The 57671-nt window shown below is 68.1% G+C and carries 56 protein-coding genes and 2 tRNA genes (1 of these 58 running past the window's edge); 39 read left to right on the forward strand and 19 right to left on the reverse strand.

Annotated features, from left to right (window positions below; genetic code table 11):
* Positions 1–248: 248 nt before the first annotated feature.
* Positions 249–509 carry a 30S ribosomal protein S20 gene (rpsT, locus tag ACFUEJ_RS14540; protein WP_004023072.1) on the reverse strand — a complete coding sequence of 87 codons (261 nt, stop codon included), beginning with the start codon at positions 507–509 and terminating at the stop codon, positions 249–251.
* Between the two features lie 239 nt (positions 510–748).
* Here rpsT and ACFUEJ_RS14545 point away from each other — a divergent pair, with 239 nt between their 5' ends.
* The 4 genes from ACFUEJ_RS14545 to ACFUEJ_RS14560 all read left to right on the forward strand — a co-directional run bounded on the left by ACFUEJ_RS14545 (position 749) and on the right by ACFUEJ_RS14560 (position 5716).
* The gene (locus ACFUEJ_RS14545) at positions 749–1921 is read left to right on the forward strand and encodes a hypothetical protein (RefSeq protein WP_058252098.1); all 1173 of its coding nucleotides are present in this window, start codon (positions 749–751) and stop codon (positions 1919–1921) included.
* 92 nt (positions 1922–2013) lie between these two features.
* A complete protein-coding gene (locus ACFUEJ_RS14550; RefSeq protein ID WP_058252097.1) occupies positions 2014–3897 on the forward strand; it encodes a circularly permuted type 2 ATP-grasp protein in 1884 nt (627 codons plus the stop codon).
* The gene (locus ACFUEJ_RS14555) at positions 3894–4871 is read left to right on the forward strand and encodes an alpha-E domain-containing protein (RefSeq protein WP_058252096.1); all 978 of its coding nucleotides are present in this window, start codon (positions 3894–3896) and stop codon (positions 4869–4871) included. The genes ACFUEJ_RS14550 and ACFUEJ_RS14555 overlap by 4 nt, the downstream gene beginning before the upstream one ends.
* Positions 4868–5716, forward strand: a complete 849-nt coding sequence (locus tag ACFUEJ_RS14560; protein ID WP_058252095.1) for a transglutaminase family protein — start codon at positions 4868–4870, stop codon at positions 5714–5716. Before ACFUEJ_RS14555 ends, ACFUEJ_RS14560 begins: the two co-directional genes overlap by 4 nt.
* Before the next feature lie 16 nt (positions 5717–5732).
* On the opposite strand, the gene ACFUEJ_RS14565 is transcribed toward ACFUEJ_RS14560, so the two are convergent.
* Together ACFUEJ_RS14565 and ACFUEJ_RS14570 are read right to left on the reverse strand one after the other, a co-directional pair.
* On the reverse strand, positions 5733–6158 hold the full coding sequence (locus ACFUEJ_RS14565) for a type II toxin-antitoxin system PemK/MazF family toxin (protein ID WP_058252094.1): 426 nt from the start codon (positions 6156–6158) through the stop codon (positions 5733–5735).
* 2 nt (positions 6159–6160) lie between these two features.
* Positions 6161–6841, reverse strand: a complete 681-nt coding sequence (locus tag ACFUEJ_RS14570; RefSeq protein ID WP_058252093.1) for an alpha/beta fold hydrolase — start codon at positions 6839–6841, stop codon at positions 6161–6163.
* A gap of 225 nt (positions 6842–7066) precedes the next feature.
* On the opposite strand from ACFUEJ_RS14570, the gene lepA reads away from it, so the two are divergent.
* From lepA to ACFUEJ_RS14585, 3 genes are read left to right on the forward strand one after another with little or no spacing between them, the layout of a single operon-like run.
* Positions 7067–8923, forward strand: a complete 1857-nt coding sequence (gene lepA, locus ACFUEJ_RS14575; RefSeq protein WP_078112904.1) for a translation elongation factor 4 — start codon at positions 7067–7069, stop codon at positions 8921–8923.
* Between the two features lie 32 nt (positions 8924–8955).
* Complete coding sequence (locus ACFUEJ_RS14580) at positions 8956–11004, forward strand: M3 family metallopeptidase (RefSeq protein WP_058252187.1); 2049 nt, start codon at positions 8956–8958, stop codon at positions 11002–11004.
* 13 nt (positions 11005–11017) lie between these two features.
* A complete protein-coding gene (locus tag ACFUEJ_RS14585; RefSeq protein ID WP_388030155.1) occupies positions 11018–11929 on the forward strand; it encodes a cation diffusion facilitator family transporter in 912 nt (303 codons plus the stop codon).
* 21 nt (positions 11930–11950) lie between these two features.
* Here the strand turns inward: ACFUEJ_RS14585 and ACFUEJ_RS14590 are convergent, their stop codons facing one another.
* The gene (locus tag ACFUEJ_RS14590) at positions 11951–13957 is read right to left on the reverse strand and encodes a glycoside hydrolase family 15 protein (protein ID WP_388030158.1); all 2007 of its coding nucleotides are present in this window, start codon (positions 13955–13957) and stop codon (positions 11951–11953) included.
* A gap of 151 nt (positions 13958–14108) precedes the next feature.
* On the opposite strand from ACFUEJ_RS14590, the gene ACFUEJ_RS14595 reads away from it, so the two are divergent.
* Positions 14109–14309: a hypothetical protein gene (locus ACFUEJ_RS14595; RefSeq protein WP_211540185.1), complete on the forward strand. Its 201-nt coding sequence runs from the start codon at positions 14109–14111 to the stop codon at positions 14307–14309.
* A gap of 225 nt (positions 14310–14534) precedes the next feature.
* Here the strand turns inward: ACFUEJ_RS14595 and ACFUEJ_RS14600 are convergent, their stop codons facing one another.
* The 5 genes from ACFUEJ_RS14600 to ACFUEJ_RS14620 are packed head-to-tail and all read right to left on the reverse strand — an operon-like array spanning position 14535 to position 20098.
* On the reverse strand, positions 14535–15272 hold the full coding sequence (locus tag ACFUEJ_RS14600; protein ID WP_388030161.1) for a sirohydrochlorin chelatase: 738 nt from the start codon (positions 15270–15272) through the stop codon (positions 14535–14537).
* Positions 15269–16564, reverse strand: coding sequence for a sulfate adenylyltransferase subunit 1 (locus ACFUEJ_RS14605; protein ID WP_078112901.1), 1296 nt, complete (start codon positions 16562–16564; stop codon positions 15269–15271). The genes ACFUEJ_RS14600 and ACFUEJ_RS14605 overlap by 4 nt, the downstream gene beginning before the upstream one ends.
* Positions 16564–17577 (reverse strand): sulfate adenylyltransferase subunit CysD, encoded by a 1014-nt coding sequence (gene cysD, locus ACFUEJ_RS14610; protein WP_211540191.1) that lies wholly within the window; start codon positions 17575–17577, stop codon positions 16564–16566. Before cysD ends, ACFUEJ_RS14605 begins: the two co-directional genes overlap by 1 nt.
* On the reverse strand, positions 17559–18338 hold the full coding sequence (locus ACFUEJ_RS14615; RefSeq protein ID WP_055475483.1) for a phosphoadenylyl-sulfate reductase: 780 nt from the start codon (positions 18336–18338) through the stop codon (positions 17559–17561). Before ACFUEJ_RS14615 ends, cysD begins: the two co-directional genes overlap by 19 nt.
* Positions 18335–20098 (reverse strand): nitrite/sulfite reductase, encoded by a 1764-nt coding sequence (locus ACFUEJ_RS14620; protein ID WP_211540193.1) that lies wholly within the window; start codon positions 20096–20098, stop codon positions 18335–18337. Before ACFUEJ_RS14620 ends, ACFUEJ_RS14615 begins: the two co-directional genes overlap by 4 nt.
* 369 nt (positions 20099–20467) lie before the next feature.
* On the opposite strand from ACFUEJ_RS14620, the gene hemW reads away from it, so the two are divergent.
* Positions 20468–21667: a radical SAM family heme chaperone HemW gene (hemW, locus tag ACFUEJ_RS14625; protein ID WP_311276990.1), complete on the forward strand. Its 1200-nt coding sequence runs from the start codon at positions 20468–20470 to the stop codon at positions 21665–21667.
* 19 nt (positions 21668–21686) lie between these two features.
* Here the strand turns inward: hemW and ACFUEJ_RS14630 are convergent, their stop codons facing one another.
* Positions 21687–22145, reverse strand: a complete 459-nt coding sequence (locus tag ACFUEJ_RS14630) for a type II toxin-antitoxin system VapB family antitoxin (RefSeq protein WP_058252083.1) — start codon at positions 22143–22145, stop codon at positions 21687–21689.
* A gap of 162 nt (positions 22146–22307) precedes the next feature.
* Here ACFUEJ_RS14630 and hrcA point away from each other — a divergent pair, with 162 nt between their 5' ends.
* The 14 genes from hrcA (at position 22308) to ACFUEJ_RS14700 (ending at position 36204) form a co-directional block, all read left to right on the forward strand.
* Entirely contained in the window at positions 22308–23342 is a 1035-nt protein-coding gene (gene hrcA / locus ACFUEJ_RS14635; RefSeq protein WP_055475525.1) for a heat-inducible transcriptional repressor HrcA, read from the forward strand.
* 166 nt (positions 23343–23508) lie between these two features.
* The gene (dnaJ, locus tag ACFUEJ_RS14640; protein WP_388030168.1) at positions 23509–24678 is read left to right on the forward strand and encodes a molecular chaperone DnaJ; all 1170 of its coding nucleotides are present in this window, start codon (positions 23509–23511) and stop codon (positions 24676–24678) included.
* A gap of 63 nt (positions 24679–24741) precedes the next feature.
* Positions 24742–25491 carry a 16S rRNA (uracil(1498)-N(3))-methyltransferase gene (locus tag ACFUEJ_RS14645; protein ID WP_068971660.1) on the forward strand — a complete coding sequence of 250 codons (750 nt, stop codon included), beginning with the start codon at positions 24742–24744 and terminating at the stop codon, positions 25489–25491.
* Complete coding sequence (locus ACFUEJ_RS14650; protein WP_068971661.1) at positions 25488–26267, forward strand: S9 family peptidase; 780 nt, start codon at positions 25488–25490, stop codon at positions 26265–26267. Before ACFUEJ_RS14645 ends, ACFUEJ_RS14650 begins: the two co-directional genes overlap by 4 nt.
* A 138-nt stretch (positions 26268–26405) precedes the next feature.
* Positions 26406–27488, forward strand: a complete 1083-nt coding sequence (locus ACFUEJ_RS14655; protein ID WP_068971662.1) for a PhoH family protein — start codon at positions 26406–26408, stop codon at positions 27486–27488.
* Positions 27485–28087 carry an rRNA maturation RNase YbeY gene (gene ybeY, locus ACFUEJ_RS14660; RefSeq protein ID WP_165629855.1) on the forward strand — a complete coding sequence of 201 codons (603 nt, stop codon included), beginning with the start codon at positions 27485–27487 and terminating at the stop codon, positions 28085–28087. Before ACFUEJ_RS14655 ends, ybeY begins: the two co-directional genes overlap by 4 nt.
* Positions 28084–29508, forward strand: coding sequence for a hemolysin family protein (locus tag ACFUEJ_RS14665; RefSeq protein WP_388030172.1), 1425 nt, complete (start codon positions 28084–28086; stop codon positions 29506–29508). Before ybeY ends, ACFUEJ_RS14665 begins: the two co-directional genes overlap by 4 nt.
* Entirely contained in the window at positions 29505–29849 is a 345-nt protein-coding gene (locus ACFUEJ_RS14670) for a cytidine deaminase (RefSeq protein WP_388030175.1), read from the forward strand. The genes ACFUEJ_RS14665 and ACFUEJ_RS14670 overlap by 4 nt, the downstream gene beginning before the upstream one ends.
* Positions 29842–30753 (forward strand): GTPase Era, encoded by a 912-nt coding sequence (gene era / locus ACFUEJ_RS14675; RefSeq protein WP_165629857.1) that lies wholly within the window; start codon positions 29842–29844, stop codon positions 30751–30753. The genes ACFUEJ_RS14670 and era overlap by 8 nt, the downstream gene beginning before the upstream one ends.
* 56 nt (positions 30754–30809) lie before the next feature.
* Positions 30810–32222 carry a YhgE/Pip domain-containing protein gene (locus tag ACFUEJ_RS14680; RefSeq protein ID WP_388030178.1) on the forward strand — a complete coding sequence of 471 codons (1413 nt, stop codon included), beginning with the start codon at positions 30810–30812 and terminating at the stop codon, positions 32220–32222.
* 55 nt (positions 32223–32277) lie between these two features.
* On the forward strand, positions 32278–34137 hold the full coding sequence (locus ACFUEJ_RS14685) for a pyruvate kinase (protein ID WP_388030181.1): 1860 nt from the start codon (positions 32278–32280) through the stop codon (positions 34135–34137).
* 54 nt (positions 34138–34191) lie between these two features.
* A complete protein-coding gene (recO, locus tag ACFUEJ_RS14690) occupies positions 34192–34995 on the forward strand; it encodes a DNA repair protein RecO (RefSeq protein WP_055475472.1) in 804 nt (267 codons plus the stop codon).
* Positions 34976–35797, forward strand: coding sequence for an isoprenyl transferase (locus ACFUEJ_RS14695; RefSeq protein ID WP_311276988.1), 822 nt, complete (start codon positions 34976–34978; stop codon positions 35795–35797). Before recO ends, ACFUEJ_RS14695 begins: the two co-directional genes overlap by 20 nt.
* Complete coding sequence (locus tag ACFUEJ_RS14700) at positions 35794–36204, forward strand: hypothetical protein (protein WP_068970366.1); 411 nt, start codon at positions 35794–35796, stop codon at positions 36202–36204. Before ACFUEJ_RS14695 ends, ACFUEJ_RS14700 begins: the two co-directional genes overlap by 4 nt.
* 303 nt (positions 36205–36507) lie before the next feature.
* Here the strand turns inward: ACFUEJ_RS14700 and ACFUEJ_RS14705 are convergent, their stop codons facing one another.
* The 3 genes from ACFUEJ_RS14705 to ACFUEJ_RS14715 all read right to left on the reverse strand — a co-directional run bounded on the left by ACFUEJ_RS14705 (position 36508) and on the right by ACFUEJ_RS14715 (position 38933).
* The gene (locus ACFUEJ_RS14705) at positions 36508–36936 is read right to left on the reverse strand and encodes a Fur family transcriptional regulator (protein ID WP_058252074.1); all 429 of its coding nucleotides are present in this window, start codon (positions 36934–36936) and stop codon (positions 36508–36510) included.
* A complete protein-coding gene (locus ACFUEJ_RS14710) occupies positions 36933–37307 on the reverse strand; it encodes a helix-turn-helix transcriptional regulator (protein WP_065631461.1) in 375 nt (124 codons plus the stop codon). Before ACFUEJ_RS14710 ends, ACFUEJ_RS14705 begins: the two co-directional genes overlap by 4 nt.
* 87 nt (positions 37308–37394) lie before the next feature.
* Positions 37395–38933: a M28 family peptidase gene (locus ACFUEJ_RS14715; RefSeq protein WP_078112962.1), complete on the reverse strand. Its 1539-nt coding sequence runs from the start codon at positions 38931–38933 to the stop codon at positions 37395–37397.
* 193 nt (positions 38934–39126) lie between these two features.
* Between ACFUEJ_RS14715 and ACFUEJ_RS14720 the strand changes: the two genes are divergently transcribed.
* The 6 genes from ACFUEJ_RS14720 (at position 39127) to ACFUEJ_RS14745 (ending at position 45439) form a co-directional block, all read left to right on the forward strand.
* Positions 39127–40512 (forward strand): glycine--tRNA ligase, encoded by a 1386-nt coding sequence (locus ACFUEJ_RS14720; RefSeq protein ID WP_078112890.1) that lies wholly within the window; start codon positions 39127–39129, stop codon positions 40510–40512.
* Positions 40513–40648: 136 nt separating this feature from the next.
* The gene (locus ACFUEJ_RS14725; protein ID WP_058252071.1) at positions 40649–41134 is read left to right on the forward strand and encodes a cold-shock protein; all 486 of its coding nucleotides are present in this window, start codon (positions 40649–40651) and stop codon (positions 41132–41134) included.
* Entirely contained in the window at positions 41127–42443 is a 1317-nt protein-coding gene (locus tag ACFUEJ_RS14730) for a deoxyguanosinetriphosphate triphosphohydrolase (protein ID WP_388030188.1), read from the forward strand. Before ACFUEJ_RS14725 ends, ACFUEJ_RS14730 begins: the two co-directional genes overlap by 8 nt.
* A 62-nt stretch (positions 42444–42505) precedes the next feature.
* A complete protein-coding gene (dnaG, locus tag ACFUEJ_RS14735; RefSeq protein ID WP_065631459.1) occupies positions 42506–44428 on the forward strand; it encodes a DNA primase in 1923 nt (640 codons plus the stop codon).
* 115 nt (positions 44429–44543) lie between these two features.
* The gene (locus ACFUEJ_RS14740; protein ID WP_065631458.1) at positions 44544–45101 is read left to right on the forward strand and encodes a dihydrofolate reductase family protein; all 558 of its coding nucleotides are present in this window, start codon (positions 44544–44546) and stop codon (positions 45099–45101) included.
* 98 nt (positions 45102–45199) lie between these two features.
* Positions 45200–45439: a three-helix bundle dimerization domain-containing protein gene (locus tag ACFUEJ_RS14745; protein ID WP_388030192.1), complete on the forward strand. Its 240-nt coding sequence runs from the start codon at positions 45200–45202 to the stop codon at positions 45437–45439.
* A 62-nt stretch (positions 45440–45501) separates the two neighbouring features.
* Here the strand turns inward: ACFUEJ_RS14745 and ACFUEJ_RS14750 are convergent.
* From ACFUEJ_RS14750 to ACFUEJ_RS14765, 4 genes are all read right to left on the reverse strand, one after another.
* Positions 45502–45575: transfer RNA gene (locus ACFUEJ_RS14750), tRNA-Ile, on the reverse strand.
* Between the two features lie 122 nt (positions 45576–45697).
* Positions 45698–45770, reverse strand: a tRNA-Asn gene (locus ACFUEJ_RS14755).
* 126 nt (positions 45771–45896) lie between these two features.
* Complete coding sequence (locus ACFUEJ_RS14760; protein ID WP_058252067.1) at positions 45897–46085, reverse strand: hypothetical protein; 189 nt, start codon at positions 46083–46085, stop codon at positions 45897–45899.
* 60 nt (positions 46086–46145) lie between these two features.
* On the reverse strand, positions 46146–46535 hold the full coding sequence (locus ACFUEJ_RS14765; RefSeq protein ID WP_078112886.1) for a helix-turn-helix domain-containing protein: 390 nt from the start codon (positions 46533–46535) through the stop codon (positions 46146–46148).
* Positions 46536–46643: 108 nt separating this feature from the next.
* Here ACFUEJ_RS14765 and ACFUEJ_RS14770 point away from each other — a divergent pair, with 108 nt between their 5' ends.
* The 5 genes from ACFUEJ_RS14770 to ACFUEJ_RS14790 all read left to right on the forward strand — a co-directional run bounded on the left by ACFUEJ_RS14770 (position 46644) and on the right by ACFUEJ_RS14790 (position 50522).
* Positions 46644–47504, forward strand: coding sequence for an SDR family oxidoreductase (locus ACFUEJ_RS14770; RefSeq protein WP_388030196.1), 861 nt, complete (start codon positions 46644–46646; stop codon positions 47502–47504).
* 119 nt (positions 47505–47623) lie between these two features.
* Positions 47624–48271, forward strand: a complete 648-nt coding sequence (locus ACFUEJ_RS14775; protein ID WP_078112885.1) for a dihydrofolate reductase family protein — start codon at positions 47624–47626, stop codon at positions 48269–48271.
* Between the two features lie 48 nt (positions 48272–48319).
* Positions 48320–49072 (forward strand): isocitrate lyase/phosphoenolpyruvate mutase family protein, encoded by a 753-nt coding sequence (locus ACFUEJ_RS14780; RefSeq protein WP_058252063.1) that lies wholly within the window; start codon positions 48320–48322, stop codon positions 49070–49072.
* 68 nt (positions 49073–49140) lie between these two features.
* A complete protein-coding gene (locus ACFUEJ_RS14785; protein ID WP_065631454.1) occupies positions 49141–49566 on the forward strand; it encodes a pyridoxamine 5'-phosphate oxidase family protein in 426 nt (141 codons plus the stop codon).
* A 62-nt stretch (positions 49567–49628) separates the two neighbouring features.
* Entirely contained in the window at positions 49629–50522 is an 894-nt protein-coding gene (locus ACFUEJ_RS14790) for a hypothetical protein (protein ID WP_078112884.1), read from the forward strand.
* Positions 50523–50823: 301 nt separating this feature from the next.
* Here ACFUEJ_RS14790 and ACFUEJ_RS14795 read toward each other — a convergent pair whose 3' ends face one another.
* A complete protein-coding gene (locus ACFUEJ_RS14795; RefSeq protein ID WP_247449605.1) occupies positions 50824–52011 on the reverse strand; it encodes a TetR/AcrR family transcriptional regulator in 1188 nt (395 codons plus the stop codon).
* A 202-nt stretch (positions 52012–52213) separates the two neighbouring features.
* On the opposite strand from ACFUEJ_RS14795, the gene ACFUEJ_RS14800 reads away from it, so the two are divergent.
* The 5 genes from ACFUEJ_RS14800 (at position 52214) to ACFUEJ_RS14820 (ending at position 57579) form a co-directional block, all read left to right on the forward strand.
* Entirely contained in the window at positions 52214–53020 is an 807-nt protein-coding gene (locus tag ACFUEJ_RS14800; RefSeq protein WP_374612707.1) for an enoyl-CoA hydratase-related protein, read from the forward strand.
* Positions 53021–53102: 82 nt separating this feature from the next.
* Positions 53103–54707 (forward strand): fatty-acid--CoA ligase FadD5, encoded by a 1605-nt coding sequence (fadD5, locus tag ACFUEJ_RS14805; RefSeq protein ID WP_247449601.1) that lies wholly within the window; start codon positions 53103–53105, stop codon positions 54705–54707.
* 252 nt (positions 54708–54959) lie between these two features.
* Complete coding sequence (locus ACFUEJ_RS14810) at positions 54960–56090, forward strand: NDMA-dependent alcohol dehydrogenase (protein ID WP_065630090.1); 1131 nt, start codon at positions 54960–54962, stop codon at positions 56088–56090.
* A gap of 23 nt (positions 56091–56113) precedes the next feature.
* On the forward strand, positions 56114–56932 hold the full coding sequence (locus tag ACFUEJ_RS14815; RefSeq protein ID WP_065630089.1) for a serine hydrolase: 819 nt from the start codon (positions 56114–56116) through the stop codon (positions 56930–56932).
* Between the two features lie 128 nt (positions 56933–57060).
* The gene (locus ACFUEJ_RS14820; RefSeq protein WP_010841193.1) at positions 57061–57579 is read left to right on the forward strand and encodes a DUF3145 domain-containing protein; all 519 of its coding nucleotides are present in this window, start codon (positions 57061–57063) and stop codon (positions 57577–57579) included.
* Between the two features lie 73 nt (positions 57580–57652).
* Here ACFUEJ_RS14820 and ACFUEJ_RS14825 read toward each other — a convergent pair whose 3' ends face one another.
* Positions 57653–57671, reverse strand: the final stretch of a protein-coding gene (locus tag ACFUEJ_RS14825; protein WP_137810265.1) for an acyl-CoA carboxylase subunit beta. The gene runs 1433 nt beyond the window's last position; only the last 19 of its 1452 coding nucleotides appear in the window; its start codon lies off the right edge, out of view; its stop codon occupies positions 57653–57655.

The following is a 57671-nucleotide window of genomic DNA, read 5'->3' on the forward strand; positions in this document are numbered from 1 at the left end:
GGGGCGGTAACCAGCGGTAGAGCCAGATGCCTGATGGTCAGAACCCAACCACCACCGAAGTGGCTAGACAACCCTGACACTGAAACCAGCGGTGGGGGCGGCTCCGCTCGGGGCCGGCTCAACCAGCGGTAGGGCGCCAGACAGAAACGACAATCACCCCGGCAACCGCGTGGATGCTGCCGGGGTGATCGAGGTATGGAGAGGTGGCGACGGATCAACCGTCGGACCGACCCGGGGTCGGCGTCAGATCAGAGCTTGTTGACCGCGAGGGCGATGGCCGACTTCTTGTTGGCGGCCTGGTTGGCGTGGATGACGCCCTTGCTGGCAGCCTTGTCGAGCTTGCGGCTGGCGGTCTGGCCGAGCTCGGCGGCCTTCGCCTTGTCGCCGGACTCGACAGCCTCACGGAAGCTGCGGATCGCGGTACGAAGGGCCGACTTCACCGACTGGTTGCGCTGGCGGTTCGCTTCGTTGGTGCGATTGCGCTTGATCTGAGACTTGATGTTTGCCACGCGTGTTACCTCTGTCGTTGCTGGTGGATATGTCTGTCTGTTCGGGTCGGGCGGTCGGCCCTGGGGGCTGAACTCGCACCGGGCGGTGTCGGCACGTGAAGCATCTCCACGGCGTCACCGCAACAGCGCACAACATTACCAGCCGGGGTCAGCCCGCCAAAATCCGTGCGTCGCGAACGACGGGCCGCCGCGTCGGCCAATAAGAATCATCGTGAACTTATGTCTACGGTGGACCCATCATGTCCGTCGTTTACGTACACATCGGCCTTCCCAAGACCGGGACCACACACCTTCAGGATCGCCTCTGGCGAAACCGCGACCTGGCGTTGCAGTCCTCCGGGCTGCTGTACCCGGGCAACGTGATCTCCGATCACTTCCATGCCGCGGTGCATCTGCAGCCGGAGCGATACCTCGACTGGGTCGATCCCGCCTTCGCCGGCACCTGGCCGACGCTCCTCGGTCAGATCCGGGCCTGGCCGCAGATCTCGTTGCTGTCGCACGAGCTGTACAGCACCGCGACCGTCGACCAGATCGAGCGGCTGATGGCCGACCTGTCCTTCGCCGACGAGGTGCACGTGATCGCGACCGTCCGCGACCTCGGCCGCCAGCTCCCGTCCGTGTGGCAGGAGAACGTGAAGAACCAGCGCCGGGCGTCGTTCGACGAGTTCGTGGATTCGGTGGCCTTCGCTTCCGAGGGGCGCCGGACCGGCGGTCCCGTCGTCGTCAGCACCCCCGCTGACGATGCCCCGGCCGACGAGGTCGACGAGGAGCCGTTCTGGGAGTTCCAGGACTACGTCGGCATCCTGGAACGCTGGTCGCGTGTCGTCGGACCCGAGCGTGTCCACATCGTCACGGTGCCGCCCCGCGGGGCGGCGTCGGGCGACACGCTCTGGGATCGGTTCCTGCGCGTGATGAACATCGATCCGGTCCCGCTGCGGATCCCGGTCCCCAGCCTGAACAGTTCGCTGTCCGCGCCGCAGGCCGAGTTCCTGCGCGGCCTCAACCGCCGCCTGCAGCCGGACGTCATCGAGTGGCGCCGATACGAGCGGATCATCAAGGGGCAGGTGATCGGGGAGATCCTGTTCGAGGCACCGTCCGGCCCACCGCAGGGACTCTCGGACAAGAGCCGGGAGTGGGCGGCGGGGGAGTCCCGGCGGATGGTCGCGGCGGTCCGCGACGCCGGCTACGACGTCGTCGGTGACCTCGACGATCTGGTGGTGTCGCCCGAACACGACGCCGGCGACGTACCGCCGCCGTCGGACGGCGAGGTGCTCGACGTCGCGCTCGACACGATCGCGGCGATGGTGCTCGCGGCGCCCTTGCCCAAGGTCGGGCCCCGTGCGCGGACGCGGGCGGCGAATGTGGTGCGCCGGGTCAAGCGGCGGGTGATCGCCGCGCGCCGATCATCCTGATCGGCGGCCCCGGAACGGCGGTGCGGCTTCGTCGATGACACGGCCGGTCGACGTCCTGCCGATTTCGGCATTCTGTAGCACCATGGCAGTTTATGACCCCCGCATCGACAAGTGCGCCAGCCAAGAAGGCGGCGCGTAAGTCCGCAGCCGCGAAAGCGGCGTCGTCCACCTCGTCGGGACGGACGGCCTCCGCCAAGTCCGGTTCGACCAAGGGTTCCGGTTCCGGCAGCCGGTCGGCGAAGGGCGCGGGCGACGCAACCACCGGGGAGAACTTCACCGGCAACTTCGGCGGGTACGCAAAAGGCCCGTACGGCAAGGCATATGACGAGATGTTCGATGCCGTCGGCGAGGTGCGGACACCGTATCGCGGTATCTACAAGGCCATGGCCGACGAGGATCAGTCCGACCTCGTGGAGGCCCGTGTGGAGGCCCTCGGGCGTGCCTATCTCGACCAGGGTGTGACGTTCTCGCTGTCCGGCAAGGAACGCCCCTTCCCGTTGGATGTTGTGCCACGGGTGATCTCGGCCGCGGAGTGGAACAAGCTCGAGGCGGGTATCACCCAGCGCGTACAGGCGCTGGAACTCTTCCTCGACGACATCTACGGCGAGCAGGAGATCCTGCGCGACGGGGTGTTGCCCAAGCGACTCGTCCACTCCTGTGAGCACTTTCATCGACAGGCGGCAAACATTCGGCCGCCCAACGGTGTTCGCATCCACGTCGCGGGTATCGACCTGATCCGCGACGAGAACGGCGACTTCCGGGTCCTCGAGGACAATCTGCGGTCGCCGTCGGGCGTCTCCTATGTGCTCGAAAACCGGCGCGCGATGGCCCGCGTCTTCCCGGATCTCTTCTCCAAACACAAGGTGCGTGCGGTCGCCGACTATCCGAGCCACCTCCTGCGTGCGCTGCGCGCGTCGGCGGCGTTCAACGAGGCCGACCCCAACATCGTCGTGCTCACCCCGGGCGTGGCCAACTCGGCCTACTTCGAGCACTCGCTCCTCGCGCGCCTGATGGGCGTCGAGCTGGTCGAGGGCCGTGACCTGTTCTGCCGCGACAACGTCGTGTACATGCGCACGACCGAGGGGGAGCAGCGGGTCGACGTCATCTACCGCCGCATCGACGACGACTTCCTGGATCCCATGCAGTTCCGGCCGGATTCGATGCTCGGCGTGGCGGGGCTGCTGAACGCCGCACGCGCGGGCAACGTGGTGATCTCCAGTGCGGTCGGCAACGGCGTCGGCGACGACAAGCTGATCTACACCTACGTGCCGGAGATCATCCAGTACTACCTCGGCGAGAAGCCGAGTCTCCAGAACGTCGACACCCTGCGCTGCTGGCTGCCCGACGAGTGCGAGGAGGTGCTCGACCGCATCGACGAACTCGTCGTGAAACCCGTTGAGGGATCGGGCGGTTACGGCATCGTCTTCGGCCCCGACGCGACCGGCGCCGAATTGGACGCACTGGCACGCAAGGTCCGCAACGATCCGCGCGGGTGGATCGCGCAACCGGTCGTGCAGCTGTCGACGGTACCGACGAAGATCGGTGACGCCATCCGACCACGCCACGTCGACCTGCGTCCGTTCGCGGTCAACGACGGTGAATCCGTGTGGGTCCTGCCCGGTGGCCTGACGCGGGTGGCGCTGCCGGAGGGATCGCTCGTCGTCAACTCGAGCCAGGGCGGCGGTTCCAAGGACACCTGGGTGCTGGCCTCGCGCACCTCCGAGGGGGACCGGGAGTTGTCGGGCGCGAAGGTCGTGACGACGAGCGGTGTCGCCGCCGCCCGGCCGGCGGAGAGCGCCCCCGACCCGGTGCACACGCAGACTCAACAGCAACAGCAGGGTTCGATGATGCAGCAGATGGGCTCCATGATGCAGCAGTTGGGTGGGACGCAGCAGATGGGTGGCATGACGCCGCAACCGAATCCGACGGCCACGTCCGGCGACATGACACAGCAGCAGGGCGGTGACGTCCGATGATGCTGGCGCGGAACGCCGAATCGCTCTACTGGATCGGCAGATACGTCGAGCGCGCCGACGACATGGCGCGCATCCTCGATGTCGCGATCCACCAGATCCTCGAGGACACCACGGTCGACGTCGACCGGCAGGCACGCCTGATCATCCAGGTGCTCGGGCTCACCGCGCCGGAGGACGACGACGAGCTCGACGTCTGGTCGTTGACCGAACGCGTCGCCTACGACGCCGACGCGGTGGGGTCGATCGTCGACCTGATCCGGGCGGCGCGGGAAAACGCACGTGGCGCACGCGAAGTCACGTCCAGCGAGTTGTGGGAATGTCTCAACACCACCTACAACGGACTCGACGGCGCCGAACGGCGCTCGCGTCGCCTCGGTCCCCACGAGTTCCTGTCGTACGTGAAGAACCGGGCGGCGATGTTCGCTGGCCTCGCCGACGCCACCCTCAGCCACGACGACGGCTACCGGTATCTGCTGCTGGGTCGGTCGGTGGAGCGGGTCGACATGACCATCCGGATGTTGCTGTCCCGCGCCGGAGATCGGACGACGTCGCCGGCCTGGGTGAACGTCCTCGTGTCCGCCGGCGGGCACGACACCTTCCTGCGGACCTACCGCGGTGTGTTGGACGCGGAGAACATCGTCGAGTTCATGCTTCTCGACCGGCTGTTCCCACGGTCCATCTTCCACGCCCTCAGCGTCGCCGAGCGCAATCTGGGCCAGCTCGAGAGTGGGCCGAGCCGGGTCGGGGCCCAGGCCGAGGCGCAGTTGCTGCTGGGCCGCGCGCGCAGTTCGCTCGAGTTCCTCGAGCCCGGGAAGTTGCTCGACGATCTGCAGGACCGGCTCGTCGACCTGCAGGACACCTGCCGCGCGGTCAACGAGGCGGTCACGAAGCAGTATTTCCATGTGTCGCCCTATGTCTCGTGGGCCGACGCCCGCGTCAGCGACGGGCATGTCATCGAGGAGAGTGAGCTGTGAGCTGGCGTCTGCGTGTTGTCCATTCCACGGGCTTCGCCTACCACAGTCCGGTCACCTCGTCGTACAACGAGGCCCGGCTCACCCCGCGCAGCGACGCCCGCCAGAACGTGATCGTCAACCGGGTCGAGACGGTCCCGGCGACGAGGTCCTACCGGTACACCGACTACTGGGGTACCGCGGTCACCGCCTTCGATCTGCACGCGCCGCACAACGAACTCGAGGTCTCGGGGCTGTCGGTCGTCGAAACCGAGGCCGGACAACGCCCCGACGAGGAGGATCAGGTCTCGTGGGACGACGTGAACAGCGATCACGTCATCGACCGGTATGACGAGATGCTGTCTTACACACCGTATGTCGCCCGCAACCGGTCACTGCTGTCGACCGCGAAGAAGGTGACCAAGGGGCTCACCCCCGAGGAGGCGGTCGAGGCGGTGTGTCGCTTCATCCACACCGAGATGGAGTACGTCCCCGGCACGACGGGCGTGCACACCACCGCGGTCGACGCGTGGACCGACCGCAAGGGCGTGTGTCAGGACTACGCGCACCTCACCCTGCTGATGCTCCGCGGGCTGGGCATTCCCGCCCGGTACGTGTCGGGGTATCTCCATCCCGAACCCGACGCCGAGATCGACAAGACGGTGCAGGGTCAGAGTCACGCCTGGATCGAGGCGTGGACGGGCGGCTGGTGGGGCTACGACCCGACCAACGACACCCCGATCACCGAGCAGCATGTGTCGGTGGGCGTGGGTCGTGACTACGCCGATGTGTCGCCGCTGAAGGGTATCTACACCGGCGGCGGCGCGACCGACCTCGACGTCATCGTCGAGATCACCCGGCTCGCCTAGGGTTTCGTCCTTCGGGTCACCGCCAGCCGTAGTGCCCGCGGAGTTCCTGGGCGACGGCGTCGAACGTCGTGCGGTCGAGGATCGCGCCTTCCCGGCGGATGCCGTCGTCGTCGACGACGAGTACACGGTCGAGGCGCACGAAGCTCGGCCGGCCCTGGGAATCCCACTCGCCCGACCCGACGGGAAGCCAGTTGCCGTCGTCCCGGTGGTCCTTGCTCGACAGCATGAGCCCGAGCACGGTGTCGGACCGGTCGGCCCGGGCGTCCCGGCCGACGACCAGGACCGGCCGGTCCTTTCCCTGGCTCGGGTCGTCCTCGTAGGCGACCCAGGTCCACACGATCTCGCCGGGGTCGGCGTCGCCGTCGAGGTCGGGGGAATAGCTGATGGTGCGGGCGAGATCGGTTGTCGGCCGAAGTGCGGGCCGGGCGTCGCGACTGGTCATCGTCAGGAGTCCTCTCCGGAGATGTGGGGTAGCAGGCAGTCCTCGATCGCGTCCGCGGTGAGGGCTGCGGTGGGTTTCCTCTTCGGGTTGAGGTCGTGTCCGACCTTCTCGAGTTCGACGATGTGTGTCGGCGCATCGATGAGGCCGATCGCGCGGGTCATCTCGTCGGTGGTGCCGAACGGGTCGGTGCTCCCGTGGACCACGAGGGTCGGGACGGTGATCGACGGCAGGTGTTCGGTGCGCAGCCGGTCGGGCTTGCCCGGCGGATGCAGCGGATACGACGTCAGCAGCAGGCCGTCGGCCAGAGTTGTTCCGTCCTCGGCGACGGCCGTCGAGGACTGTCGCCCGCCATAGGAGTGGCCACCGACGATCAACGGCCCGTCGGACTCGGCGCGCAGCGTTGCGCACGCGGCACGGATGCCGTCCCGGTCGGCGGCGGCGGTGGACGGGCTGGGCGGGCCCTTGGGCCGGCGCCGTCGATACGGCAGGTCGATCCGGGCGACGACGAACCCGCGGTCGCACAGTTCCTCGGCCAGGGCACGCAGGATCACGGCGTCGCGGTTGCCGCCTGCGCCGTGGGCGAGGACGAGCGTGGCACGTGCCGGGATCCCCGGGCGGTGTACCTCGGCGGCGACGTCGTCGGACTCGATGGTGGTGACGGTGGACGCGGACACGGCTGCCACCGTAGCGCCTTCGGAGGTGCTCGCGGACTTCTCCGATCCCTGAGGAGGCCCGGAGCCTGCGGAGGGCCGTCTCCCCGATCCCTGAGGAGGCCCGGAGCCTGCGGAGGGCCGTCTCGAAGGGTGCGACGTGGCCGGACGCGCCACGCGGGGTGCTCATGAGAAACTGGAGGACAACCCGTATCCGTACCCGTTCTCTACCGAAGTTCTCGTTCGAGGAGTAGTTCCATTCCCACCTTCGCCGACACCACCTTCACCGATCCGGCACGTATCCGGAACTTCTGCATCATCGCCCACATCGACCACGGCAAGTCGACGCTGGCAGACCGGATGCTGCAGCTCACCGGCGTCGTCGAAGAGCGGCAGATGCGGGCGCAGTACCTCGATCGAATGGACATCGAGCGCGAGCGCGGCATCACCATCAAGGCGCAGAACGTCCGTCTGCCCTGGACGGTGAAGTCGGCGGAGGGCGACGAGGACTACGTCCTGCACCTCATCGACACCCCCGGGCACGTCGACTTCACCTACGAGGTGTCCCGCGCTCTGGAAGCGTGCGAGGGAGCTGTCCTGCTCGTCGACGCCGCGCAGGGCATCGAGGCCCAGACCCTCGCCAACCTGTATCTGGCGATGGAGAACGACCTCACCATCATCCCGGTGCTCAACAAGATCGACTTGCCCGCGGCCGACCCCGAGCGCTACGCTGCCGAACTCGCGCACATCGTGGGTTGCGAGCCGGAAGACGTGCTGCGTGTGTCGGGCAAGACCGGCGTCGGGGTCACCGAGCTGCTCGACGAGGTCATCCGGAAGGTGCCGGCCCCGGTGGGCGACTCCGACGCCCCGGCGCGCGCGATGATCTTCGACTCGGTGTACGACACCTACCGCGGCGTGGTCACCTACGTCCGGGTCGTCGACGGCAAGATCGTGCCCCGGGAGAAGATCCTGATGATGTCGACCGGCACGACGCACGAGCTGCTCGAGGTGGGCATCGTGTCCCCGGAACCGAAGCCGACCACGGGGCTGGGTGTCGGCGAGGTCGGCTACCTCATCACCGGCGTGAAAGACGTCCGCCAGTCGAAGGTCGGCGACACCGTCACCACCGCCCGCCGGGGTGCCGAGCAGGCGCTGACGGGGTACCGCGAGCCGCGCCCGATGGTCTACTCGGGGCTGTACCCGCTCGACGGCTCCGACTACCCGGTCCTGCGTGAGGCGCTCGAAAAGCTGCAACTCAACGACGCCGCCCTGACCTTCGAGCCGGAGACCTCGGTCGCGCTCGGCTTCGGGTTCCGCTGCGGCTTCCTCGGCCTGCTGCACATGGAGATCACCCGCGAGCGTCTCGAGCGCGAATTCAACCTCGATCTGATCTCGACCGCCCCCAACGTCGTGTACCGGGTGGTGATGGAAGACGGTTCGGAACATGTGGTGACCAACCCGTCGGACTGGCCGGAAGGCAAGACCCGGCACATCTACGAACCCATCGTCAAGACCACGGTCATCGCGCCGAGCGAGTTCATCGGCGCCATCATGGAGCTGTGCCAGTCGCGTCGAGGCGAGCTCGGCGGGATGGACTACCTGTCGGAGACGCGCGTGGAACTGCGGTACACGCTGCCCATGGCCGAGATCATCTTCGACTTCTTCGACGCCTTGAAGTCGCGGACGCGCGGCTACGCCAGCCTCGACTACGAGGAGGCGGGCGAGCAGGAAGCCGACCTGGTAAAGGTCGACATCCTGCTCCAGGGCGAGGCCGTCGACGCGTTCAGTGCAATCGTCCACAAGGACGCCGCGTATGCCTACGGCAACCGGATGGCGATCAAGCTCAAGGAGCTCATCCCGCGTCAGCAGTTCGAGGTCCCAGTGCAGGCCGCCGTCGGCTCGAAGATCATTGCGCGCGAGAACATCCGAGCCATCCGCAAAGACGTGCTGGCAAAGTGCTACGGCGGCGACATCAGCCGTAAGCGCAAACTGCTCGAGAAGCAGAAGGAGGGCAAGAAGCGGATGAAGACCATCGGTCGCGTCGAGGTCCCGCAGGAGGCCTTCGTGGCCGCGCTCTCCACCGACGCGGTGGGTGACAAGCCGAAGGGGAAGTGATGGGCGACGGGCAGACCGGGAGCGGGGAGACGATGACCGCAGCACAGGGCACCAATCCGGTACTGGCGCAAAGCGGCCTGCCCTACGATCTCCCCGACTTCGCATCGATCTCCGACGATGACTTCCTGCCGGCGTTCACCGAGGCCATGGCGTCGCATGTGGCCGAGGTGGAGGCGATTGCGGCCGATCCCGCGGCACCGACCTTCGCCAACACGATCGAAGCCCTGGAGCTGTCGGGGCGCGACCTGGCCCGGGCGTCGGGGATCTTCTTCAACCTCGTCGGGCCCGACACGAACCCCAGACGCAACGAGATCTCCCAGGAGCTGTCGACGCTCCTGACCGATCATGCGAACACGATCGCGATGAATCCGGTTCTCTTCGAACGGATCTCCGACCTCCATTCGCGCGCCGACGAACTCCATCTCACCGAAGCCCAGCGCCGGTTGCTCGACAAGCGGTACCGGGAATCGGTCCGCGCCGGAGCCGGACTCGACCCCGACGCACAGGGTGAGATGCGGGAGATCGCTTCTCGCCTGGCCTATCTCACGACGACGTTCTCCCAGAAGATCCTCGACGACACCAACGACTCGGCGGTGCTCGTCGACGATGCCGCCGAACTCGACGGTCTGTCGGCCGGACAGATCGCCGCCGCCCGCCGCGCCGCCGCCGAGGCCGGGCACGACAGCGGATACCTCCTCACGCTCGAACTCCCGACGAGCCAGTCGGTGCTCACCGAAGTGACGAATGCCGATGTGCGCCGGCGGGTGTTCGACGCTTCGGTGGGGCGGTGCGCCCGAGGCAACGAACACGACACCCGGGAACTGGTCCTCGAGATCGTCCGCCTGCGGGCACGCCGAGCAGAGATGCTCGGCTACCGGGACCACGCCGAGTACGTGATCGCCGAGCAGACGGCGCCGGACCCGGGTGCCGTCGACGACATGCTGCGCGAGCTCAACTCCTCGGCCATGCGTGCCGGTGGCCGCGAACTCACCCGGCTCACCGAGTTCGCGGGTGACGCGACGATCGGCCCCGCCGATCTCACCTTCTGGCTCGATCGGGAGAAGCGGTCGCACTCGGCGGTGCCGCTCGACGACTTCGCGAACTATTGCGAACTGGACGCGGTGCTGACCCGGGGCGTCTTCTTCGCCGCGAACAAGCTGTACGGCCTCAGCTTTCGGGAGATCACCGATCTCCCGCTGTACCACCCGGATGTGCGCGCCTGGGAGGTACGCGACGACGCGGGCGTCGGTATCGGGCTCTTCCTCGGCGACTTCTTCGCCCGGCCGTCGAAACGCGGCGGGGCGTGGATGAACAACATCGTCGACCAGTCGTCGGTCCTGCACACCCAGCCGATCATCGTGAACGTGTTGAACCTGACCAAACCCGATGCCGGACAACCGTGCCTGCTCACGATGGATCAGCTCACCACGCTCTTCCACGAGTTCGGGCACGCCCTGCACGGGTTGCTGTCGTCGGTCGACTACCCGTCGCAATCCGGGACATCGGTACCGCGGGACTTCGTCGAGTTCCCGTCGCAGGTGAACGAGATGTGGGCGCTGCACCCGGAAGTGCTGGCGAACTACGCCCGGCATCACGAGACCGGAGAGCCGATCCCGGCCGAGCTCGCCCATGCGGCGCGGGAGTCGGCGGGAGCCGAGTCCGCGCACGGCACCATCGAATACCTCGCCGCATCCTCGCTGGACCTGGCCTGGCACCGGTTGTCGGTGGCGGAGGCCGAGGCGGTGGCCGACGTCGAGGCCTTCGAGGCGCAGGCGCTCACCGACGCGGGCCTGCACACCGAGCTGATCCCGCCGCGCTACCGGAGCTCGTACTTCAACCACATCTTCGGTGGCGGCTACTCCGCCGGCTACTACAGCTACATCTGGTCGGAGGTGCTCGACGCGGAGACCGAGCAATGGTTCCTTGCCGAGGGCGGGTTGCGTCGCGAGAACGGCCGCCGGTTCGCCGACGCCACACTCTCCCGCGGCGACAGCGTGGATCCGCTTGTCGCACATGAGGGCCTGATCGGTCGCCGGCCGCGCATCGAACCGCTGCTGCGGCGCCGGGGGCTCGCGGCCTGATCGGGTTCCGGTCATGACGACGACGCGCACCCCGCGCCGGGACCTCTCGGCGTTCGCGGTGCTGAGCATCGTGACCGCGATCGTCGTGATCGGGCTCAAACTGATCGCGTGGCGGATCACCGGCTCGGTCGGTCTGCTCTCCGACGCGCTGGAGTCCACCGTCAACCTCGTTGCTGCGATCGGAGCGTTCGTCGCGCTGCGGGTGGCGGCGAAGCCGCCGGACCGGAGCCACAACTTCGGGCACACCAAGGCGGAGTACCTCTCGGCGGTGTTCGAGGGGGTGATGATCGTCGTCGCGGCGGTCGTCATCGTCGCGACGGCCGTCGACCGCCTGCTCCACCCGGAGGAACTGGACGAAGTCGGCATGGGACTGGCGATCTCGGTGGGCGCGACGGTGGTCAACGCGGTCGTCGGCTGGGTGCTCATCCGCGCCGGTCGACGTCATCGGTCGCTGACCCTCGAAGCCGACGGCAAACATCTCATGACCGACGTGTGGACGACGGCCGGCGTCGTGGTCGGTGTGTTCCTGGTCGCCGCGACCGGCTGGCTGCCGCTCGACCCGCTGATCGCCATCGCGGTGGCTGCCAACATCCTCGTCGTGGGCGGACGGCTGGTCTGGCGATCCGGTGCGGGACTGATGGACTCGGCGCTGCCCGACGACCTGCGCGCCGCGATCGACGCCGTCCTCGCGCGTCACCGCGCCGACCGGATCGACTTCCACGACGTCCGCACGCGGGAGGCCGGCCATGAACGGTTCGTCCAGTTGCACGTGCTCGTCCCCGGTGACTGGTCGGTGCAGCGCGCGCACGACCTGGCCGAGACGATCGAGGACGAACTCCGCGCCACGGTCGACGATCTCACCGTGACCCTGCATGTCGAACCGATCAACGACCCACGCGCCTACGAGGACTGGCGGCTGGACTGAGCGCGTTTCGGCTCGTCGCGCTCAGTGATTCGCGGGCTGGAACGTGGCCTGATGGGCCGCCTCCTCGGCCCGGATCACGTGCATCACCGCGTTGATGAGGGCGAGGTGGGTGAACGCCTGCGGGAAGTTGCCGAGGTGCTGTCCGGTCTTGGCGTCGATCTCCTCGGCGTACAGCTTGAGCGGGCTCGAGTAGGACAGCAGTCGTTCACACAGCGTCTTCGCCCGTGGCAGTTCGCCGATCTCGACGAGGGCCGACACCAGCCAGAACGAGCAGATGGTGAACGTACCCTCCTCGCCGCTGAGGCCGTCGTCGGTCTCCTCGACCCGGTAGCGGAGCACCAGTTCGTTCTCGGTGAGTTCGTCGGCGATCGCGAGAACCGTTGCGCGCACCCGGGGGTCGTCCGGCGGCAGGAATCGCAGCAGCGGGACGAGTAGTAACGAGGCATCGAGCGCGTCGTCGCCGTAACGCTGGGTGAACACCCCGCGCTCGTTGACCCCGTGCGCCAGGACGTCGGCCCTGATCTCCTCCGCGATCGCCGCCCATTCGCGCGCGTGCGCCTGCTCGCCGTGCATCGTCGCGAGGCGTGACCCGCGGTCGAGCGCAACCCAGCACATCACCTTCGACGACGTGAAATGCTGCGGCTCCCCACGCACCTCCCAGATGCCGCGGTCGGGGTCCTTCCAGTGCTTGATCGCTTCTTCGACCTGGGCCTTCAACACGGGCCACAGCGTCTCCGGCACCGCTTCGTGCGATTTGATGTTGAGGTACACCGAGTCGAGCATCGTGCCCCAGATGTCGTGCTGTGCCTGGTTGTACGCGCCGTTGCCGATACGGACCGGCCGGGCGCCGTCGTAGCCCGAGAGATGGGTCAGCTCTTCCTCTTCCAGGGTGCGTTCGCCGCCGACGCCGTACATCACCTGCAGCGGATGACGTTCACCGTTGGTGATGCCCGAGACATCGGCGATGAAGGAGAAGAAGTCGTCGGCCTCGCGGTCGAGACCGAGCGTGTAGAGACCCCACAGGGCGAAGGTCGAGTCACGCACCCACGCATAGCGGTAGTCCCAGTTGCGTTCGCCCTGAGGTGTTTCCGGCAGCGACGTGGTCGCGGCGGCGAGCAGCGCACCGGTCGGGGAGTAGGTGAGTCCCTTCAGCGTGAGGGCCGAACGCTGCAGATGTGAGCGCCACGGATGATCGGGGAAGCTGCCGATGTTGATCCATTGCCGCCACGACTCGCTTGTCGCCCACATCTTCTGGGCGGCTTCCTCGAAGTTCTGCGGCGCCGGCTGCCGGGACCAGCTGAGTGCGACGAAGCGGTTGTCGCCTTCGACGAGCCGGGTACGCGCCCGCGCTTCGCGACCCTCCAGACCCAGCCGGAGGTCCGTGGTGAGTTTCAGGGTGGGCGTGTCGGCATCGGTGTCCCTGGCGGTCGCGATCGCCTCGCCGTAGGCCGGGCCCGAGTACTCCCACTTCGTCGTCCCGCGGTGGTAGTCGAAGGCGGGTTCGCAACTCATGTGCAGTTCGACGGTGCCGGACACGCAGCGCACGGTGCGCAGCAGGATGTGTTCGGCGTCCCAGTCGGTGGGCGTCCGGCGGTGCGTCTTCGAACGACGTTCGTTGTCGTGCCACGGACCCATGACCAGTGCGTCACGGACGATGATCCAACCGGTGTCGGTCTGCCAGGTGGTCTCGACCATCAGGCTGCCGGGCAGGTAGCGCCGATCCACCGGGACGTTCACGCCGTAGGGCGCCAGTCGGAAGTGGCCGGCACTACGGTCGAGGATGGCGCCGAAGACGCTCGGGGAGTCGGGCCGGGGGATGCACATCCACTCGACGGAGCCGTTGCGCGCGATGAGACAGTTGGTCTCGGTGTCGGATAGGAACGCGTAGTCGCCGATCGGCGGGAAGGCGCTCGTGTGCGACGGTGCCGGGGGAGCCGCCGGGGAGACGTCGGCGTCGGCCGCGGTCCCGGATGCCCGCGGCGGCACGGTCGGCAGGGACGTTACGGTGGAGTCATCTGCGACAGACATGAGTTCCATCATTGCGACGGGTTCTCGCCGACGCCACTCGGCTCCCGTGACCGAGACAGTGGCGGTGATCACGGACTCGGAGCGACGCAGATGCCGCGGACGGGTATACGGCTCCCCGCGGGAACGGATGCACGGATGACGGGGTGATGAGGTGTCGGCGTTCTTCGACTGGTGGGACAGCGTGGAGGAGTGGCTCACGGGCCTGTCCTTCGTGCCCCAGTTGCTGGTGACCGTCGCCGTCGTGATCCCGGTGGCGATCCTCATCGCCTACGCGCTCAGTCTGCTGGTCGACGCCGCCGCCACGCTGGTCGACCGACGCCGCTTCGCCGACGACGACGGGACCGGATTGTGAAGAAGATACTGCGTTCGCCGGTCACCTTCGCGCTGCTCGCGCTGCTGGTCCTGGTCATCATCGCCTGGCTTGTCACGGGCTGAGCGTCATCCGCTTCGCGGCTTGTTTCTCATGCTCCCTGAGGTGCGAGCGAAGCGAGCCACGAAGAGCATGGTGACGTGCCTCGCCCGCCCTTCGTGGCTCGTCGCTAACGCTCCTCGCACCTCAGGGAGCAGAGGTTCGAGGTCAGCGGACCGCGGGGACAGCTCGTTGATCCGCCGCCGTGCGGTAGAGCGACCCGATCGCCTCGATGACGTCCGGATGGGTGCCGAGGGGACCGGCGACGAGGGTGTCGTCGACCAGGGCGTCGAGCGCCGACTCGACTCGCTCGGTGAGCAGTCCGGCCGACAGGAAGTACGGACTCACCGCGATACGTCGGGCACCGCCGGCGCGGAGTCGGCGCACCGCCGAGACGACGGCGCGGTTGTGCGGCCCCAGCTTGGTCGCGAAGACCACCTCGACCGGACGGTGGAGCCGTGTCGAGAGTTCGATCGCCCGTAGGCGCACCGAACGATCGGCAGCCGGGTCGGAGGAACCGACCGCGGACAGGATCACACCGTCGTGGGGGCCGAGGCCGGCCTCGATCAGACGGTCCGCCAGTGCCCCGGCCAACGACCGGGTCCCCATGACGTCGGTCTGCCGGGCGGTCGGACGTCGCGACGCGATGATCGACGGTAGGTCGATCTTGTGGTGGTACCCCGCCGACAGCAGCATCGGTACGACGACGGGACCGTGGTGCGGCGAATCCGACCCGCCCAGCTGTCCGAGGACGTCGCCCACGAGTGGCTCGTCGAGGTCGAGATAGGAAAGCACCACCTCGACACCGGGCAGGCTCGACGCGACGGCGTTCCGCACACGGCGCGCGGTCGCGCCGAAGCGCGGATCGCGACTGCCGTGTGCGGCGAGGACGAGAGTCGGTGTCACACCAACTCTTTGAGATGGAGCGGCGCCAAAGCGTCGCCCACGAGGCCCGCGGCCAGCGTGTTCCCGCCCTGCGGGTCGATGACCAGGAAGCTGCCCGACTCCCGGTTGACCTGGTAGTCGTCGGCCGGGATCGGCTCGGCGGTCTGCACCGAGATCCGCACGATCTGGTTGAGCTCCACCGATTCCGGAGCCTCCACCAGGGCGAGGTTCTGCTCGTCGAACAGCGCGTCGAGCGCACCGACGATCGCCTGGGTGGTCTTGGTGCCGTGCTTGAGGAGCAGGCGAGCGCCCGGGCGCAGCGGTTTCTCGGCGAGCCAGCAGACCGTTGCGCTGAACTGCTGCAACGGTTCCGGGGCGTCAGCGGCGGCGGCGATGAGATCACCGCGCGAGATGTCGACGTCGTCTGCCAGCAGGATCGTGACACTGCGTCCGGTGTGCGCGGTGGGCAATTCGCCGTCGGCGGTGTCGATCTGGCTGACGGTGGTCCGCTGCCCCGACGGCAGGACGACCACCTCGTCGCCGACGGAGACCCGGCCGGCGGCGATCTGACCCGCGTAACCACGGTAGTCGGGGTGTTCCGGCGTGCGGGGACGGATGACGTACTGGACCGGGAACCGCAGGCCGACGTCGTTGCGCTCCACCAGATTGGGCACGGTCTCGAGATGCTCGATGAGTGTCGGCCCGTCGTAGAAGGCGGTGGTCTCCGAGCGGTGGGCCACGTTGTCGCCGTGCAGCGCCGACACCGGGATCGCGGTGACCTGCTCGTCGGACCAGCCCAGCGACCGGGTGAGTTCGGCGAATTCAGCGGAGATCTCGGCGAACACCGACGCCTGATCGGTGACGAGGTCGATCTTGTTGACCGCGAGCACCAGCTGGGGCACGCCGAGGAGGGCCATCACCGCGGCGTGGCGGCGGGTCTGGGCGACGACGCCGGTGCGGGCGTCGACGAGCAGGATCACCAGCTGCGCAGTCGACGCACCCGACACCGTGTTGCGGGTGTACTGGACGTGCCCGGGGGTGTCGGCGAGCACGAACGAGCGCGCGGGAGTGGCGAAGTAGCGGTAGGCGACATCGATGGTGATGCCCTGTTCGCGCTCGGCCCGCAGCCCGTCGACGAGCAGCGACAGGTCCGGGGTGTCGAGACCGCGGTCCACCGACGCCTTCGTGACCGCGTCGATCTGGTCGGCCAGAACGGATTTCGTGTCGTACAGCAGGCGGCCCACCAGCGTGGACTTACCGTCGTCGACGCTGCCCGCGGTCGCGATGCGGAGGAGATCAGGAGCGTGCTTCATCAGAAATATCCTTCGCGCTTACGGTCTTCCATGGCGGCCTCGGAGACCCGGTCGTCGCCACGGGTGGCGCCACGCTCGGTCAGCCGCGACGCGGCGACCTCGGCGAGCACGGCCTCGTTGTCCGTGGCGTCGGACAGGACCGCGCCGGTCGAGGAGCCGTCGCCGACGGTGCGGTAGCGCACCGAGAGTCGCTGCACCTCTTCGCCTTCGCGGGGACCGCCCCAGACTCCCGAGGTCATCCACATGCCGTCGCGCTGGTAGACCTCGCGCTCGTGGGCGTAGTAGATCGACGGGAGAAGCACCTGTTCGCGAGCGATGTAGCGCCAGATGTCGAGCTCGGTCCAGTTCGACAGCGGGAACACCCGCACGTGCTCGCCCGGGGCGTGGCGGCCGTTGTAGAGGTTCCACAGCTCGGGGCGCTGTCGCTTCGGGTCCCACTGGCCGAAGGCGTTGCGCAGCGAGAAGATCCGCTCCTTGGCGCGCGACCGCTCCTCGTCGCGGCGACCGCCGCCGAACACCGCGTCGAAACGGTTCTCGGTGATCGCGTCGAGCAGGGGGATGGTCTGCAGCGGGTTGCGGACCCCGTCGGGGCGCTCGGTGAGCCGACCGTCGGCGAGGTAGTCCTCCACCTTGGCCACATGCAGGCGCAGGTTGTGCCGTTCCACGACCTGGTCACGGAACTCGAGGACCTCGGGCAGGTTGTGCCCGGTGTCGACGTGCAGCAGCGAGAAGGGCAGGGGCGCAGGCCAGAACGCCTTGAGCGCGACGTGCAGGAGCACGGTGGAGTCCTTGCCGCCGGAGAACAGGATCACCGGCCGCTCGAACTCTCCCGCGACCTCGCGGAAGATGTGGATCGCCTCGGACTCCAGGGCGTCGAGTGTGGTGAACTCGTCGGCCTCCGCGGCGGCGCCGCTCGTCTGGGCAGCGGCGGCGCCGCTCGTCTGGGCAGCGGCCACGCCGGGCGTCGCCGGAACGGACGGTGTTTCGGTCACGGTCATGCGTGCAGCCCACATTCTGTCTTGGCGCGACCGGCCCAGCGGCCGCTGCGCGGATCGGATCCGGGTTCGGGTTTGGCGGTGCACGGTGCGCACCCGATCGAGGGGTATCCCTCGTCGACGAGCGGATTCACCAGCACGCCGTTGGTGTCGATGTAGTCCTGCATCGTCTCGTCGGACCAGGCCGCGATCGGATTGATCTTGACCAGTCCGAAGCCCTCGTCGAAGGAGATGAGCGGGGCGTTGGCCCGAGTCGGTGCCTCCACACGACGGATGCCTGTGATCCACGCGTCGTACCCGGCGAGCCCGGCCTTGAGCGGCACGACTTTCCGCAGTCGGCAGCATTCGCCCGGGTCGCGGGCGAAGAGGTTGCGGCCCAACAGTTCGTCCTGCTCGGCGACGCTGTGCTCGGGGGTCAGGTTCACCATCTCCACGCCCGGTCGAGCGAAGCGAGGGGCAGAATGGTTATAGACCTGCTCGACGGCGTCGCGGGTGCCGATGGTCTCGGCGAAGTGGTATCCGGTGTCGAGGAAGAGCACCTTGACCGGGTCGCCGTCGAGCAACTCACGGTCGATGTTCTTCACGGCGAGGTCGACCAGGGCCGCGTCCTGCATGTTCGACGCGACGACGAAGTTGGTGCCGAAGGTCTGCGCGGTCCAGCGGATCAATTCCTCCGGGGTGGCGTCGGAACCGAGGTCCGCAGCACCCTTCTCGGCGATGTCCCGCAGCTGGTCCTCGCTGAAGCGCCGGCCCGTACGGGTGGTGGTCTCGATGGTCATCGCAGCGCCTCCTCATCGGCACGAACGGCCCACTGCGCGAACCGTTCACCCTCTTCGCGTTGGTCGACGAAGTTGCGGACCACGCGCTCGATGTAGTCGCCCAGTTCGGTACCCAGCACCTTGTGCTGGCGCAACTTGCGACCGAAACCCGAGTCCAGGCCCAGGCTGCCGCCGAGGTGGACCTGGAAGCCGTCGGTCTGGTTGCCGTCGGCGTCCTCGACGAGCTGTCCCTTGAAGCCGATGTCGGCGATCTGCGACCGTCCGCAGGAGTTGGGGCAGCCGTTGATGTTCACCGTGATCGGCACGTCGAGCTTCGCGTTGATGTCGGACAGCCGCTCGTCCAGTTCCGGGGCGAGGACCTGCGAGCGCTTGCGGGTCTCGGTGAACGACAGCTTGCAGAACTCGATGCCGCTGCACGCCAGCAGGTTCCGGCGCCACCGCGTGGGCCGGCCGTGCAGGCCGAGCGGCTTGAGCTCGTCGATCAGCCACTCGACCTTGTCGTCGGGGACGTCGAGGACGATCAGCTTCTGGTACGGGGTGAAGCGCACACGGTCGGAACCGGCCGCGGCGACCGCGTCGGCGGTCTTGGTCAGGATCGTGCCCGAGACGCGACCGGCGATGGGGGAGAAGCCGATCGCGTTGAGTCCGTTGCTCAGCTTCTGCACACCGATGTGGTCGATCGGACGCTCCGGCTTTTCCGGCGCCGGGCCGTCGATCAGCTTGCGCCCCAGGTATTCGTCCTCGAGCACCTGGCGGAACTTCTCGATGCCCCAGTCCTTGATGAGGAACTTCAGCCGCGCCTTGGCGCGCAGACGTCGGTACCCGTAGTCGCGGAAGATCGAGACCACGGCCTCCCAGACGTCGGGCACCTCGTCGAGCGGCACCCAGGCGCCGACGCGCTGGGCGAGCATCGGGTTGGTGGACAATCCGCCGCCGACCCAGAGGTCCAGTCCGGGGCCGTGCTCGGGATGCACGACGCCGACGAACGCGACGTCGTTGATCTCGTGGACCACGTCCTGCTGGCCCGAGATCGCGGTCTTGAACTTGCGCGGCAGGTTCGAGTACTTCGGGTCGCCGATGTAGCGGCGGACGATTTCGTCGATGGCCGGGGTGGGGTCGAGGACCTCGTCGAGGGACTCGCCGGCGAGCGGCGAACCCAGCACGACGCGGGGGCAGTCGCCGCAGGCCTCGGTGGTCTGCAGCCCCACGCCCTCGAGGCGCTCCCAGATGGTCGGGACGTCCTCGATGCGGATCCAGTGGTACTGGACGTTCTCCCGGTCGGAGAGGTCGGCGGTGTCGCGGGCGAACTCGGTGGAGATCTCACCGAGGGTGCGCAGCTGTTCGACGTTGAGCGCACCGCCGTCGCAGCGCACCCGCATCATGAAGTGGCTGTCCTCGAGGATGTCGATGTTCTCGTCGCCGGTCCAGGTGCCGTCGTAACCCTCGGCGCGCTGGGTGTAGAGACCCCACCAGCGCATCCGGCCGCGCAGGTCCTGTTTGTCGATCGAGTCGAAACCCTGCTTGGAATAGATGTTCTCGATGCGCGCACGCACGTTGAGCGGGTTGTCGTCCTTCTTGACCTGCTCGTTGGGGTTCAGCGGCTCGCGATAACCGAGCTTCCACTGACCCTCGGCGCGGCGCTTGGTCGGACGGGCCTTGCGGGCCGGGCGCGCGGGCTTCGGGGCGACCGGCTCTGCAGCGGCAGCGTCGTTCGGTGCACCCGGACCGGAAGCGGCGGGGGCGTCGGTGGTGGACGTCATGAACTCTCCTGTGCCGGCGCACAGGGCCGGCGTTCGTTGCACGAGTTACGGGCTGAAACGTGCCGGCATCCCCAGGGAATCGGGGACAAATCGGGGCCGAGACGTCGCTAGATGCGACAGAAAGCGCTGTTGACGCGCTTGAGATCAATGTGGCGGCGAGCTGCGAGCCACACCCCGGGGAAAATCACGCGGTCCATAGTGCCACGCTCCCTATCGGCTCGTCTACTTGGGGTTATTTTCCATCATGGTGATGGAAAACCGGGCCGGCCTCCACACCTGCCTGCGCCGCACAACGCCGTCGAGGACCGTGCTGTTCCCGATCGGGGCGACGATTTCCTCCCACGCCGCCGCGATCGGCATCATGGAACGGTGAACGTCGACACCACCACCATCGCAGCCGACCTGGTCGCCGCTGCGTGCCGCGACGTCGACGCGGACGTGCCTCTCGCGCTGTACCTGCACGTCCCGTTCTGCGCGACCCGGTGTGGGTACTGCGATTTCAACACCTATACGGCGGGCGAACTCAGTTCGTCGTCGTCACCGGAATCGTGGCAGCACGCGGTCGCCCGCGAGCTCGAGGCGGCATCGCGGATGCTGGCCCCCACCCGGCCGGTCTCGACGATCTTCGTCGGCGGGGGCACGCCGTCGCTGCTCGGCGGCGACGGCCTCACACGACTCCTCGACGCCGTCCGGGTCCACTTCGACCTGTCCGACGACGTCGAGATCACCGCCGAGTCGAATCCGGAGTCGACTTCGCCGGAGTTCTTCGACGACCTCCGGTCCGCCGGTTTCACCCGCATCTCGCTCGGCATGCAGTCGGCCGCCGCACACGTGCTCAGGCTGCTCGATCGCACGCACACCCCGGGTCGGGCGGTTGCGGCCGCCAGGGAGGCACGAGCGGCCGGGTTCGACCACGTCAACCTCGACCTGATCTACGGCACGCCCGGCGAGACCGACGCCGACCTGCACGCCACCGTCGACGCGGTGCTGGACGCCGGGGTCGACCACGTGTCGGCCTACGCGCTGATCGTCGAGGACGGCACCGCGCTCGCCCGCCGCATCCGGCGCGGGGAGATGCCCGCACCCGACGACGACGTCCTCGCCGACCGCTACCAGATCCTCGACCGCCGTCTGCGTGCGGACGGACTCGACTGGTACGAGGTGTCGAACTGGGCCCGCGGCGAGAAGTCGGTGTGTCGTCACAACATCGCCTACTGGCACAGCCACGACTGGTGGGGCATCGGTCCGGGGGCGCATTCCCACGTCGCGGGCGTGCGCTGGCTGAACGCCAAACATCCTGCGCGCTACGCGAAGTCGCTGGCGGACGGGGTCTTGCCCATCGCATCGGCAGAACAGCTGACCCCCGAGGACCGGCACCTCGAGGCCGTCATGCTGACCACCCGGTGCCGCACCGGACTGCCGCGCGATCTCCTCGACGACGCCGAGACCGCGCATGCCGAACAACTCCGTGCCGACGGACTGCTCACCGCGGCCGACGACGCCTACGTGCTCACCGACGCGGGTCGGTTGCTGGCCGACGGCGTGATCCGCCGCGTGCTCTGGGGCTGACGCGGGGCCGGTTGTCGGCCTACCAGCTCTGATCGGGGCGAGGCGGACTCGTCCAGCCCGTCGATCGCGCCCCGCGCCGATGCGCACCGGGGCCGTCGGGCGTGGTCGGGGGCCGGCGCGCCGGGATCTCGGCGGTGTCCTCGAGTTGCTCGTCGAGGGGTTTGGCCGCATCGGACAGGTCCAGGGCGTCGAGGTCGAGGGTGCGCGCGTGGATGATGTGCCGGTTGCGCAGCGCCGACCGCACCGCGCGATGCAGTCCGTCCTCGAGGTAGAGCTCGCCCTCCCACCGCACGACGTGGGCGAACAGGTCGCCGTAGAAGGTGGAGTCCTCGCTGAGGAGCTTGTCCAGGGCGAGGACCTTCGTGATCGGCGTCAGCTGGTCGAGCCGGAGTTGCCGCGGCGGGATCTTGGCCCAACCACGCGTCGACAGCCCGTGGTCGGGATAGGGCTTGCCCTCCCGCACCCCCTTGAAGATCATGCGAACTCCTCCGACGCCCGTGCCTCGACGATTGCTGATCTGCGACGACGCGTCGACGGTCAGTGCGCGACACCGCGCCGTGGCACGGTGATCGCGATCCCATTTCGTACTATGGAACGCACCCAACTGTATGGCAGGGACCCGAGTCAGGAGGTGTGCCGCGTGTCTACCACCGATGATCGTCGCTTCGAGATCTTGCGTGCGATCGTGACCGACTACGTCGACACGCAGGAACCGATCGGTTCGAAAGCGCTCGTGGAGCGACACCAGCTGGGGGTGTCGAGTGCCACCGTCCGCAACGACATGGCGGTCCTGGAGGCAGAGGGATACATCACCCAGCCGCACACCAGCTCCGGCCGGGTGCCCACCGACAAGGGCTACCGGATGTTCGTCGACCGGATCAGCGAGATCAAGCCGCTGTCGGCCGCCGAGCGCCGGGCGATCCTCTCGGTGCTCGACTCCGGCGTCGACCTCGACGACGTGCTCCGGCGCTCGGTGCGGCTCCTCGCCCAGCTGACGAGACAGGTCGCGGTCATCCAGTACCCGGTGCTGTCGGCGGCGACCGTGCGTCACCTCGAGGTCGTCACCCTGTCGCCGTCGCGCCTGCTGCTGGTCGTCATCGTCGACAACGGCCGGGTCGAACAGCGCATGGTGGCGCTGAGCGAAGACCACGATGAGGACGAGATCGCCCGGTTGCGCGATCTGTTCTCGGCCGCACTGCACGGCAAACGGCTCGAAGCCGCGTCGGCCGCGGTCGCCGAGCTCGCCAACTCCGCGCCCGAGGATCTGCGCGGTGCGGTGCTCAACATCGCCACCGTGCTGGTGGAGACCCTCGTCGAACGCGGTGACGACCGGCTGGTGCTGGGCGGCACGTCGAACCTCGCGCGGTCGGCGGCCGACTTCACCCCGGTCGTCGGCGGGATGGACACCGTTCTCGAAGCCCTCGAGGAGCAGGTGGTGGTGCTCAAGATCTTGGCGACGACCCAGGACATGGGCCAGGTCACGGTGCAGATCGGCGAGGAGACCCGGACCGAGAACCTGCGTGGGACCTCGGTCGTGTCGACAGGGTACGGTGCTTCGGGAACCGTGTTCGGCGGCGTCGGTGTGCTCGGCCCCACACGGATGGACTATCCGGGAACCATCGCCTCGGTGGCGGCCGTTGCCAAGTACATCGGCGAGGTGCTCGCCGAACGATGATCGCTGTTTCTCCATGATCGCTGTCGGGCACACCGCAGCGTCGACGGCGGCCGCTCGCGACACCGAGCCGGGACGACGGTGGGGACGGCCGGTCCATCCGCGCGTCGCGCGATCGTGAGAGCACCCGCCGCCAGGCACCAACTGAGACCGAAGGATCACTACAACCGTGGCACGTGACTACTACGCAATCCTGGGAGTGGCGAAGGGCGCCAGTGATCAGGAGCTCAAGCGCGCCTACCGCAAGAAGGCGCGGGAGCTGCACCCCGACGTCAACCCGGGCAAAGAAGACGAGTTCAAAGAGGTCAGCACCGCTTACGAGGTGCTGACCGATCCGGAGAAGCGTCGCATCGTCGACGCCGGCGGCGATCCGCTGGCCGGCGCCGGTGCGGGCGGCTTCGGCGGTTTCGGTGGCGGCGGCGGGGGATTCGGCGACGTCTTCGAGGCGTTCTTCGGCAACGGCGGTGCCTTCGGCGGCGGTGGCGGGGGCTTCGGCTCGGGCCGCGGACCCAAGTCCCGTGTCCAGCCGGGTGAGCCGGCGCTGGTGAACGTGACCCTGGATCTCGCCGAGTGCGCCAAGGGGGTCGCCAAGGAGATCACCGTCGACACCGCGATCCTCTGCGACGTGTGTACCGGCTCGGGAACCAACGGCGACAGCAAGCCGGTCACCTGCGACATCTGCAAGGGCGCCGGGGAGATCCAGTCGGTGCAGCGCTCCTTCCTCGGGCAGGTCATGACCGTGCGCGAGTGCCCGACCTGCCACGGCGTCGGCGAGGTCATCCCCGACCCCTGCCACAAGTGCGGCGGCGACGGACGCTACCGCTCGCGACGCACGATGACCGTGCGCATCCCGGCCGGAATCGAGAACGGCATGCGGGTTCGCCTCACCGGTCAGGGTGAGGTGGGTCTCGGCGGCGGCCCCGCCGGCGATCTGTACGTAGAGGTCTCCGAACGGCCGCACGAGGTGTTCCTGCGCGATAAGGACGACCTGCACTGCACCGTCAAGGTCCCGATGGCCGACGCCGCGCTCGGCGCCGAGTTTGAGGTGGAGACGATTCTCGGCGACCCGGTCACCGTGACGGTCGCGCCCGGCACGCAGCCGGGCCAGATCGTGAAGCTGCGCGGGCAGGGCATGCCGCACGTCAGTTCCGGTGTGCGCGGCACCATGCACGTCCACCTCGACGTTGTCGTGCCGACGAGACTGGATGCGGCGCAGACCGACGCGCTGAAGAAGTACCGCAAGATCGCCGCCGACGAGATCGAGGTCGTCAACACCTCGGCGGCCGCGGCGCCCGGCGGTCTCTTCTCGCGGCTGCGCAACGCGTTCGCCGGGAAGTAGGCACCTCGTGTCCGCGGCGGCGATCTCCGAGTGGATGTACGCGTTCGGGACGGCGGGTACGCGGTGAGTCCACCGCTGTTCTGGGCGGACTCGGTGCCCGCACCCGGTGCGGACCTGATCCTGAACGGCGCCGAAGGTCGCCACGCGGTCACCGTCGCCCGGCTGGGTGTCGGCGAACGGATCCTCATCGGTGACGGCGCCGGCTCGGTCGGCGGTTGCGAGATCCGAGAGATCACCGCCAAGGACACACTGGTGGCGACCGTCCACGACCTCGCGTTCGAGGCTCGCCCGACCCCGCAGGTGACCGTGGTGCAGGCGCTCCCCAAGTCGGAGCGGTCCGAGCTCGCGGTCGACCTCGCCACCGAGGCCGGCGCCGACGTCATCGTGCCGTGGCAGGCGCTGCGGTGCGTGTCGCGGTGGACGGGCAAGGCGGACAAGGGCGTTGCCAAATGGCGAGCCGCGGCCTCGGCAGCTGCCAAACAGAGCCGTCGACCATGGATTCCGGAGATCACCGACCTCGCGACCACCATCGACGTGCGGGCCCGCTGCGCGGACGTCGTGGCGCGGGGAGGGGTCGTCGCCGTCCTGCACGAGGAAGCCGCGCAACCCCTGGCCAGGCTACCCCTCGCCGACGCCACCGAGATCCTGCTCGTGGTCGGGCCCGAGGGCGGACTCGACGCCGGCGAGGTCGCCGACCTGACCGCGCTCGGTGCGAACTCGGTCGTGCTCGGCCCCGAGGTGTTGCGTACGTCGACGGCCGCCGCAGTGGCCCTCGGCGCGATCGGGGTGCTGACCCGCCGGTGGGGCCGATGAGTGTCGTCGGACGCCGTCCGGTGCGTCGGACCAAAGTCGAATACGGCTCTGCACCTTCCCAATTCGGGCACCTGTACGTGCCTTCCGAGGGGCTCGGCGCCGCGGCGCCGGCGCGGCTCGTGGTGCTCGTCCACGGCGGGTCCTGGTCCGTCGAGTTCGGTTCGACGACGCAGACCGCGATCGCCCGCATGCTCGCCGAGCGCGGGGCGGCGGTGTGGAACATCGAGTACCGCCGGGTGGGCGAAGAGGGCGGTGGATGGCCGAACACCGGCCGTGATGTCCTCGACGCGCTCGGTGCCCTGGACGGTCCCGTTCGTGACCTGCTCCCGTCCGACGCGGTCGACTTCGCCTCGACCGCGGTCGTCGGGCATTCCGCGGGTGGTCAGCTCGCGGTCTGGGCCGTCGGTCAGCTCGGTGCCCGGACCGCCACGGCCACCATCACCACCGTGATCGCCCAGGCGGCCGTGCTCGACACCGTCGGCGCAGCGGACCGGGAGTCGGTGCGGGCGTTCATGGGCCGGCCGTTCAGCGACTCGCCGCGCCGCTACTCCGATGCCTCACCATTGCTGGCGCCGGTTGTCGACGCCCACGTCGTCGCGATCCACGGCGACGCCGATGATCTGATCCCGGTCGAGTCCAGCCGACGGTACGTCGACGCCGCGATCGCACGCGGACAGTCCGCCGAACTCATCGTCGTCCCCGGTGAGGGGCACGACGCCTTCGTCGACCCGCGCAGCGTCGGCACGCGACAGACGATCCGCGTGCTCGGAATCTGACGGAAATATTGCCTGCTGATCGGCTGTTGCACCGCGATACACTGACCACACCCCTGCCGCCGCGACCGCGTCGTCCGGGGGTGCCGCATCCAGAACCGAACATCCATCCGGACCAGAACACCAGGAGTGATTTCATACGTGAGTGACGACAACCCCGACCAGAGCGGGCAATCCAGCCGTACGCAGCCGCGCCGGTCTGGGGTCACATCCACTGTCGAAGTCTCTCCCGGAGTCGTGTTCGGGCTGCTCGGCGCGAGTGACGTCAACCTGCGTACCCTCGAGCAGCTCCTGCCCGCCGACATCCACGTCCGCGGCAACCAGGTGACATTGACCGGTGAACCCGCCGAGGTCGCCGCGTCCGAGCGCGTCATCGCCGAACTCGTCGACCTCGTCGGCCGCGGGACCCCGCTGACACCGGATCTCGTCCGGCACAGCGTCTCGATGCTGTCCGACGGCACCGAGGAATCGCCCGCCGATGTGCTGTCGCTGGACATCCTGTCGCGGCGCGGCAAGACGATCCGGCCCAAGACGCTCAACCAGAAGCACTATGTCGACGCGATCGACAACCACACCATCGTGTTCGGTCTGGGTCCGGCCGGTACCGGAAAGACCTATCTGGCAATGGCCAAGGCCGTGCAGGCGTTGCAGTCGAAGTCGGTCAACCGCATCATCCTGACGCGGCCGGCGGTCGAGGCCGGCGAACGTCTCGGCTTCCTGCCGGGCACGCTGAGCGAGAAGATCGACCCGTACCTGCGCCCGCTGTACGACGCGCTGCACGACATGATGGACCCCGACGCGATCCCGAAGCTGATGGCGGCCGGGGTCATCGAGGTCGCGCCGCTGGCCTACATGCGCGGCCGCACCCTGAACGACGCGTTCATCATCCTCGACGAGGCGCAGAACACCACGAGCGAGCAGATGAAGATGTTCCTCACGCGCCTCGGTTTCGGTTCCAAGGTCGTCGTGACCGGTGACGTAACGCAGGTGGACCTGCCCGGCGGCGCCCGCAGCGGTCTCCTCGCCGCGTCGGAGATCCTCGAGGGCATCGACGACATCCACTTCGCCCGCCTCACCAGCCAGGACGTGGTCCGGCACCGCCTGGTCGCCGACATCGTCGACGCCTACGGGCGAGCCGAGGAGGCGCAGCGGGGTCTGCCCAACACGGCCATCGGCGGCAATCGCGCCGCACGCCGGGCAGCGGCGCAGGGTCGTCGCTCATGAGCATCGAACTGGCCAACGAATCCGGGGTCGAGGTCCCGGCCGAGTTGATCATCGACGCCGCGCGTTTCGCGGTCACCGCGATGGACGTGAACCCGGCCGCATTGCTGTCGGTGCTATGTGTCGACGAGGACACCATGGCCGACATGCACGTTCAGTGGATGGACCTGCCGGGCCCGACCGATGTCATGAGTTTCCCGATGGACGAACTGGTGCCCGGCGGCCGGCCGGATGCGACCGACCCGGGCCCGGCGATTCTCGGGGACATCGTGCTGTGCCCGGACTTCGCCCGGAAACAGGCGCGCGAGGCCAAGCGGTCCTTCGAGCACGAGCTCGCCATGCTGACCATCCACGGAGTCCTCCACCTCCTCGGCTACGACCATGCCGAGCCGGAGGAAGAGCGCGAGATGTTCGGACTGCAGAACCGCATCCTCGACGCGTTCTACGCCGAACGTCACCGTCGCGCCCAGGAGCAACGACAGACCGACCGCGATTCCCGGCTGCTGTCCAACATCGGGTTCACCGGAGCCGAGGGAGATTCACCGACCCCCGGTGCCCAGTCGGTGCCCGAGCAGTCGCGGTCCGAGGAGGACCGAGGGTGACCTCCGACTACTGGTTCATCGTGGCGGCAGTCGTGTTGATCGTGGTGGGCGGCGTCTTCGCGGCCGTCGACACCGCGGTGTCGACGGTGTCGAACGCCCGGGTCGACGACATGGTCCGGGAAGGGCGGGCCGGTGCGCGCCGCCTGGCGGGCATCCTCGAGGCGCGTGCGACCTATGTCGGCCTCGTGGTGCTGCTCCGAGTCGTGTGCGAGACCGCGGCGGTCGCGCTCGTCGCGGTCGCCGCGACGCAGCTGATCGGCGTCGGCGGGGGACTGGCGGTGGCCATCGCCGCCATGACGGTCGTCTCGTACGTCGCCGTCGGCGTCGGCCCCCGCACGCTCGGCCGGCAGCACGCGTACACGATCGCGCTGTCGTCGTCGTACCTGTTGTTCGCGCTCGGCGTGCTGCTCAAACCGCTGACCCGGCTGTTGATCCTGATCGGCAACGCCCTCACCCCGGGTCGCGGGTTCCGCAACGGTCCGTTCGCCACCGAGGTCGAGTTGCGCGAGGTCGTCGACCTGGCCGAGGCCTCGGGCGTCGTCGCGGCCGACGAGCGCCGGATGATCCAGTCGGTCTTCGACCTCGGCGACACCAGTGCCCGCGAGGTGATGGTCCCGCGCCCGGAGATGGTGTGGATCGAGGCCGACAAGACCGCGCTGCAGGCCACGAGTCTCGCGACGCGGTCCGGACATTCGCGGATCCCGGTGATCGGGGAGAACACCGACGACGTCCTGGGCATCGTGTACCTCAAGGATCTGGTGGCGCGCACGGTCGCCCAGCGGATCGATCCCACGACCCTGCGCGTGGTCGACGTGATGCGCGAGGCCGAGTTCATCCCCGACTCCAAGCCACTGGACCGGGTCCTCGCCGACATGCAGCGCGAGCGCAACCACATGGCGATGCTCGTCGACGAGTACGGCGGCATCGCCGGGCTGGTGACCATCGAGGACGTGCTGGAGGAGATCGTCGGCGAGATCACCGACGAGTACGACATCGACGAGCTCGCACCGGTCGAAGACCTGGGCGACGGGTCGTACCGGGTGTCGGCACGACTGCCGGTGGAGGATCTCGGCGAGCTGTTCGGCGTCGAGATCGCCGAGGAAGAGGTCGAGACGGTCGGCGGACTCGTCGGTCTGGAACTGGGGCGGGTGCCACTGCCCGGCGCCCGGGTCGAGTCGCACGGGCTGCAGCTGGTGGCCGAGGGTGGGCCCAATCGCCAAGGGCGCCAACGCATCATCACGGTGCTGGTCACCCGGGTCCCCGACCCGGACGAGGATTCCCGACCCGACGAGCACGGCGGGCAGTCGAGTCGATCGCAGGGACGTGCCGAGCGCACCACGGGCAACGCCCACGAGGACCAGGACACGGACACCGCCGGCCAGGAGCGCGCAGGCGAGTCGAGAGCAAGGATGAACCAGTGACCGAGACCCTCTCCGACGAGGATCGCAAGCTCGTGGTGCTCGCCCGAGGTGCGCTGGCGCGCGCCGAGTCGCCCTCGGGCGCGGCGGTCCGGGACGGCGACGGTCGCACCTACGCCGGGGCCGACGTGCGGACACGCTCGCTGACCCTCACCGGACTCCAGGTCGCGGTGGCGTCGGCGATCTCGAGCGGCGCCCGCTCCTTCGAGGCGGCGGTCGTCGTCAACGGTGACCCCGACGATCCGGGCCTGGACACCCTGCACGAGCTCAGCCCGGAGGCGTACGCGGTTCTCACCGACACCGCGGGGCGTCCTCAGCAGCGCATCGGGCGCGCGAATGCCTGAGTTCCGTTCGGGCTTCGTCTGTTTCGTGGGCCGGCCCAACACCGGTAAGTCCACGCTCACCAATGCCCTGGTCGGCGAGAAGATCGCGATCACCTCGAATCGTCCGCAGACCACCCGGCACACCATCCGCGGGATCGTCAACCGGCCCGACGCCCAGCTGATCCTCGTCGACACCCCGGGCCTGCACCGACCGCGCACCCTGCTGGGTCAGCGCCTGAACGACCTCGTCCGCGACACCTACTCCGAGGTCGACGTGATCGGAGTCTGCATACCGGCCGACGAGGCCATCGGTCCGGGTGACCGGTGGATCATCTCGCAGGTCCGCGAGATGGCGCCGCGCACGACGATCGTCGGGGTGGTCACCAAGATCGACCGGGTCGGGCCGGAGCAGGTCGCCAAACAGCTGCTCGCGCTGTCGGAGGTACTCGGGCCGGACTCGGAAGTGGTTCCGGTGTCGGCGAAGTCGGGCAAGCAGCTCGACGTGCTGTCCGACGTGCTCGTGAGCCTCATGGAGGAAGGCCCCGCGTTCTACCCGGACGGCGAACTCACCGACGAACCCGAACAGGTGCTGATGGCGGAGTTCATCCGCGAGGCCGCGCTCGAGGGGGTGCACGACGAGCTGCCGCACTCGCTGGCCGTCGTCATCGAAGAGGTCATCGATCGTGAGGACCGCGACCCCGACCTACCGCCGATGGTCGATGTCCACGCCGTGTTGTTCGTCGAACGCGACAGCCAGAAGGGCATCATCATCGGCCGCAAGGGCGCGCGTCTGAAGGAGGTCGGTACAGTTGCCCGCGCACAGATCGAGCGGCTGCTGGGCACCAAGGTGTACCTGGATCTGCACGTGAAGGTCGCCAAGGACTGGCAACGCGACCCCAAGCAGTTGCGTCGATTGGGTTTCTAGCAGCGTGTTCCTGACGGCCCGGCGCCGGCAGGGGCAGCCTGCGGGGAGGTACGCCGATGGGAACGCACGAATCGCCACAACAGCCGGGGGACGATTCCGGCCGCGGAGCGCATGAGGCGCCCGACACCGACCAGCCGACCGGTCGCACGATCGCCGGCGTCCTCGGATCGCCGCGTTTCTGGCTGGCACCGTTGGCTCTCGTCGCGGTGATGTTCTCGCTGATGGCCGCGCTGTACATGGCGGCGGTCGTCGACCCGCAGCGTCACCTTCACGACTTCCCCGTCGCCCTGGTGCAGGAGGACGCGGGCGGTGAGGTGCAGAACGCCGACGGACAGTCCACGCCGCAGAACTTCGGCGACCAGGTCGCCGAGGGCATCATCTCCTCGGCGGCGCAGAACGGGATCGTCGTGACCCGCACCGACCGCTCGACCGCGCTGTCCGAACTCAACAGCGGCAAGGTGTACGGCGTCATCGTCGTCGGGTCCAATTTCACGAATCGGGCGGTCGCGCTGGGCCGGTCGACGGTCCTCACCGCCGAACCGGCGAAACCGACCATCGACATCTTCATCAACCGGGGCTCCGGGGCGTTCGCGTCGTCGATCACCACCACCCTCGCCGACCAGGTGCGTACGCGCGTCAACGAGCAGGTGGGCGCGCAGCTGACCGAACAGGTCCGCACCCAGCTCGATCGCAACGACATCACCTTCACCGGGGCGGCGCAGCTCGCGCTCGCGACCCCGGTGGCCGTCGAGGTGTCCGAACCGACCCCGCTTCCCGAGGGTGCGGGCAACGGATTGTCAGCGTTCTATCTGACCCTGCTGCTCGTCCTCGCCGGCTTCACCGGGGCGATGATGGTCAGCATCGTGGTCGACGGCATGCTCGGCCAGACCCCCATCGAGTACGGGCCGTTCTATCAGCTGCGCGAGCGGCTCGCGATCAGCCGGTGGGCGACGCTCGCGGCGAAGTGGACGATCATGTTCCTGGTCGCAGTGGTGCTCTCGACCCTGTTCATCGCCGTCGGCGCGATGGTCGGGACGTCGATCCCGAACGGCTTCGTGCTCTGGATGCTCTCGGTCCTCGGCATCTTCGCCGTCGGCGTGAGCGCGAGCGCGATGATGGCGGTGTTCGGCAACCCCGGTCTGCTGTTCAATCTGCTCTTCTTCGTGGTGTTCGGCCTGCCGTCGTCGGGCGGGACGCTACCGCTGGAGGCGAGTCCGCGCCTCTTCGAGTGGATCGCCGCGATCGAGCCGATGCACGTGATCTACCTCGGTGTGCGTGCGGTCCTGTACTTCGACGCCGACCTGTCGGCGGGGTTGGGCCGGTCGATCATCCAGTGCCTCATCGGCTTGCTCGTCGGCGTGCTCCTCGGTCTGCTCGGCACCAAGTTCTACGACCGCAAGGGCTGGCACCGATATCCGGGTGGGATGACGCTGCCGCCGAAGCTGGACAAGATCGTCAACGCCGGCTGACACGGGCGGCGCCGCCTCGCCCCGACCGTTCACCTGGGTCTGACACGGTGGCCGGATGGGTACCCCCGTCGTCATGTCGATCCCCGAATTGTCCTCGGCCCTGCACGAACTGCGCGACGACCTCGACCGCGCCGAGGAGCAGGCCGAATCGCTCATCGCCGCGGTCGCCGACCAGCACCGGGACAGCGCCCGCAACCTCGTGCACTACGTCGCGGTGCGACGCCGCGATCTGCGTCCGCTGCAGGAGTCGATGTCCGCGCACGGACTGTCGAGTCTCGGCCGGATGGAGTCGATCGTCTACTCGTGGATCGAGACGGTGATCGAAACGGTGGACGCCTTGGCCGAAGGTCGCACCCGGCATCCGATCTGGGGTGACCTCGCGGGCGGGGTGCGGACACTGACGCGTAATCGCGATCGGCTCCTCGGGTGCGTGCATCCCCGTGGCGGCGATGACGCCATCGCCGACGGACCCGGTGACGAGCACGGTGAGCGAGCCACCCGTGTGATGGTCACGATGCCGACCCAGGCCGCCGACGACCCCGACCTCGTCCGCGCCATGGGCGCCGCCGGGATGGACGTCGCGCGGGTGAACTGCGCACACGACGGCCCGGCCGAATGGGCGCGGATGATCGAGTCGGTGCGTGCTCTACCCGGCCGGGTGCGGGTGGCCATGGATCTCGCCGGTCCGAAGTTGCGCACCGGCCCGCTCGAACCGGGACCGAAGGTGATCAAGGTCAAACCGGTCCGCGCCGACGACGGCACCGTCGAACGGCGGTCGCGGGTGCGGCTCAGTGCCGCACCGTTCGACCCCGGCGCACGCCTGCCCGACGGCATCGACGCGGTCATCCCGGTACGCGCACTCGCCGACGTCGTGCAGGGAGACCGGTTGCGCCTACGGGACGCTCGTGGTCGCCGACGGCGACTCGAGGTGGTCGCGGTGTCCGAGGCGGGGATCGACGTCGAATGCGATCGCACCGTCTACTACGAGACGGGTACGCCGATCGGTTTGTCGGGCTCGGCCGACGCCGCTCCGATCGTCGTCGACGATCTGCCCGAGAAGCGTCAGCATCTGCTCGTGCGCACCGGTGACGAGATCCGGTTGCAGCGTGACCTCACGCCGACACCGGCGACCCGGACCGGGCCGCATCGGATCGGATGCGAGCTCGGGGACGCCTTCGACGACGTCGAGGCGGGCCATCGGGTGTTGTTCGACGACGGCAAGATCGCCGGGCGAGTGCGGGCGAAGCTCGACGGCGAGATCGTGGTCGACGTCGAGCGTGCCGCGCCGGACGGGACGAAACTCCGCGCCGAGAAGGGCATCAACCTCCCGGACACGACACTGCACATCCCGGCGCTCACCGCGTCTGACCGCGATGACCTCGAGTTCGTCGCGGCACATGCCGACATGGTGAACTGCTCGTTCGTCCGGTCGCCGGAGGACGTGGCCGACCTCATCGGCGAACTGAACCGTCGCGGTGCGTCCGATGTGGGCATCGTGCTGAAGATCGAGACCCGGGCGGCCTTCGAGTCGCTCCCGCAGATGCTGCTCGAGGCGATGCGCTGGGACGCGGTCGGGGTCATGATCGCTCGCGGCGACCTCGCCGTCGAGGTCGGGTTCGGCCGGCTCGCCGAAGTGCAGGAGGAAATCCTCTGGCTGTGCGAGGCAGCGCATGTGCCGGTCATCTGGGCGACACAGGTGCTCGACGGACTTGCCAAGAAGGGCGTGCCGTCCCGGGCCGAGGTCACCGACGCCGCGATGAGCCGGCGTGCGGAGGGCGTGATGCTGAACAAGGGGCCCTACATCGTCGAGGCCATCGAGGCGTTGACGTCGATCCTCGACCGGATGGGTGGTCACGTCGAGAAGAAGCGCTCGCTGCTGCGGCCGCTGACCTCGTTCGACATCGATCCGGGGTAGGCCGGCGGGCATGTCGGGGCACGTCGTGTCGGTACCCGATGGGAGAATGACCCGGTGAGGTTCTACCGGGATGAGGCCGTCGTGCTGCGCCAGCACAAGCTGGGCGAAGCCGACCGCATCATCACGTTGCTCACCGCCGAGCACGGTCTCGTGCGCGCGGTCGCCAAGGGCGTGCGGCGGACGCGGTCGAAGTTCGGCGCCCGGCTCGAACCCTTCGCCCACATCGACGTACATCTGTATCCCGGCCGCAGCCTCGACGTGGTCACCCAGGTGCACAGCCTGCACGCCTTCGCCGACGCCATCGTCGCCGACTACGGGCGCTACACCACGGCCTGCGCGGTCCTCGAGACCGCGGAACGGCTCGCGGGTGAGGAACGAGCGCCCACCCGTCAGCTGCACCGGCTGACGGTCGGGGCGCTGGCCGCGCTGGCCGACGACCGCCGGCCGCGTGAGCTGATCCTCGACGCCTACCTGCTGCGCGCGATGTACAGCGCGGGCTGGATGCCGGCGCTGGAGGAGTGCGCGCGGTGCGCGACACCCGGTCCTCACCGCGCTTTCCACGTCGCCGCCGGCGGCGCCGTCTGTCTGCCGTGCCGGCCACCCGGATCGGCGACCCCCTCGCCCGGCGTGCTCGACCTCATGGAGGCCCTGTTCCGCGGTCGGTGGGATGAGGTCGTCGACGCCACGCCGTCGCTGCGTCGACAGGCCAGCGGGCTCACCGCCGCGCATCTGCAGTGGCATCTGGAACGCCAGCTCCGAACCCTGCCGCTGATCGAACGCACCGCCCCTCATAGGCTGATGGAGACGGGTGTGGACACGGGCGTGAGGAGGGTCGACGATGGCGTTGCGGCCGGGTAGTTCGGCGAAGGGACGCAAGGCCGCGAGCCTCTGGACGGATGTCCGTCCCCCCGATCCGCATCCGAGCGGTGCCCGGCCCCCGGCGATCCCCGCGGAGTTCGTGCCCAAGCACGTGGCGCTGGTGATGGACGGGAACGGGCGCTGGGCCACCGATCGCGGGCTCCCGCGCACCGAGGGGCACAAGCGCGGCGAGGCCGTGTTGATGGACACCGTCTGCGGCTGTATCGAATTGGGGGTCGGCTGGCTCTCCGCCTACGCGTTCTCCACCGAGAACTGGTCGCGCAGCCCCGATGAGGTGAAGTTCCTCATGGGCTTCAACCGCGACGTCATCCGCCGTCGACGCGATGAGATGCACGAGATGGGCGTCCGGGTGCGCTGGGCCGGACGCCGACCCCGGTTGTGGCGCAGCGTGATCCGGGAACTCGAGATCGCCGAGGAGATGACCCGGGACAACACCGTGATGACGCTCACGATGTGCGTCAATTACGGCGGTCGTGCCGAGATCGCCGACGCCGCAAGGGAGATCGCGCGACGCGCGGCGCGCGGCGAGATCGACCCGGAGCGCATCTCGGAGTCGACCTTCGCGCGGTACCTCGACGAGCCGGACATGCCCGACGTCGACCTGTTCCTGCGTCCGTCGGGGGAGCAGCGGATCTCGAACTTCCTGCTGTGGCAGTCGGCGTACGCCGAGATGGTCTACCAGGAGAAACTCTTCCCGGACTTCGATCGGCGTGACCTGTGGGCGGCCTGTCTCGAATACGCCTCGCGCGACCGGCGATTCGGCGGGGTGAAGCCGTCGTGACCGACGCCGCCGCGCTCCTCGACCGGACCGCGCAGATCGTCGCCGAACTCGGTCCCGTCGACCGACCCGACGCCGACTCCCTCGTCGTGCAGGTCGGTCCGACGCGTGCCTCCATCCGCGTGCTCACGCTGGCCGACGGGCTCGACGTACTGGCCCTGACGCAGATGGTCGCGATGGACCTGCCCAACACCCCGACGCTCCGGGACGACGTCGAGGCGTGCGCCGCTCAGCTCAGCTTCGGCAGCCTCCGACGCTCCGACCGTGCGGGGGTCACCACAGATGTGCTGCAGTACTACACGTTTCCGGCGAGCCAGCTCGACGACGTGCCGCTGCTGACGGTCCTGCACATCGTCCTCGCCGCCGGTGTCGACGCCGCCGAACGGCTGGTGGGCCCGGCTTCTGCTTGAGTCTGGCGACATCGGATCCCGCTCCCTGAGGACTGAGAAGCGTTGAGCACGACCAATGCTCCCTGAGGCGTTGAGCGCGACCTATGCTCCCTGAGGACTGAAGAGCGTTGAGCACGACCAATGCTCCCTGAGGCGTTGAGCGCGACCAATGCTCCCTGAGGTGCGAGCGAAGCGAGCCACGAAGGGCCGCAACGTGTCTCGCCAGGACCCTTCGTGGCTCGTCGCTAGCGCTCCTCGCACCTCAGGGAGCAGTAGTTTGCGGTTTTTCGGATCGGGGAGCGGAGGCGGGCTCGTTCCGCCCGCTCAGTCCTTCTCGGCGGTTCGGCAGTCCCCACAGCGCCCGAAGACCTCGACGGTGTGGTTGATGTCGGTGAAGCCGTGCTGGGCGGCGATCTTCGCGGCCCAGCGTTCGACCGGTTCGGCCTGGACCTCGACGGTGGTGCCGCACTCCCGGCACACGAGATGGTGGTGGTGTCCCGACGAACAATGGCGGTATCGGGTCTCACCGGAACCGTCCCACAGGACATCGATCTGCCCGGCCTGGCTCAGCGCCTGCAGATTGCGGTACACCGTCGTCAGGCCGATGGATTCGCCCCGGGCCTTGAGGATCTCGTGGAGTTCCTGCGCGGAGCAGAAGTCCTCGGTGCCGGCCAGGGCGTCGGCGATCGCAGCGCGTTGGCGCGTCGACCGGATGCCGGTGACCGGCTGCGGCCCCGATGCGACGCCACTCATTCGTTCACCGCCCGGGACGCATCGGACGGCACGGCGCGGCCGTCGGTGGTCTCGTTCGCGTGGATCAGCGCATCGCCGACGATGTGCGCGACGTGGTCGTCGAGGAGTTCGTAGGTGATCTCGCGGCCGTTGCGCTGGCCTCGCACCACACCGGCGTCCTTGAGCACGCGCAGGTGCTGGCTGACCAGTGGCTGACTCAAGCCCAGGTGCCCGACGAGTTCGTGGACGCACTGCACCCGCTCCCGCAGGGACAGCACGATGGCGACGCGAGTGGGGGAGGCGAGGGCGCGCAGGAGGTCGGCGGCGGCTTCCCGCGCCGCGGCATCGGCCGCTTCGATCGGTCCGGGCCCGTCCAACGGTTGCGTCGACATCACGCTCCTCCTCGCCTGGCTCGCGCCACTGATCCGGCCATTCTATCGGAAATGGTTTTCAATCCGTGCCACCGGTGTCGCCGCTGGTCAGCCCTCGTCTGCACGTCGGCGCTCGGCCGGCGGCGGGACCCCGTCCGCACCTGCGGTCGACAACGCGTAGGTCGCGACCGCGGACGCGACCGCAGCCGAGTTGACGGCCAGCAGGTCGGTGTTCAGGTTGTCGAGGGTGTCGCGCGCGGTGTGATAGTCGGGGTCGAAGGGTTCGCCGGCCCGGCCGCCCCACATCTCCGCCTGCGCTTCGTCCTTCTTTGTTTCCGCGCCGGTGAACACCCCGCCGGAGGGGATGCCCACCGCGATGAACGGGCCGTAATCGGAACGGCCGTCGAAGTCGTCGGGGGCGAGGGGGATGCCGCGATCGGCGTAGAACTTCTCGAAGGTCCGCTCGATGCCCCCGGAGCCGTCCGGGCCGGGGCCGGCGCCCTGACGCTCGGAGTCGTCGCCGTCGTAGGTGAAGTACCCGCCGTTGGGTGAGGCGAGCATGTCGAAGTTCAGGTAGAGGGCCACTGCCGTACGCGCGGCCGGGTCGAGTCCCCGGACGTACTCGGTGGAACCCACGAGCCCGTCCTCCTCCGCGCCCCAGAACGCGAATCGCACGCGGTGCGGGACCCGCGGCGACGACCCGAGTCGCAGAGCCGTCTCGAGTACGGCCGCGGAGCCGCTGGCGTTGTCGTTCATGCCGGGTCCCTCGGCGACGCTGTCGAGGTGTGCCCCGGCCATGACGACGTCGTCGCCGGTGCCCGTCCGGGTCTCGGCGATCAGGTTTCGCGTGGTGATGCCGGTGGTCTTCGCCTCGACCGCAAGCGCGACCGATCGCGCCGACCGCACCCGATCGGCGTCGTCGCCCGCGATGCCGAGGACCGGGATCCCCGGACGGTCGTCCGGCCCCAGGGTGGCGCCGGTGAGCGGGCCGGGCTCGTTGTTGACCATGACGACCCCGACCGCGCCGGCCGACTCCGCGTTCCGTGCCTTGTCGGCGAAGGTGCAGGTTCCTCGGGTGATGACGGCGATCGCACCACGCGTCGTGGCCGGAAAGTCGGTGCTCGCGCATCCGAGGCCGTTGACGGCAACCGGGGCCCCGGTGACCGGGGTGTCGCCGGTTCCGGCCGAATACTCGACGACGCGGGTGGCGACCTTCAGGCCGTCGGCGGTGAGGCTGACCGGACCGGCGTCGAAGCGCTCGTACTCGACGGGCGGCGTCGTCACGTCGAAGCCCGCCGTGCGGAGGAGCCCGGCGACGTAGTCCAGCGAGGCGTCGTATCCGGGTGTGCCGGCCGCGCGGTTGCCGCCGTGGTTGGCGGCGATCTGGGCCAGCGCGCGAACGTGGGCCATCACGTTGTCGAGGGTGACGGCCTCGGCCAGCGCGGCCGGGGTGACCTCGTCGATCGGCGGTTCGGGAGAGGGCGTCGACACCGGCGCCGACGAGGGTCGCTGGGGCTCGGCGGACTGCTCGGCCGCGCACCCCACGGCCAGTGCCAGTGTCAGTGCGAGGCCGGCCGAGGCGAGGACCGGCCGACGCCCGCGGGCCGATGGGGGGACGCCGACGCGTCGGCGTATGCGAACGATCACCCTGCCACTCTCGCAGTTCCCGTCGGTGCATGTGGGTCCGACGGGTGCACCGTTGCCGGTGGTTTCGGGAATCGGCACACGTGCTCGGTAGTCTGTACGGGTTGCCGCCCGCATCTGGTGGATGCACGTCGAGCACCGAGCGTCAGTACGACCGTCCCAGCCGAACACCTCAACCCGTGGAGAGCAGTTAACCGTGGCCGCCCAGTCCAATGTGGAATCCGTCGTCAACCTCGCCAAGCGCCGGGGCCTGGTGTACCAGTGCGGTGAGATCTACGGCGGTACCAAATCGGCGTGGGACTACGGCCCGCTCGGCGTCGAACTGAAGGAGAACATCAAGCGGCAGTGGTGGCGCACGATGGTCATCAGCCGCGAGGACGTCGTCGGCCTCGACTCGTCGGTCATCCTGCCGCGTCAGGTGTGGGAGGCCTCGGGCCACGTCGAGGTGTTCACCGACCCGCTGGTCGAGTCGCTGCACACCCACAAGCGCTACCGCGCCGACCATCTCATCGAGGCCTACCAGGCCAAGCACGGGCACCCGCCGGCCAACGGTCTGGCCGACATCAACGACCCGGAGACCGGGCAGCCCGGCAACTGGACCGAACCCAAAGCGTTCAGCGGTCTGATGAAGACGTTCCTCGGGCCTGTCGACGACGAAGAGGGTCTGCACTACCTGCGTCCCGAGACCGCGCAGGGCATCTTCGTGAACTTCAAGAACGTGATGACCACCGCGCGCAAGAAGCCGCCGTTCGGCATCGCGCAGATCGGCAAGAGCTTCCGCAACGAGATCACACCGGGCAACTTCATCTTCCGCACCCGTGAGTTCGAGCAGATGGAGATGGAGTTCTTCGTCAAGCCGGGCGAGGACGAGGAATGGCACCAGTACTGGATCGACCAGCGCTTCGACTGGTACGTCAACCTGGGCATCGACCCGGAGAACCTGCGGCTCTACGACCACCCGAAGGAGAAGTTGTCGCACTACTCCAAGCGGACCGTGGACGTGGAGTACAAGTTCGGGTTCACCGGCAACCCGTGGGGTGAGCTCGAGGGTGTCGCCAACCGGACCGACTACGACCTGTCCACCCACAGCAAGCACTCGGGGGAGGACCTGTCGTTCTTCGACCAGGCGTCGGGTGAGCGCTACACCCCGTTCGTCATCGAGCCGGCGGCCGGCCTGACCCGCTCGCTGATGGCCTTCCTGTGTGACGCCTACACCGAGGAGGAGGTGCCGAACGCGAAGGGCGGCACCGACACTCGGACGGTGCTGCGGCTCGACCGCCGGCTGGCCCCGATCAAGGTCGCCGTGCTGCCGCTCTCGCGCAACGAGAAGCTCTCGCCGAAAGCCCGCGACCTCGCCGCCGAACTCCGCAAGCACTGGAACGTCGAGTTCGACGACGCACAGGGCATCGGCAAGCGGTACCGCCGGCAGGACGAGATCGGCACGCCGTTCTGCGTGACGGTCGACTTCGACACCCTCGACGACCAGGCCGTCACGGTGCGCGAACGGGACACCATGAGCCAGGAGCGGGTCGCGCTCGACAAGGTCGCCGAGTATCTCGGCGGCAAGCTGCTCGGCGCCTGATCCTGCTCCCGGCCGCGCGGGCCGGGTGTTCACGATTCCGCCTGACCTGCGGATGTCTGTCACAATCGATGACGAGTTGTCGCGTGGAGTAGGGCATGGGGTCCGTCGTGCGCGCGACGAGAGAGTGAGTGGAGTCGTGTCTGTCAGCGGGAAAGTCGTTCATTACGACGCGAATCGGGGATTCGGGTTCTTGGCGCCGGAATCGGGCGGCGCCGATGTGTTCCTCCACATCAACGACATCGACATCGACGAGAACTCGTTGAAACCGGGTGCCAAGGTGTCCTTCGACATCGAGGAGACCGACCGCGGTTCCAAGGCCGTCAACGTCGCGGTGACCGAGGCCGCGCCGGCCGACGACACCGCCGGCGCACGGGCGCACCGCCGCGACGAGCACCACGGCCGCGACCGTGATCGTGGGGACCGGGGCGACCGCGGACGTCACGACGACCGCGGCAGTCGTCGTCCGCGCGGCGGGGGCGGCTCGCTGGATGCCGCCGCGTTCACCGAAGAGCTCACCGAGCTGCTCCTCGACGCCGACGGCGCCCTCACGGCTCGTCAGATCGTGGCGATCAGGCAGCGGGTCACCGACTTCGCCGTCGCCCGGGGCTGGGTGCTTGACTAGCACCCGACAGGGTCCCGAGACGGTCGGGCATGTGCTCCCGACGGTGGCAACCTACGGCGACGAGGCCGTCGAGCGGTTCGTGCCCGAGGGCGCCAAGGTCGCTAGTCTGCCCGGCACCCGGACCGACCATCGAAGCGACTTCGCGCGGGACCGTGCGCGGGTCCTGCACTCGGCCGCCCTGCGCAGGCTGGCCGACAAGACGCAGGTCGTCGGTCCGCGCGAGGGCGACACGCCCCGTACCCGGCTCACGCATTCGCTCGAGGTCGGGCAGATCGGCCGGGGGATCGCCATCGGTCTCGGCGCCGAACCCGACCTCGTCGAGCTTGCCGGACTCGCCCACGACATCGGTCATCCGCCCTACGGACACAACGGCGAACGTGCGCTCGACGAGGTGGCGGCGGAGCACGGTGGTTTCGAGGGCAACGCCCAGAACCTGCGCATCCTGACGCGGCTCGAGCCCAAGCTGCTCGATGCCGACGGGCGCAGCGCCGGTCTCAACCTCACCCGTGCGTCCCTGGACGCGACCCTGAAGTATCCGTGGACCCGACGCACACCCGGAGGCAAGTTCGGGGCCTACGACGACGATGCCGCCATGCTGGCGTGGATTCGCCGAGGCGCGCCCGGGACCCGACAGTGCGTCGAGGCGCAGATCATGGACTGGTCCGACGACGTGGCGTACTCCGTGCACGACCTCGAGGACGGCGTCATCGGTGGCCGGATCGACCTGCGGACCCTCGGCGATCCGCAGGATCAGCGCGCTCTCGCCGACATCGGCGCCAAGGAATTCCCGGGTCTCGATCCCGCGGCCCTCGTCGACGCCGCCGCCCGCCTGCACCGGATGGACATCGTGCGGTCGGTGGGTGTCTTCGACGGCACGCTCGACTCCTATGTCGCGCTCAAGCGGTTGACGAGTGAGTTCATCGGCCGCTTCGCGTCGGCCGCGATCACCGGCACCCGCGAGGTGGTCGGCGACCGGCCGGTCTCGCGCTACGATGCCGACCTCGAGGTGCCGGAACTCATCGCCGCCGAGGTGTCGATGCTCAAGACCCTGGCACTGCGCTTCATCTTCTCCAACGAGCGGCACAAGGCGACACAGCGTCGTCAGCGGGAACGCATCCACCGGGTCGCGAACTGGTTCGCCGAGGCGGCGCCCGGGGGCCTGGACCCGATCTTCGTGCCGTGGTGGAACGCCGCGTCCGACGATGCCGCCCGCATGCGGGTCATCGTCGACCAGATCGCGTCCATGACCGAAGGCCGGCTCGAGCGCACCGACAAGCACAATTCGGGGGCCCAGGCGCATCTGGGGTAGGCCGCGCATGGTCGACGAAGCACCCGGCCGGGCGGCCTCACCGGCGTCACTACACTGGTCGCGTGGCAGGCCGAATTCCCGATCGCGACATCACGGCGATCCGTGAGCAGACGAGGATCGAGGACATCGTCGGCGACTACGTCGCCCTCCGGCGCGCCGGTGCCGACAGCCTCAAGGGTCTGTGCCCCTTCCACGACGAGAAGTCGCCGTCGTTCCACGTCCGTCCCAATCACGGCCACTTCCACTGCTTCGGCTGCGGCGAAGGCGGCGACGTGTACAGCTTCCTGCAGAAGCAGGAGCACATCAGCTTCGTCGAGGCGGTCGAGCAGCTCGCCGATCGGATCGGCTACCAGATCAACTACGAGGGCGGCGGTACCGCCATCAAGCGGGACCGCGGCACCCGCGCGCGACTGGTGGCCGCCAACGCCGCCGCGGCCAAGTTCTACGCGGCCGCGCTGCAGTCACCCGAGGCGCAGCCCGCGCGCGACTACCTCAAGGAACGCGACTTCGATGCGGTGGCGGCCGTCCAATTCGGTTGCGGTTACGCACCTGCCGGCTGGGACACGATGACCAAGGCGCTGCTGTCGCAGGGCTTCGAGTTCAGCGAACTCGAAGCCGCCGGTCTGTCCAAACAAGGACGCAAGGGGCCGATCGACCGCTTCCATCGCCGTCTCCTGTGGCCGATCCGCAACCTCGGCGGGGACATCATCGGGTTCGGCGCCCGCAAACTGTTCGACGACGACAACCTCGGCAAGTACATGAACACGCCGGAGACCATGCTGTACAAGAAGTCTCAGGTGCTGTTCGGTCTCGATCACGCGAAGAAGAGCATCGCCAAGGGGCATCAGGTGGTGGTCGTCGAGGGCTACACCGACGTCATGGCGATGCATCTGGCCGGCGTCACCACCGCGGTCGCCTCGTGTGGCACCGCATTCGGTGAGGACCACCTCGCCCTCATCCGGCGGCTGATGATGGACGACTCGTACTTCCGCGGCGAGGTGATCTACACCTTCGACGGGGACGATGCCGGAAAAGCAGCCGCGCTCAAGGCCTTCGAGGGCGAACAGTCCATCTCGGGGCAGACGTTCGTGGCGATCGCGCCCGACGGCATGGACCCCTGCGAACTCCGGCAGGAGAAGGGCGACGCCGCCGTCCGCGACCTGGTCGCGCGTCGGGTGCCGATGTTCGAGTTCGCGATCAAGGCCCTCCTCGCCGGCCACGACCTCGACACCGCCGAGGGCCGCGTCCACGCGTTGCGCGACACCGTCCCGGTGGTCGCCCGGATCAAGGACATCGCGCTGCGTGACGAGTACGCCCGCCAGCTGGCGGGTTGGGTCGGTTGGGAGGAGGTCTCCCAGGTTCTCGGCAGAGTCCGCGAAGAAGGCGCGAGAATTCGAAAGGCGCAGGGCGTCAGTAACTCCGGCAGTCGGGGGAGCGGTCGCGGTGCTCGTAATCGGCCGGAGGCGGAGGCCGCGCCGACGTCGGCCCGCCCCCAGCCCAACGACCCGCGCCTGTGGCCGCAGCGGGAAGCGCTGAAGGCGGCGCTGCAGTATCCGGCGATCGCCGGCACGGTCTTCGACTCGCTGCCCGTCGAGTGCTTCAACGAGCCGGCCTACGCGATCATCCGCCAGGCGATGACCGGGCTCGGCGGGACGTCGTCCGGTCTGGGTGGCGCGGCCTGGGTCGACGCGGTGCGCAATGCCGTCGACGACCCGATCATCGATCCGCTCGTGACCGAACTCGCCGTCGAATCGATGCCGGTCGACGAGGACAACATCGCCCGCTACATCTCCAGCGTGCTCGCACGGTTGCAGGAGGTGTGGGTGGGCTCGCAGATCGCCGACATCAAGTCGCGTCTGCGCCGGATGGCACCCAGCGACGACCCCGACGGCTACAACGCGGTCTTCGGTGATCTCGTAGCGCTCGAGGCCTATCGTCGTAGCCTGCTGGAACAGGCTGTCGACCCGATCGTCGACGCGGGCTGACACACCCGCGTAGGTCTTCGCGCCGACGGTCGCGGGGCCGGCGGCCGATGAGTATCCGTCTCCGGCCCGGTCTACCCCGTCGGTACCCCCACGCCACCGACGGAGGCAGGAATCCATGGCGACAACGATCTTCTCGGCGACGGCATCACTCGACGGGTTCATCGCCGGACCCGGTGGCGACATGTCGTGGCTGACCCGATTCTTCGACGTGCCCGCCGACGGGCAGCCGGCGTCCACTGCAGCGGACGATGCCGCCGCACGGTTGATGCGCGGCACCGGCGCACTGCTGGTCGGCAACCGGTCGTTCCGCGGCGATGACCCCAACAAGGGCACCGACCGCGAGGGTGCGTTCGGCGGCGAATACGACGGTCCCGCCGTCGTTCTCACACACAACCCGCCGGCGGACCCCGTCGACGGCTTCACGTTCGTCTCGGATCTGCACGAGGCGGTCGACCTCGCCGCCCGGACGGCCGGCGACGGCTACGTCACCGTCATCGGCGCCGACGTCGCGCGACAGATGATCGATCACGGGCTGCTCGACGAGGTGCTCGTGTTCTTCGTCCCGGTGTTCCTGGGCGCGGGGGTCCGGCTGTTCGACCGTCCCGAGGGCGGCGAGGTCAGACTCACGCCCATTCCCGGTGAGACCGAGTACTGGTGTCGCGTCGAACGATGAGCCCGGTGCTGGCGGCCGGCGACGAACTCCAGCTGAACAGTCGACGACGGTTTGCCTCCCACACTGCGAGACGACCGGTCGCTGCCTAGCGTGGGAGCGTGGACGCGAATGACGAGCGCCGGCAGGTCACCGAGGTTCAGCACCGCCTGATCGGGATGTACGGCGACAGAAAACCCGAGGAAGTGGCCGATGCGGTCGAAGCCGCGTACCGACACTTCGACGGCACCGACGTGCGCGACTTCGTGCCGCTGCTGGTCGAGCGCCGCGCCAACGAGACACTCAGTGGCTCTGCGGTGATGGCCGAATCGACCGATGTGCCACCCACAGTGGGTGAGTGAGCGCTGCGGGCCCGGCCGGGGGATTGTTTGCTCTCGCTCTGTGCTACAACGCTTTTCGTGCGTGGGGCGGGCGGGGCTCGAACCCGCGACCTACGGATTATGAGTCCGCGGCTCTAACCGACTGAGCTACCGCCCCGTGGGCCCGAGAGCCCGCTGCTGGACATTACCGCACGGTCGACGGTCATATGAATGCGGACCGGCACGACTGCCGAAGACGAGAAAACCCGTCACCTGCCGACGCGGGTGACGGGCCTCTTGCTCCCCCAACTGGACTCGAACCAGTAACCGTTCGATTAACAGTCGAATGCTCTGCCAATTGAGCTATGGGGGACTGCCTCGGACCTGCTCGGCGCTCGTGGAGCGCGTCATCAGGACCGAGGACAGACTTTAGCGCATGGTCATGTCGGACGACAAAACGGGCGGTCAGCCGCATGCGGCGGCCAGGCCGCCCGTTGCGCTACTCCCGGGGGTAGTCCTCGGGGTCGATCTCGACCTCGGTGGCCTGTTCGGCGGCGTCGGCGTCGTCGGCCTCGAACGGCACGCTGGGGTTGACACCTTCAGCGGGATCGGGCGCTGCCGTCTGGGCCTGCTCGAGTGCATCGGCCTCGTTGGCCTCGACCGGCAGGTCGGCTTCCGGTGACGTCATCGGGACGCTCCTCTCCTCGTCGGACTCCTACGTCTCCACGTGTACCCGACGAGAGTGGTTTCAGTCGCCCCCGCGTCGCTCGTCGTAGTCGGCCTGGGCGTCGCGGACGGCCGGCATGTTGTTCTGCACGAGTTCGATCAGGCCGCTCAACTGGTCGGCGACCTGCCTGCCGAGCGGAGTGAGGTGGTACTCGACCTTCGGCGGGATGGCTTCGAGGACGGTGCGCACGATCATGCCGTCGCGTTCGAGGCTCTGCAGGGTCTGCGAGAGCATCCGTTCGCTCACGCCGTCGACGCGTCGCCGCAGCGCGCTGAATCGATAGTTGCTCTCCCCCAACGCGATCAGCACGAGGCTGCCCCAGCGTCCGGTAACGGTCTGCAGTGTGGTCCGGGACGAGCAGTCCCGGGCGAAGACGTCCGCCTCGAGGGACTCGTCGCTGATCTCGATCACGTGCTCAACGGTAGCCGAATCGACGAGACCTTGCTAACAGTTCGTATTGCACTTACGAAAAGTAAGTGCATACTGGGAGTCGTCCAACCGACAGAGATGAGGAATCAGATGACCACAGCAGTGACCGGCGCGACGGGACAGCTCGGCGGACTCGTGATCGACGAACTACTCGCCCGGGGCATCGCCGCCGCCGACGTGGTGGCGATCGTCCGCGACGAGTCGAAGGCCTCGAAGCTCGTGTCGCACGGCGTTTCGGTCCGTGTCGCCGACTATGACGATCCGGCATCACTTGTCGACGCCCTCGTCGGCGTCGACAAGTTGCTGCTGGTCTCGGGTTCGGCGGTCGGGCAACGTGTTGCCCAGCACACCAACGTGATCGAGGCGGCGGAGGCCAACTCCGTCGAACTGATCGCCTACACCAGCCTGCTGCACGCCGACACGAGCGGTCTGAGTCTGGCTTCCGGGCACGTCGCCACCGAAGCTCGACTGAACGAGTCGTCGGTGCCCGCCGTGATCCTGCGCAACGGCTGGTACTGGGAGAACTACCTGGCCGCCATCCCGCAGGCGGCGGCGACCGGAACGCTCCTGGGTGCCGCGGGTGAGGGAAAACTCGCTGCCGCCGCTCGTGCCGACTACGCGGCTGCGGCCGCAGCGGTCCTCACCGCCGACTCGGACCAGGCCGGCAAGGTCTACGAGTTGGGTGGTGACGAGCGGCTGACCTACGGCGAATTCGCCCGAGCGATCGGTGTGGCATCGGGTGCGACCGTCCAGTACCGCGACCTCTCCGAAGCCGACTACCAGGCCGCTCTCGTCAGCGCGGGTCTGCCGGAACCGGTCGCCGCGATGCTGGCCGGCGCAGATGCCGGGATCAGCCGCGGTGAGCTGGACACCGACTCCGGCGACCTCCAGTCGCTCATCGGCCGGTCGTCGACCCCCGTCGCGGAGGTCATCGCGCAGGCGCTCGCCTGACCCGGCGTCGTACGATCGGCGTCCGGCGTGCTCCGCGCCGAGTCGCATCGATGAGTTTGGCTGCGACACCGAGTCTGTCCGCATAGATTGCTCGTGCCGACCGACAAGGAAGCCGAACCATGCCACAGCAACTCAGAGTCCAGAACTTCTCGATCTCACAAGATGGGGTCGGGGCGGGGGAGAACCAGACGTTCGAGCGTCCCTTCGGTGATCGCGTCGAACCGTGGGAACTGATGTCGTGGGCGGGCGCCACCGCGAGCTGGCCCAACCGGACCGACCCGGGTGGCACCCGCGGCCTCGACGACTATTTCACCCGCGACTTCGCTCATAACATCGGTGCGGAGATCATGGGCCGCAACAAGTTCGGTTATCAGCGCGGACCGTGGACCGACCATGAGTGGCAGGGCTGGTGGGGTGATGAGCCGCCGTTCCACACTCCCGTCTTCGTACTGACGCACCATGTGCGGCCGTCGTTCACGCTGAGTGACACCACGTTTCACTTCTTGGACGCGACCCCGGCCGAGGCCGCCGAGCAGGCGAAGGCCGCGGCGGACGGCAAGGACGTACGTATCGGCGGCGGCGTGAGCACCGTCCGGGAGTTCCTCGACGCCGACCTCATCGACACCCTCCACATCGCCGTCGCACCCGTCACGATCGGCGCCGGACTCAAACTCTGGGAGTCACCCGAGGAGCTCGAGGGCCGGTATCACCACGAATCCGTCCCGAGCACCAGTGGCGTGACGCACCATTTGTTCTGGCGCAAGTAGCGCAATGGCGGTGGAATGAGACCGGGAACTCGCGTAGTTGTAGGGACCATGACGGAACTCGCCGGCAAGGCCACGACTCTGCTCGAACTCCACCAACCGGGAAACCCGGTCATCCTGCCCACGGTGTGGGACGCCTGGTCGGCGAACCTCGCGATCTCCGCCGGGTTCACCGCGCTCACCGTCGGCAGTCACCCGGTGTCGGACTCGATCGGCAAGCCCGACAACGAAGGAATCACGTTCGAGGAACTGACTACCCGCATCCGGCAGATCACCACGGCGGTCGACGTCCCGATCTCCGTTGACATCGAGTCCGGCTACGGGGAGGACCCGAAGACGCTCATCGACGGCCTGATCGCCGCGGGCGCCGTCGGTCTGAACATCGAGGACACCGTGCACAGCGAGGGCGGACGCCTTCGCGAGCCACAGGAGCACGCCGATTTCGTGGGTGCGCTGCGGGCGGCGTCCGACGCCACCGATGTCCACGTGGTGATCAACGCGCGCACCGACCTGTTCGTCAAGCAGGTCGGCGACGAATCCGACCGCCTCGACCGGGCGATCGAGCGAATGAAGCTGGCTGCCGATGCCGGCGCAGACGTGCTGTACCCGGTCGGTTTCCACGACGACGCCGCGCAGAAGCGGCTCACCAGCGAACTGCCGTTGCCGGTCAACGCGATCGGCCATCCGACCAAGAACACCAAAGCGGCACTGGCCGAACTCGGTGTCGCCCGGGTCAGTTTCGGCCCGATCTTCCAGATGGTGCTCGCCGAACGCGCCGCCGAGGTTCTCGAACCCTGGAAGTAGTCACACCGCTCTCCTCCGGGTCGTCGAACCCGGAGGGGAATGTCGGTGGTCCGAACTACCGTCGGATCATGGCACTCACGAAATCCGAACGAGAAGCGTTCCTGTCCGAACCCCATGTCGCGGCGCTGTCGGTCGAAGCCGAGCCCGGCCGGGCGCCGCTCACGGTCCCGGTGTGGTACCAGTACGAGCCGGGCGGTCGCCCCTGGCTGCTCACCGGAACTGAATCGCGCAAGTTGCAGCTCATCCGTACCGCCGGGCGGTTCACGCTCATGGTCGACGAGGTGTCGCCGCGGCTGATGTACGTGGCCGTGTCGGGGGATGCGGTCGACATGGTTCCGGGCACCCGCGGCGACCTGCAGGAGATGGCGGCGCGCTACCTCCCGCCCCAGGCCGTCGACCCCTACGTGGAGATGGCCGAGAAGGATCACGGTCCCCAGACCAAGCTGTTCCTCGAACCGAAACAGTGGGTGTCCCTGGACCTCGGTGCGCTGTGACCGACGGGCCGTGATCCGGCAGCGAGACGAACCCGTCGGGAACGTCTCGCTACATTGAACGCATGCCGAAGTCGCGTTCCACGTCCGACCAGCCCGAACAGTCCGTCGACGCGGAGTCTCACCAGGCGACATCGCCGACGGGCGAGCAGGTCACCCCGCTCGACGGCAACGAGTTCCTGCAGGCCAATCGCAGCAACCGCGACAAGTACCGCGCCGAGGCCGAGGCGAAGGCGGCGGAAGCAGCCCGCAAGGCCGAGCGCCGACGCCCGGCTGACGAGCCCACGGGTGCCGACGAGCCGGCCGATACGGACGACGCCGACGGGTCCGACGACGCCACGACCGAGGTCGCGGACCCACGCCCTGGCTCGGACCGCACCCCCCGCAAGCTCGATCCCGCCACGGCGCGTAGGAGTGGTTCCCGCCGGTGGACCGGTTGGACTTCGACGGTCGGCAGCCGACCGTGGGCGGTGATCGCGCTGATCGTGGCGGTCGTCGTCCTCGCGGCGTCGACGGCGGTGCTCGCCGTGGCGTACGTGGATGCCGATGAACGCGCCGAGTCGAGCGCGTCGGCCGGTACGACGACGTCCCTCCTCGAGACCGCCCGGCGGTACGCGGCCGAGATCTCGACCTACAACTCAGCCGACTACGCAGACCTCGACCGACGCATCCGGGAGATCTCCACGCCGGCGTTCACCCAGACCTACATCGAGTCCTCGCAGGACGCCCGCCGCGGATCCGCCGAGGCCGAATCGGTGTCGACGGCGACGGCCGACAATGCGGGCCTCATGTCCGTCGACGACGGCAAGGCCGTTGTGCTGGTCACCCTGGACCAGACCCTGAAGTCGCCGCAGACCGCCCAGGAGTTCCCGGAGGGATTCCCGTATCAGTCGCGGGTCAAGGTCACCCTCGTGGAGCAGGACGGTCGCTGGCTGATGGACGACTTCGCGGTGCTGTGAGGCCTCGGCTCCCTGATCCGAAAGAAGCGAGTCCTATCGCTCCCTGAGGAGCGCCCGGAGCTTGTGGAGGGCGCGACCAATCACCGCCTTCCTAATCCGAAGGAACGACATAACCATTGCCCCCTGAGGTGCGAGGAGCGTTAGCGACGAGCCACGAAGGGCCTGGTGAGACACGTTGCGAAGCCCTTCGTGGCTCGCTTCGCTCGCACCTCAGGGAGCAGTGGCTCAGCACGTCTCTCGGGTTCTGCAGTTCTTTCGGATCAGGGAGCGAAGTTCGGCGTGCTTGCCGGTCATCAGATAGTCAGCCGTGCAACAGAATCCGCATCGCCAGTGCGTCGATCCGGTCGGGGGAGGGCGGTAGGGACTGACGCGACAGGTCGGTGACCACGTTCAGGGAAGCGTGTACGAGGAAGCGCGCCTGCGAGAGCGACAGCTCGTCGCGGACGCGGGTGAGCCAGGTGGCGAACTCGTCCACGGTGATCCGCTGCTGGTTGCGTAGTTCCTCGCGTGCCTGGGGAGTCGTGTGCCCGATCTCGGTCTCGTAGATCGCGATGAGATCGGTTGCGCTGGATGATAACCGGATGTACGAGGCGACCATCGCGGCGATCGCCTCGCGGGGCGTGGTCGACGCCGCCAGCGCGTCGGAGATGGCCGACGTGACCCGGTCGGTGGCGCGCCAGAACGAGGCCTCGAGAATGGCGACCTTGCTGGGGAAGTGGCGGTACACGCCTGATGCCGGCAGGTCTGCCGCGTGTGCGATGTCCTCGATCGTCACGTCCCGGAACCCGCGGGCGGCGAACAGCTCGATCGCCTCGGTCAGGATGACCTCGCGCTTGGCGGCCGGGGCGAGTCCGGTCACCGACGGCGGCTCGGGGTCGGTCGGCTCGGGCAGCTCGACCCCGAGTAGGCCGATCGCGGCGGCCGACATCAACGCTGTCGCCTCGCGGGCCGGCAACGAGGCGCGATGCGTTGTCGGACTCGCCGCGACGCTGATCATCGCCGCGGCAACGAGATTGGCGTCGAGATCGGTCAGCGACGGGCGCAGCCGGCGGGCGGCGGCACGCACACGACGATGCTGGTGGACGACGACATCGCGGACGATCGCGGCGTCGGCGGGCTCGAGGTAGCGCGACTCCCACCGGTACAGCCCACCGCGGCGACGATTGTCGAACGAGGTGGCGGTGATCGCCTCGAGGAGTGCGGGCAACTCCTCGGGCGACCCCTCCGGGACGGTGTCGAGAACGTCGCGCAGGCCGGTCGCGAGGTCGGCGGTGGTCTCGGCGAACAGTGCGTACTTGTTCGGGAAATGCCGGTACAGCGCCGGGGTGGAGATGCCGACGGCGTCGGCGATGTCGTCGAGCCGCACCGCGTGGTACCCGCCGTCGCTGAAGGCCTTCGCCGCGGCGTCGACGATCATGCGTCGCCGGTCGGCGGGACGACGACGCCGGGCGCCGGTGTCCGGGCGCGACGTCTGCGGGCGGGCGGTCATGACGACAGAGCCTATCCGGAGACCACGTTCTCGTGACAGATTTCGGCATCGACCGGCAAAACCGCAGGAGAGACCGGCTTGCGAGTCTGATAAGTTAACCGAGATTCTCGTGATCTGCGTCGCATTGTGGTAGTAATCTAGGCGATGGCACAGATTCGGGGGGCTGTGTCTACCGAGAAGCCGGCCTGGAGTGGGGAGAGCAGTGAGCGAAGAGATCACGCGCGGCGGAGTCATCACATCGGTGGACGACTCCGGGATCGGGCGCCTGACGATTTCTCGTCCGGAACGGATGAACGCCCTCGACGGCGGGGCCCATCAGGCGATCGAGGACACGTTGGCGGAGTGGTCGACTCGCGACGACGTCCGCGTGATCGTGCTCGACGGCGCGGGCGGCAGTTTCAGTGCGGGCGCCGATGTCCGGGGCTTCGCCGAACAGTCGACCGCGGGCGGCGCCTCCGGGTTCACTCCGACGCAGGCGCGTCAGATCATCTCCGGAGGTTCTGATCTCATCCGGGCCGTGCGTTCGGTCCCGGTCCCGGTGATCGCCTCCGTCGACGGTGCAGCCGCGGGGATCGGTGCGTCGCTCGCACTCGGTGCCGACCTCATCTATACGACGGCCAGGTCGTATTTCCTGCTCGCGTTCGTCAACATCGGTCTCATGCCCGACGGCGCCGCCTCGATGTCGTTCGCGACGGCCGTCGGTCGCGTGCGTGCCAACGAGCTGGCGCTGCTCGGTGAGAAGCTGCGTGCCGCAGAGGCTCTCGACGCCGGACTCGTCAACGGCGTCGTCGAGGATCGTGCCGCGCTCGACGAGGTGGTCGGCAAGGTCGCCGGCAAGCTCGCGGGTAAGAGCGCTGCCGCGCTCCGGCTCACGAAGGCCGCGCTCGACGCGCACACGATGTCCGGTTTCGAGGCCGCGATCGAACGAGAACTCGACGGCCAGACCGAACTGCTCCAGTCCCCGGAGTTCCAGGCGGCCATCACCGCGTTCGCCGGCGCCTCCAAGTGAGCGCCGCGACACGTCGGAATCGCTGTACCACAACCGTTCCCGACCCCATCACCACCAGAGAGACAACGAGGAGACCGATCGTATGACCGCGACCGTCGACACCTTCAGCGACCTGGCCACCGAGCCGCTGCGTTCGCGCCGCAACCACTGGAACAACCAGATCCGCCGCCACGCCTTCATGACCCCGGACAAGCCGGCGCTGAAGTTCCTGGGCAACATCACCACCTGGAAGGAACTCGACGAGCGCAGCCGCGCCTTCGCGGCCGCACTGAGCCGCCGCGGCGTGCAGTTCGGCGATCGTGTGCTGATCGTGCTGCTCAACCGCTCGGAGTACGTCGAAGCGGTTCTGGGTGCGAACCTGATCGGTGCCATCCCCGTTCCGGTGAACATCCGGATGAGCCCGGCCGAGGTCGCGTTTCTCGTCAACGACAGCGGCGCGAAGGTGATCGTCACCGAGACCCTGCTCGCCCCGCTGGCCGACGCCGCGGGCGCCTCCACCGGAGCGATCGAGCACACCATCGTGGTCGGCGGTTCGGACAAGGACAATCACCTCGACTACGAGGCGCTCGTCGCCGAGGATTCGTCGGATCTCGAGGAGATAGACGTTCCCGAGGAGACCGTCGCGCTGATCATGTACACCTCGGGCACGACCGGAAAGCCCAAGGGCGCCATGCTCACCCACACGAACATGCAGGCGCAGGCGGTCACCTGTCTGCAGGCCCTGCAGACCCGTTCCGACGACATCGGCTCGTGTGTTGCCCCGATGTTCCACATCGCCGGCCTCGGCGCCATGGCGCCCCTGTTCTACATGGGCGCCCTCTCGGTGATCCATCCGCTCGGCGCGTTCGACCCCGACGACATGCTGGACACCATCGAGCGCGAGGGCACCACCTCGATCTTCCTGGTGCCCGCACAGTGGCAGGCCGTCTGTGCCGCGCAGCAGGCCAAGCCGCGTGATCTCAAGCTACGTGTGATCAGCTGGGGTGCGGCCCCGGCGTCGGACACCGTCCTGAACGCGATGAACGAGACCTTCCCGGAGGCGCTCAACGTCGCCGTCTTCGGACAGAGCGAGATGTCGCCGATCACCTGCGTACTCGAGGGCAAGGACGCCCTGCGCAAGATCGGCTCCATCGGCAAGGTCGTCCCGGCCGTGACCGCGCGCATCGTCGACCCCGAGGGCAACGACGTCGCGCAGGGTGAGGTCGGCGAGATCGTCTACCGCGGCCCGAACATGATGAAGGGGTACTGGCAGAACGAGCAGGGCACCGCCGACGCCTTCGCCGGCGGCTGGTTCCACTCCGGTGACCTGGTCCGTGCCGATGAGGAGGGCTTCCTCTACGTCGTCGACCGCGCCAAGGACATGATCATCTCCGGTGGCGAGAACATCTACTGCGCCGAGGTCGAGAACGTCCTCTTCGGTCATCCGAGCATCACCGAGGCGGCGATCATCGGTCGCGCACACGAGAAGTGGGGTGAGGTGCCGGTCGCGGTGATCGTGCTCGCCGAAGGCGTCGAGGACCTGACGCTCGCCGACCTCGAGCCGTACCTCAACGAGAACCTCGCGCGGTTCAAGCATCCGAAGGACATCGTCATCGTCGACGAGTTGCCGCGCAACGCCGGTGGCAAGGTCGTCAAGCCGACCCTGCGCCAGAGCTACGGCAGCAAGGACGCCGGCCTGGCCGACTGACCCCGTCGTATCCACTGTCGTCGGACGCCTCGGCGACGTCGACACCCTCCGACCTGGGCGCAAGCACTCGCGCCCAGGTCGTCGTGGTCTCGTCCGTCCCGACCACCGCCGGCATCGACGCGCCAAGAAACACGCACTAGAACACGTTCCAATTTTGTGGTTGAGTGACTACTGTCACGTCATGGCGGCAACCGTCGGAGTGAGTAGATCCTCCCGGTGCGAGACGTCGCCGGGTTCGAACGGAGGAGTTCAGTGAAGACAAAGGGTGCATTGCTGCGGGAGCACAACAAGCCGTGGGCGATCGAGGACATCGAGATCGGCGATCCCAAGGCCCACGAGATCAAGATCAAGATGGAAGCCGCCGGCATGTGCCACTCCGATCATCACCTGATGACCGGTGGCATCCCGATGGCCGGGTTCCCGATCCTCGGTGGTCACGAGGGTGCGGGCGTCGTGGCCGAGGTCGGTGAGGGAGTCACCGACTTCGAGGTCGGCGACCACGTCGTGCTGTCGTTCATCCCGTCGTGCGGCAAGTGTCCGTCGTGTCAGTCGGGAATGGCCAACCTGTGCGACTTCGGCGCCATGCTGCTGCAGGGCGAGGCGGTGTCGGACAACACCTTCCGGATCCAGACCGCCGCCGGCGAGAACGTCTACCCGATGACGCTGCTGGGCACCTTCGCGCCGTACATGGTCGTGCACGAGGCCTCGGCGGTGAAGATCGACAAGGACATCCCGTTCGAGGTCGCGGCGCTCTGCGGCTGTGGCATCCCCACCGGTTACGGCTCGTCGACCCGCAGCGGCGACGTACGACCGGGGGAGGACGTCGCGATCGTGGGTGTCGGCGGCGTGGGTACCGCGGCCCTGCAGGGCGCGGTCATCTCCGGCGCCCGCAACCTGTTCGCCATCGACCCGGTGGAGTGGAAGCGGGAGCAGGCGCTCAAGTTCGGGGCCACCGCGGCCTTCGCCACGGTCGAAGAGGCGGCCATGGCGATCGCGGAGACCACTCACGGCGGCATGTGCCAGAAGGTGATCGTCACGGTCGGCGAGGTCCACGGCAAGGACGTCGACCTGTGGATGGGTATCACCGCCAAGGGTGGCACCTGCGTCCTGACCGGTATGGGCAACATGCTCGAGAGCGATGTCAACCTCAATCTCGCCATGCTGACCCTGCTCCAGAAGAATCTGCAGGGTTCGATCTTCGGCGGTGCCAACCCGAAGCTCGACATCCCACAGCTGCTGTCGATGTACAAGATCGGCAAGCTCAACATCGCCGACATGATCACCCGGCAGTACCGTCTGGACCAGATCAATGAGGGCTACCAGGACATGTTGGACGGCAAGAACATCCGCGGAGTCATCCGCTACACCGAAGAGGACTGGTGAGCACCCGGGTAACGTGACCCGATGTGTCTGTCCTTGATTCTCTGACGGAATGGCCCGTCGACCACGTGTCGGCGGCGATCATCACCCGCGACGGGGTCGCCGACCAGTTCGGCGACCCCGCTCGCGTCTACGAGCTCGCCTCGGTCACGAAGCCGCTGGTGGCCTACGCGGTGCTCGTCGCCGTCGAGGAGGGAGCCGTCGAGCTGGACGACCCGGCCGGGCCGTCGGGGTCGACCCTTGCCCACCTGCTCTCGCACGCGTCCGGCCTGGCCTACGACACCCGCGAGGTCGAGGCCCCGCCGGGGGAGCAGCGGATCTACTCGAGCGCGGGCTTCGAGGTGGCCTCCGAGGTCGTGGCCGAGGCGACCGGTATCGAGTTCGGCCGCTATCTCTCCGAAGCCGTGTGCGCGCCGCTGGAGATGTCGTCGACGACGCTCTACGGGCCGGCCGGGCATGCCGCCCGCTCGAGCGTGGCGGATTTGGCGGCCTTTGCCCGCGAGTTGCTGGATCCGCGCCTGCTGGCGCCGGAGACCTTCGGGACGCTGACGTCGGTGCGGTTCCCCGGACTCGACGGATTCGTCCCCGGGTACGGCAAGCACCGTCCCAACGACTGGGGGATCGGCTTCGAGATCAGGTCCGAGAAGTCGCCGCACTGGACCGGGACGAGGAACTCCCCGCGGACGTTCGGGCACTTCGGTCAGGCCGGCACGTTCCTCTGGGTGGATCCGGCGCTCGACGCGGCCTGCGTCGTGCTGACGGATCGGCTCTTCGGACCATGGGCGAAGCCGCTGTGGAGCGAGTTCAACGATCGTGTCGTTGATGAACTCTCGTCACAGAACTGAATTTTTCTCGCAGGAGAAACTAGCGCAACACGTGCATCATGGGGCACAATTGACCCTACGAATGTGATATCCGCTGTCGCGAGGTGTGTTGGGGAAGACGTTCCTCGTCGACAACGGAGGTGAACAAGGTGCGCAATCTGAATCAGTTTGCGGACATGACAACAGGAGTGGTCTACATCCACTCGGCGCCGGTGGCGCTGTGCCCGCATGTGGAGTGGGCTCTGTCGTCGACCCTGAATGCGCGCGCCAACCTGAAATGGTCGGCACAGGATGCCGAACCCGGCATGCAGCGTGCCACTGTCGACTGGGCGGGTCCGGTCGGTACCGCGGCTCGTCTGGTGACGGCGCTGCGGGAGTGGTCGGCGCTGCGTTTCGAGGTGACCGAGAACCCCAGCGAGGGTGTCGACGGTGAACGGTTCTGCTACGTCCCGGGACTCGGCCTCTGGCGCGGCTCCACGAGCGCCAACGGCGACGTCATCATCGGCGAGAACCAGTTGCGTTCGATGATCGAATCGCAGCCCGACAGCGCCGGTCTCGCCGGTGAACTCGAAGGCGCGCTCGGAACCGCGTGGGACAACGCGCTCGAGCAGTACCGCATGGGCGGTGCCGGCGCCGAGGTCACCTGGTTGCAGCAGCGGGTGGGTTAGCAGGGGGACGAACTACAACGAGACGTGCCCCGGTCCTCGTGGACCGGGGCACTTTCGTCGTCTGTGCGATGCGTCAGAGCGGGATGTTCTTG

Source organism: Gordonia sp. NPDC057258 (assembly GCF_042668985.1).
In the GTDB taxonomy this organism is placed as follows: Bacteria; Actinomycetota; Actinomycetes; order Mycobacteriales; family Mycobacteriaceae; genus Gordonia; species Gordonia hongkongensis.

Coding starts and splice junctions, on each gene's coding strand:
- ACFUEJ_RS14545 (WP_058252098.1), top strand. CDS start 749: ATGTCCGTCGTTTACGTACACATCGGCCTTCCCAAGACCGGGACCACA.
- ACFUEJ_RS14550 (WP_058252097.1), top strand. CDS start 2,014: ATGACCCCCGCATCGACAAGTGCGCCAGCCAAGAAGGCGGCGCGTAAG.
- ACFUEJ_RS14555 (WP_058252096.1), top strand. CDS start 3,894: ATGATGCTGGCGCGGAACGCCGAATCGCTCTACTGGATCGGCAGATAC.
- ACFUEJ_RS14565 (WP_058252094.1), bottom strand. CDS start 6,158: ATGACCAGTCGCGACGCCCGGCCCGCACTTCGGCCGACAACCGATCTC.
- ACFUEJ_RS14580 (WP_058252187.1), top strand. CDS start 8,956: ATGACCGCAGCACAGGGCACCAATCCGGTACTGGCGCAAAGCGGCCTG.
- ACFUEJ_RS14585 (WP_388030155.1), top strand. CDS start 11,018: ATGACGACGACGCGCACCCCGCGCCGGGACCTCTCGGCGTTCGCGGTG.
- ACFUEJ_RS14590 (WP_388030158.1), bottom strand. CDS start 13,957: ATGTCTGTCGCAGATGACTCCACCGTAACGTCCCTGCCGACCGTGCCG.
- ACFUEJ_RS14605 (WP_078112901.1), bottom strand. CDS start 16,564: ATGAAGCACGCTCCTGATCTCCTCCGCATCGCGACCGCGGGCAGCGTC.
- cysD (WP_211540191.1), bottom strand. CDS start 17,577: ATGTGGGCTGCACGCATGACCGTGACCGAAACACCGTCCGTTCCGGCG.
- ACFUEJ_RS14615 (WP_055475483.1), bottom strand. CDS start 18,338: ATGACCATCGAGACCACCACCCGTACGGGCCGGCGCTTCAGCGAGGAC.
- ACFUEJ_RS14620 (WP_211540193.1), bottom strand. CDS start 20,098: ATGACGTCCACCACCGACGCCCCCGCCGCTTCCGGTCCGGGTGCACCG.
- ACFUEJ_RS14630 (WP_058252083.1), bottom strand. CDS start 22,145: ATGATCTTCAAGGGGGTGCGGGAGGGCAAGCCCTATCCCGACCACGGG.
- ACFUEJ_RS14650 (WP_068971661.1), top strand. CDS start 25,488: ATGAGTGTCGTCGGACGCCGTCCGGTGCGTCGGACCAAAGTCGAATAC.
- ybeY (WP_165629855.1), top strand. CDS start 27,485: ATGAGCATCGAACTGGCCAACGAATCCGGGGTCGAGGTCCCGGCCGAG.
- era (WP_165629857.1), top strand. CDS start 29,842: ATGCCTGAGTTCCGTTCGGGCTTCGTCTGTTTCGTGGGCCGGCCCAAC.
- ACFUEJ_RS14680 (WP_388030178.1), top strand. CDS start 30,810: ATGGGAACGCACGAATCGCCACAACAGCCGGGGGACGATTCCGGCCGC.
- ACFUEJ_RS14685 (WP_388030181.1), top strand. CDS start 32,278: ATGGGTACCCCCGTCGTCATGTCGATCCCCGAATTGTCCTCGGCCCTG.
- ACFUEJ_RS14695 (WP_311276988.1), top strand. CDS start 34,976: ATGGCGTTGCGGCCGGGTAGTTCGGCGAAGGGACGCAAGGCCGCGAGC.
- ACFUEJ_RS14705 (WP_058252074.1), bottom strand. CDS start 36,936: ATGAGTGGCGTCGCATCGGGGCCGCAGCCGGTCACCGGCATCCGGTCG.
- ACFUEJ_RS14710 (WP_065631461.1), bottom strand. CDS start 37,307: ATGTCGACGCAACCGTTGGACGGGCCCGGACCGATCGAAGCGGCCGAT.
- ACFUEJ_RS14740 (WP_065631458.1), top strand. CDS start 44,544: ATGGCGACAACGATCTTCTCGGCGACGGCATCACTCGACGGGTTCATC.
- ACFUEJ_RS14760 (WP_058252067.1), bottom strand. CDS start 46,085: ATGACGTCACCGGAAGCCGACCTGCCGGTCGAGGCCAACGAGGCCGAT.
- ACFUEJ_RS14770 (WP_388030196.1), top strand. CDS start 46,644: ATGACCACAGCAGTGACCGGCGCGACGGGACAGCTCGGCGGACTCGTG.
- ACFUEJ_RS14775 (WP_078112885.1), top strand. CDS start 47,624: ATGCCACAGCAACTCAGAGTCCAGAACTTCTCGATCTCACAAGATGGG.
- ACFUEJ_RS14780 (WP_058252063.1), top strand. CDS start 48,320: ATGACGGAACTCGCCGGCAAGGCCACGACTCTGCTCGAACTCCACCAA.
- ACFUEJ_RS14785 (WP_065631454.1), top strand. CDS start 49,141: ATGGCACTCACGAAATCCGAACGAGAAGCGTTCCTGTCCGAACCCCAT.
- ACFUEJ_RS14790 (WP_078112884.1), top strand. CDS start 49,629: ATGCCGAAGTCGCGTTCCACGTCCGACCAGCCCGAACAGTCCGTCGAC.
- ACFUEJ_RS14795 (WP_247449605.1), bottom strand. CDS start 52,011: ATGACCGCCCGCCCGCAGACGTCGCGCCCGGACACCGGCGCCCGGCGT.
- fadD5 (WP_247449601.1), top strand. CDS start 53,103: ATGACCGCGACCGTCGACACCTTCAGCGACCTGGCCACCGAGCCGCTG.